The organism is Arthrobacter sp. UYCu512 (genome assembly GCF_040547075.1).
Classification (GTDB): Bacteria; Actinomycetota; Actinomycetes; order Actinomycetales; family Micrococcaceae; genus Arthrobacter.
The window spans coordinates 1-57671 of sequence record NZ_JBEPPA010000011.1; the positions used below are offsets into that span (position 1 = coordinate 1).

General features: G+C 66.8%; 47 protein-coding genes, 1 rRNA gene, 1 pseudogene and 1 riboswitch (1 of these 50 running past the window's edge). Of the genes and pseudogenes, 17 read left to right on the forward strand and 32 right to left on the reverse strand.

All coding sequences use genetic code 11. From position 1 onward, the window contains the following. Window positions 1-87, forward strand: a 5S ribosomal RNA gene (rrf, locus tag ABIB49_RS12755); the annotation flags it as partial. A 186-nt stretch (window positions 88-273) separates the two neighbouring features. Continuing rightward, window positions 274-1119: an SDR family NAD(P)-dependent oxidoreductase gene (locus ABIB49_RS12760; protein WP_354157139.1), complete on the forward strand. Its 846-nt coding sequence runs from the start codon at window positions 274-276 to the stop codon at window positions 1117-1119. A 60-nt stretch (window positions 1120-1179) separates the two neighbouring features. Here the strand turns inward: ABIB49_RS12760 and ABIB49_RS12765 are convergent, their stop codons facing one another. The 15 genes from ABIB49_RS12765 to ABIB49_RS12835 form a co-directional block, all read right to left on the reverse strand. Next, window positions 1180-2970 (reverse strand): putative bifunctional diguanylate cyclase/phosphodiesterase, encoded by a 1791-nt coding sequence (locus tag ABIB49_RS12765; RefSeq protein ID WP_354157140.1) that lies wholly within the window; start codon window positions 2968-2970, stop codon window positions 1180-1182. Window positions 2971-3141: 171 nt separating this feature from the next. Beyond that, window positions 3142-5265 carry a putative bifunctional diguanylate cyclase/phosphodiesterase gene (locus ABIB49_RS12770; RefSeq protein ID WP_354157141.1) on the reverse strand — a complete coding sequence of 708 codons (2124 nt, stop codon included), beginning with the start codon at window positions 5263-5265 and terminating at the stop codon, window positions 3142-3144. A 175-nt stretch (window positions 5266-5440) separates the two neighbouring features. Then, a complete protein-coding gene (locus tag ABIB49_RS12775; RefSeq protein ID WP_396021318.1) occupies window positions 5441-7612 on the reverse strand; it encodes a putative bifunctional diguanylate cyclase/phosphodiesterase in 2172 nt (723 codons plus the stop codon). 169 nt (window positions 7613-7781) lie between these two features. Next, window positions 7782-8972 (reverse strand): glycosyltransferase family 4 protein, encoded by a 1191-nt coding sequence (locus ABIB49_RS12780; protein ID WP_354157142.1) that lies wholly within the window; start codon window positions 8970-8972, stop codon window positions 7782-7784. Window positions 8973-9247: 275 nt separating this feature from the next. Further along, the gene (locus ABIB49_RS12785) at window positions 9248-10216 is read right to left on the reverse strand and encodes an HNH endonuclease (RefSeq protein WP_354157143.1); all 969 of its coding nucleotides are present in this window, start codon (window positions 10214-10216) and stop codon (window positions 9248-9250) included. Between the two features lie 170 nt (window positions 10217-10386). Next, window positions 10387-10707, reverse strand: coding sequence for a ferredoxin (gene fdxA, locus ABIB49_RS12790; RefSeq protein WP_354157144.1), 321 nt, complete (start codon window positions 10705-10707; stop codon window positions 10387-10389). Window positions 10708-10713: 6 nt separating this feature from the next. Next, a complete protein-coding gene (locus ABIB49_RS12795; protein ID WP_226776306.1) occupies window positions 10714-12198 on the reverse strand; it encodes an aldehyde dehydrogenase family protein in 1485 nt (494 codons plus the stop codon). Window positions 12199-12248: 50 nt separating this feature from the next. Then, complete coding sequence (locus tag ABIB49_RS12800) at window positions 12249-13037, reverse strand: SDR family oxidoreductase (RefSeq protein ID WP_226776305.1); 789 nt, start codon at window positions 13035-13037, stop codon at window positions 12249-12251. Further along, window positions 13037-13993 carry a dihydrodipicolinate synthase family protein gene (locus tag ABIB49_RS12805; protein ID WP_354157145.1) on the reverse strand — a complete coding sequence of 319 codons (957 nt, stop codon included), beginning with the start codon at window positions 13991-13993 and terminating at the stop codon, window positions 13037-13039. Before ABIB49_RS12805 ends, ABIB49_RS12800 begins: the two co-directional genes overlap by 1 nt. 41 nt (window positions 13994-14034) lie before the next feature. After that, complete coding sequence (locus ABIB49_RS12810; RefSeq protein ID WP_354157146.1) at window positions 14035-14850, reverse strand: enoyl-CoA hydratase-related protein; 816 nt, start codon at window positions 14848-14850, stop codon at window positions 14035-14037. Next, window positions 14847-16097: a CaiB/BaiF CoA transferase family protein gene (locus ABIB49_RS12815; RefSeq protein WP_226776302.1), complete on the reverse strand. Its 1251-nt coding sequence runs from the start codon at window positions 16095-16097 to the stop codon at window positions 14847-14849. The genes ABIB49_RS12810 and ABIB49_RS12815 overlap by 4 nt, the downstream gene beginning before the upstream one ends. After that, on the reverse strand, window positions 16094-17458 hold the full coding sequence (locus ABIB49_RS12820) for an FAD-dependent oxidoreductase (RefSeq protein WP_396021319.1): 1365 nt from the start codon (window positions 17456-17458) through the stop codon (window positions 16094-16096). The genes ABIB49_RS12815 and ABIB49_RS12820 overlap by 4 nt, the downstream gene beginning before the upstream one ends. 19 nt (window positions 17459-17477) lie before the next feature. Beyond that, on the reverse strand, window positions 17478-18794 hold the full coding sequence (locus ABIB49_RS12825; RefSeq protein ID WP_226776313.1) for an MFS transporter: 1317 nt from the start codon (window positions 18792-18794) through the stop codon (window positions 17478-17480). 176 nt (window positions 18795-18970) lie between these two features. Further along, entirely contained in the window at window positions 18971-19579 is a 609-nt protein-coding gene (locus ABIB49_RS12830) for a helix-turn-helix domain-containing protein (RefSeq protein ID WP_226776300.1), read from the reverse strand. A gap of 276 nt (window positions 19580-19855) precedes the next feature. Continuing rightward, window positions 19856-20323, reverse strand: coding sequence for a DUF4383 domain-containing protein (locus tag ABIB49_RS12835; RefSeq protein ID WP_354157147.1), 468 nt, complete (start codon window positions 20321-20323; stop codon window positions 19856-19858). A 184-nt stretch (window positions 20324-20507) separates the two neighbouring features. Here ABIB49_RS12835 and ABIB49_RS12840 point away from each other — a divergent pair, with 184 nt between their 5' ends. Further along, on the forward strand, window positions 20508-21824 hold the full coding sequence (locus ABIB49_RS12840; RefSeq protein WP_354157148.1) for a cell division protein PerM: 1317 nt from the start codon (window positions 20508-20510) through the stop codon (window positions 21822-21824). Between the two features lie 13 nt (window positions 21825-21837). On the opposite strand, the gene ABIB49_RS12845 is transcribed toward ABIB49_RS12840, so the two are convergent. Further along, on the reverse strand, window positions 21838-22266 hold the full coding sequence (locus ABIB49_RS12845; protein WP_226776297.1) for a hypothetical protein: 429 nt from the start codon (window positions 22264-22266) through the stop codon (window positions 21838-21840). A gap of 39 nt (window positions 22267-22305) precedes the next feature. Between ABIB49_RS12845 and purN the strand changes: the two genes are divergently transcribed. Both purN and ABIB49_RS12855 read left to right on the forward strand, forming a co-directional pair. Then, window positions 22306-22878 carry a phosphoribosylglycinamide formyltransferase gene (purN, locus tag ABIB49_RS12850; RefSeq protein WP_226776296.1) on the forward strand — a complete coding sequence of 191 codons (573 nt, stop codon included), beginning with the start codon at window positions 22306-22308 and terminating at the stop codon, window positions 22876-22878. Window positions 22879-23046: 168 nt separating this feature from the next. Further along, a complete protein-coding gene (locus ABIB49_RS12855; protein WP_226775969.1) occupies window positions 23047-23979 on the forward strand; it encodes a PDDEXK family nuclease in 933 nt (310 codons plus the stop codon). A gap of 105 nt (window positions 23980-24084) precedes the next feature. Here ABIB49_RS12855 and ABIB49_RS12860 read toward each other — a convergent pair whose 3' ends face one another. After that, window positions 24085-25437, reverse strand: coding sequence for an MFS transporter (locus ABIB49_RS12860; protein WP_226774826.1), 1353 nt, complete (start codon window positions 25435-25437; stop codon window positions 24085-24087). A 149-nt stretch (window positions 25438-25586) separates the two neighbouring features. Between ABIB49_RS12860 and purH the strand changes: the two genes are divergently transcribed. After that, on the forward strand, window positions 25587-27272 hold the full coding sequence (purH, locus tag ABIB49_RS12865; protein WP_226774827.1) for a bifunctional phosphoribosylaminoimidazolecarboxamide formyltransferase/IMP cyclohydrolase: 1686 nt from the start codon (window positions 25587-25589) through the stop codon (window positions 27270-27272). A 324-nt stretch (window positions 27273-27596) separates the two neighbouring features. Here the strand turns inward: purH and ABIB49_RS12870 are convergent, their stop codons facing one another. Further along, the gene (locus ABIB49_RS12870; protein WP_282359070.1) at window positions 27597-28595 is read right to left on the reverse strand and encodes a trypsin-like serine peptidase; all 999 of its coding nucleotides are present in this window, start codon (window positions 28593-28595) and stop codon (window positions 27597-27599) included. Window positions 28596-28843: 248 nt separating this feature from the next. Between ABIB49_RS12870 and ABIB49_RS12875 the strand changes: the two genes are divergently transcribed. After that, complete coding sequence (locus ABIB49_RS12875) at window positions 28844-31063, forward strand: NADP-dependent isocitrate dehydrogenase (RefSeq protein WP_282359071.1); 2220 nt, start codon at window positions 28844-28846, stop codon at window positions 31061-31063. 153 nt (window positions 31064-31216) lie between these two features. Here the strand turns inward: ABIB49_RS12875 and ABIB49_RS12880 are convergent, their stop codons facing one another. The 10 genes and pseudogenes from ABIB49_RS12880 to ABIB49_RS12925 form a co-directional block, all read right to left on the reverse strand. Next, entirely contained in the window at window positions 31217-31768 is a 552-nt protein-coding gene (locus tag ABIB49_RS12880) for a mucin-associated surface protein (RefSeq protein WP_282359072.1), read from the reverse strand. Next, window positions 31765-33057: a serine/threonine-protein kinase gene (locus tag ABIB49_RS12885; RefSeq protein ID WP_282359073.1), complete on the reverse strand. Its 1293-nt coding sequence runs from the start codon at window positions 33055-33057 to the stop codon at window positions 31765-31767. Before ABIB49_RS12885 ends, ABIB49_RS12880 begins: the two co-directional genes overlap by 4 nt. 440 nt (window positions 33058-33497) lie before the next feature. Continuing rightward, window positions 33498-34616 carry a hypothetical protein gene (locus ABIB49_RS12890; protein ID WP_354157149.1) on the reverse strand — a complete coding sequence of 373 codons (1119 nt, stop codon included), beginning with the start codon at window positions 34614-34616 and terminating at the stop codon, window positions 33498-33500. 116 nt (window positions 34617-34732) lie between these two features. Continuing rightward, window positions 34733-35803 (reverse strand): Gfo/Idh/MocA family protein, encoded by a 1071-nt coding sequence (locus ABIB49_RS12895; protein WP_282359076.1) that lies wholly within the window; start codon window positions 35801-35803, stop codon window positions 34733-34735. Between the two features lie 84 nt (window positions 35804-35887). Continuing rightward, window positions 35888-36595 carry an ABC transporter ATP-binding protein gene (locus ABIB49_RS12900; protein WP_253033425.1) on the reverse strand — a complete coding sequence of 236 codons (708 nt, stop codon included), beginning with the start codon at window positions 36593-36595 and terminating at the stop codon, window positions 35888-35890. A 2-nt stretch (window positions 36596-36597) separates the two neighbouring features. After that, window positions 36598-37860, reverse strand: a pseudogene (locus ABIB49_RS12905) (ABC transporter permease); the annotation flags it as partial. Between the two features lie 206 nt (window positions 37861-38066). Beyond that, window positions 38067-39167, reverse strand: a complete 1101-nt coding sequence (locus tag ABIB49_RS12910) for a substrate-binding domain-containing protein (protein ID WP_226774051.1) — start codon at window positions 39165-39167, stop codon at window positions 38067-38069. 62 nt (window positions 39168-39229) lie between these two features. After that, on the reverse strand, window positions 39230-40498 hold the full coding sequence (gene mmsB, locus ABIB49_RS12915) for a multiple monosaccharide ABC transporter permease (RefSeq protein WP_226774050.1): 1269 nt from the start codon (window positions 40496-40498) through the stop codon (window positions 39230-39232). A gap of 45 nt (window positions 40499-40543) precedes the next feature. Then, a complete protein-coding gene (mmsA, locus tag ABIB49_RS12920) occupies window positions 40544-42100 on the reverse strand; it encodes a multiple monosaccharide ABC transporter ATP-binding protein (protein ID WP_226774049.1) in 1557 nt (518 codons plus the stop codon). Window positions 42101-42231: 131 nt separating this feature from the next. Beyond that, complete coding sequence (locus ABIB49_RS12925) at window positions 42232-43422, reverse strand: ROK family transcriptional regulator (protein ID WP_226774048.1); 1191 nt, start codon at window positions 43420-43422, stop codon at window positions 42232-42234. A gap of 252 nt (window positions 43423-43674) precedes the next feature. Between ABIB49_RS12925 and ABIB49_RS12930 the strand changes: the two genes are divergently transcribed. Continuing rightward, window positions 43675-44466, forward strand: a complete 792-nt coding sequence (locus ABIB49_RS12930) for a nitrilase-related carbon-nitrogen hydrolase (RefSeq protein WP_226774047.1) — start codon at window positions 43675-43677, stop codon at window positions 44464-44466. Between the two features lie 13 nt (window positions 44467-44479). On the opposite strand, the gene ABIB49_RS12935 is transcribed toward ABIB49_RS12930, so the two are convergent. Next, window positions 44480-46153: a PucR family transcriptional regulator gene (locus ABIB49_RS12935; protein WP_282359082.1), complete on the reverse strand. Its 1674-nt coding sequence runs from the start codon at window positions 46151-46153 to the stop codon at window positions 44480-44482. Between the two features lie 140 nt (window positions 46154-46293). On the opposite strand from ABIB49_RS12935, the gene ABIB49_RS12940 reads away from it, so the two are divergent. Continuing rightward, on the forward strand, window positions 46294-47817 hold the full coding sequence (locus ABIB49_RS12940) for an amino acid permease (RefSeq protein WP_282359083.1): 1524 nt from the start codon (window positions 46294-46296) through the stop codon (window positions 47815-47817). A gap of 13 nt (window positions 47818-47830) precedes the next feature. Beyond that, complete coding sequence (locus tag ABIB49_RS12945) at window positions 47831-49534, forward strand: flavin monoamine oxidase family protein (protein WP_282359085.1); 1704 nt, start codon at window positions 47831-47833, stop codon at window positions 49532-49534. 33 nt (window positions 49535-49567) lie between these two features. On the opposite strand, the gene ABIB49_RS12950 is transcribed toward ABIB49_RS12945, so the two are convergent. The 3 genes from ABIB49_RS12950 to purU all read right to left on the reverse strand — a co-directional run bounded on the left by ABIB49_RS12950 (window position 49568) and on the right by purU (window position 51452). Then, the gene (locus ABIB49_RS12950) at window positions 49568-50086 is read right to left on the reverse strand and encodes a gamma carbonic anhydrase family protein (protein ID WP_226774043.1); all 519 of its coding nucleotides are present in this window, start codon (window positions 50084-50086) and stop codon (window positions 49568-49570) included. A 91-nt stretch (window positions 50087-50177) separates the two neighbouring features. Continuing rightward, complete coding sequence (locus ABIB49_RS12955) at window positions 50178-50570, reverse strand: class I SAM-dependent methyltransferase (RefSeq protein ID WP_253033423.1); 393 nt, start codon at window positions 50568-50570, stop codon at window positions 50178-50180. A 21-nt stretch (window positions 50571-50591) separates the two neighbouring features. Then, window positions 50592-51452: a formyltetrahydrofolate deformylase gene (gene purU, locus ABIB49_RS12960; RefSeq protein ID WP_282359089.1), complete on the reverse strand. Its 861-nt coding sequence runs from the start codon at window positions 51450-51452 to the stop codon at window positions 50592-50594. Between the two features lie 62 nt (window positions 51453-51514). Beyond that, window positions 51515-51600, forward strand: a riboswitch (ZMP/ZTP riboswitch). Window positions 51601-51772: 172 nt separating this feature from the next. Between purU and glyA the strand changes: the two genes are divergently transcribed. The 7 genes from glyA to ABIB49_RS12995 all read left to right on the forward strand — a co-directional run. Next, a complete protein-coding gene (gene glyA, locus ABIB49_RS12965) occupies window positions 51773-53071 on the forward strand; it encodes a serine hydroxymethyltransferase (RefSeq protein WP_282359090.1) in 1299 nt (432 codons plus the stop codon). A gap of 3 nt (window positions 53072-53074) precedes the next feature. Next, on the forward strand, window positions 53075-53986 hold the full coding sequence (locus tag ABIB49_RS12970) for a bifunctional methylenetetrahydrofolate dehydrogenase/methenyltetrahydrofolate cyclohydrolase (RefSeq protein WP_226774040.1): 912 nt from the start codon (window positions 53075-53077) through the stop codon (window positions 53984-53986). Window positions 53987-54159: 173 nt separating this feature from the next. After that, complete coding sequence (locus tag ABIB49_RS12975; protein WP_282468094.1) at window positions 54160-55167, forward strand: ABC transporter ATP-binding protein; 1008 nt, start codon at window positions 54160-54162, stop codon at window positions 55165-55167. A gap of 4 nt (window positions 55168-55171) precedes the next feature. After that, window positions 55172-56011, forward strand: a complete 840-nt coding sequence (locus ABIB49_RS12980) for an ABC transporter permease (protein ID WP_282365168.1) — start codon at window positions 55172-55174, stop codon at window positions 56009-56011. Beyond that, window positions 56008-56841, forward strand: a complete 834-nt coding sequence (locus ABIB49_RS12985) for an ABC transporter permease (protein ID WP_226774038.1) — start codon at window positions 56008-56010, stop codon at window positions 56839-56841. Before ABIB49_RS12980 ends, ABIB49_RS12985 begins: the two co-directional genes overlap by 4 nt. Window positions 56842-56906: 65 nt before the next feature. Further along, complete coding sequence (locus ABIB49_RS12990; protein WP_226774037.1) at window positions 56907-57470, forward strand: hypothetical protein; 564 nt, start codon at window positions 56907-56909, stop codon at window positions 57468-57470. A gap of 10 nt (window positions 57471-57480) precedes the next feature. Continuing rightward, window positions 57481-57671: the start of an exodeoxyribonuclease III gene (locus ABIB49_RS12995; RefSeq protein ID WP_226774036.1), read on the forward strand. It continues 643 nt past the right edge of the window; the window shows 191 of its 834 coding nt (coding positions 1-191); the start codon lies at window positions 57481-57483; its stop codon lies beyond the right edge, outside the window.

Here is a 57671-nt window from a genome sequence, read left to right on the forward strand (position 1 = left end):
GGTCCCATTCCGAACCCGGAAGCTAAGACCCACAGCGCCGATGGTACTGCACCCGGGAGGGTGTGGGAGAGTAGGTCACCGCCGGAACATCATTACACGGTCGAGGACCCCCAACCACGTTGGGGGTCCTCCCGCATTTAACACCCCACCCAAAAACACCCCCACCGGAAACCCCACCCGGCTCAGCGGGAACATTGGCGGTGCCGGCATCGTTGTGGTTCGGTGGGCTTGTTTCCAAAAGCCCCGCTTCCCGCTTTCGCTCAAAGGATTCCCATGACCCAGCGCACCATTGTTATCACCGGCGCCAGTGACGGGATCGGCGCCTCCGCTGCCCGGACCCTTGCCAAAGCAGGGGAGCGGGTGGTCGTCGTCGGACGTTCCGTGGAGAAGACCGAGCGGGTAGCAACGGAGATCGGTGCTGACTACTTCGTCGCGGATTTTGGCGTCCTGGCGCAGGTGCGCCGGCTTGCAGCGCAGCTCAAGGCGAAGTACCCGCAGATCGACGTCCTGGCAAACAATGCCGGCGGGATCATGGGCAAGCGTGAGCTCACCGTCGACGGGCACGAAAAGACCTTCCAGATCAACCACCTGGCACCGTTCCTGCTGACCACCGAGCTGCTGGACGTGCTCACGGCCAGCAAGGCGACAGTGATCAACACCGCCAGCGCCGCCAACGGTTTCGGCAGGCTGGACCTGACGGACCTGGACGCGGCCAGAAGCTACTCGACCAACCGCGCCTACGGGACCGCCAAGCTGGCCAACATCCTCTTCACCAGCGAACTGAACACCCGCTACGGTGCCGCGGGAATTTCCACGGCGGCCTTCCACCCGGGCGTGGTGGCCACCAACTTCGCGGCCGAGTCGACCAGCCCCATGCGGCACGCGTACAAATCCATCCTCAACCGTTTCCTGCTCAGCCCCGAACAGGGCGCAGACACGCTTGTTTGGCTCGCGACGTCGACGCCGGGGCGGGACTGGATGCCGGGGGCCTACTACGCCAAGCGGGCGCTGGCCAAGGCCAACAAACAGGCCTACGACGCGCAGCTCGCACGCGGACTGTGGGAGCGCAGCGAGGCCATGGTGACCCAGCCGCTCGAGGAACTCGATCCCCGGGTGTAACCGGATTCAACCGGGCGTCACCCGGCGGGGCGTCACCGCGCCGGGTCTACCGCGCCGGGTCTACCGGGCGGCGTCGACCCTGTCGATTGCGGCCAGGGCGCTTTCCATGGTCCCGGCCAGTTCACTGGCCGGGGCGGGCTTGGCGAAAAGGTACCCCTGGAGTGCATCGCAGCCGCGGTCCATCAGGTATTTGGCCTGCGCGGGCGTCTCGATGCCCTCCGCGGTGACCGTCAGGCCGAGGTCGTGGGCGGCCTTGATCATGGTGTCGAAGAACGGCAGGTGTTCCAGGCCGGTGGCGACCATCGATATAAAGGACCGGTCGATTTTGACGATGTCCAGCGGCAGCTCCTTGAGCCGGCGCAGCGACGAATAGCCCGTTCCGAAGTCGTCCATCGCAACCCGGACCCCGGCGTCCCGGAGCTGCCGGAGCTGGCGGAGCACATCGCTGCCGGCGTCAAAAAACGCGCTTTCGGTCAGTTCCAGCGTCAGCTGGCGCGGGCTCACGCCGGTGGCGGCCACGATCGCGAGAATATCCGTGCCGAACTCGCGGTTCTGGAACTGCAGGCCGGAGACGTTTACCGCGACGCTGTGGCTGGCATCGCCGGCCAGCCAGGGCCGGATTTCCGCGCAGGCACGGCGCATGACCTCATCGCCGATTTCACGGATCAAGCCGCTTTGCTCAGCCACCGGCAGGAACTGGTTCGGCGGCACCAATCGGCCGTGCAGTTCCCAGCGCGCGAAGGCCTCGAACTGGACCACTGATCCGATCCCCGGCGACACCACCGGCTGGTAATGCACCGAGATCTGGCCCAATTCCACGGCCTGCCGGAGCCCGGCCTCGCCTTCGGCTCTGTGGCCCGGGGCGTGCAGCATGTCCGGACGGAAGCGCAGCCAGGTGTTTTTTCCATCGGATTTGGCGGCATTCAGGGCCGCATCGGCCTGCCGCAGCAGCTCGGCTCCGTCCAGCGTGTGCGCGGACTTGGACGCCAGGCCCATGCTGACGCCCGGCCGGACAGGGGAGCCACCAACGCGCAGTGGTTCGTACAGTGAATCGGCGATCCGTTTCGCCACCGCGTCGGCGTTGAGGCACTCGGTCAGCAGCACCGCGAACTCGTCGCCGCCGAGCCTGGCAACTGTGTCGTGGGGGCGGACGCAGTTGCGCAGCCGGTTCGCGACCTCGACGAGGAGTTCATCGGCCGATGACCGGCCCAGTATGTCGTTGAGGCCTTTGAAATCGTCCAGGTTCAGCAGGAGCACATCCACCGGGTCCGGACGGCGCAGGGCAGCGGCCAGGCGGTCGTTGAACTGGGTGCCGTTAGGCAGCGCGGTGAGCGGGTCCCGCAGCGTGCCGGCCCTGAGCTCGTCGTCGTGCTCGGCGACGGCGGAGGGAATACGAACGGAGGCGGTGGCACCCGGGCGGCTCCGCGCCGTCTGAGCTGTTCCGGAGACGTAGCCTGGGCGGCTGGGCGGCAGCCCGTTCCGGGGGCCGGTGCCGCGGACCGCCAATGCGACGGACGGCGCCGCAGACACTGATGAGCCTGCGGCCGCGGGGATCAGCGAGCAGGTGATCTCGACCGGAAGCGCGCTTCCGTCGAAGCGGCGGCCGGAGCCGGCGAAGGGCGCTGCGGAGCGGGGTGTTGCGGCGTCCAGCCCGGCGAGCACGCCATGGAACTCCTCACGGGATGCTTCGGCCAGCAGCAAGGACGCATCAGCGCCCAACAGCTGCGTCCGGGAGTAGCCGAAGAGCTCCTCCGCCGCGTGGTTCAGGAAGGAGATTGATCCGTCCGGATCGAGCAGCAGCAGTGGATCCGGGCTGTGCTCCAGAAGTGATTGTGCAAACCCTGGGTCCATGCTGTTTTGTCTGCCCTCGAAGCGACCGATACGGATGGCGGGCGCCGTGTGAAGATCACGCGACGCTGCCCTCACTGAATCATAGGCGGTCGACGGCACGGTAGCCTGATTCGGCCCACGCGGGGGCGGAGTGTGTCGGCGCAGGCCTTTGCAGGCCGGCGGAACGCACGGCTAGACCGGGAGCGGCTCCGCCTCGGGTGCCGCCTCGGGTGCCTCGAGTGCCTCGATGGCGGACATGGAGCGGCGGATCGCGAGTTCGCGCCGGGCTTCGGGCTCCGGCCGGGAGAACAGGAAGCCCTGCAGGGCGTCGCAGCCACGTTCCATCAGGTAGCTGGCCTGCGCCGGCGTTTCGATGCCTTCGGCGGTGACCTTCAACCCAAGGCTGCTGGCCATGTTAATCATGGACGTCAGGATGGGGAGCTTCTCGGCCCCGGAACGCAGAATGGAAATAAAGGACTTGTCGATTTTGACCACGTCCACCGGGAGCTCCTGTAGCCGGCCCAGCGAGGAGTAGCCGGTCCCGAAATCGTCCAGTGCCACCCTGATCCCGGCACCGCGCAGGCGTTCCAGCTGCTCGATGACGTGGGAGTGGGCATCAAAGAACACACTCTCCGTGACCTCCAGGACCAGCTGGTGCGGATCCGTGCCGCCACACGCCGCGATGTCCAGGACCCGCTCCGCGAAGTCCCGGTGCTGCAACTGCACGCCGGAGACGTTCACCGCCAGGGACCGGGCCGGATCCTCCGCAAGCCACCCTGAGAGTTCTGCGCAGCTGCGCCGCAGCACTTCGGCTCCGATCTCCCGGATCAGTCCGCTGCGCTCGGCAATCTCGATAAAACCGTCCGGGGCCATCAGCTGGCCCTGCCATTCCCAGCGGGCCAGGGCCTCGAACTGCACGACTTTAAGTTGTTCGCTGGAGACCACCGGCTGGTAGTGAACCCTGATCTGTCCCAGTTCCACCGCCCGGCGAAGCCCAGCGGTGAGCTGGGTGCGCTCCAGCAGTGCCGTGAGCATCTCCGGACGAAAGTGGACGTAGCAGTTTTTGCCGGCTTCCTTGGCCGCGTACATCGCGAGGTCAGCCCGCCGCAGCAGTTCCGAGGAGGTGGCGGTCCCGTCATCGCTTGAGGCGACGCCGAGGCTCAGGCCCGGCCGCATCAGGGTCCCTTCAATCGAGACCGGGGCGTTCAGGGCCCCGACGACCCGCTGGGCTACAGCGTCGGCGTCCCGGCAGCCCACGAGCAACACGACAAACTCGTCCCCGCCCAGCCTCGCGACGGTGCCGTGGGGTCCGACGCATCCCTGCAGCCGCCGGGAGATTTCCACCAGCATCTCGTCCCCGGCGTGGTGGCCCAGGACGTCGTTGACTTCCTTGAAGTCGTCCAAATCCAGCAGCAGCACATGCACCGGTTCGCTGGTCAGCAGCGCAGCGGCGGCGCGTTCGTTGAACAGCATCCGGTTGGCCAGGCCGGTAAGCGGGTCGCGGAAGGCCAGTTCCTTGAGCTTGGCCGCCTGTTCGGCGAGCTCTTCCATGGCGCGCCGCGCCTGGTGCTGGGCTCGGCTGCGCGAAGTGATATCCCGGAAGTTCCAGATCCGTCCAACAACCGCGCCTGCGACCTCCTGCGGCCGTGAGTTGAGCTCCACGGTGCGGCCGTCGCTGAACTCCAGGAGGTCGTTGCTTTGCATCAGCTTGTCCGCATACAGCAGGGAAACTCTTCCCCGGAAGTAGTCCGGGTTTGCCAGTTGCCCGGCGATGAAGTCGATCAGGGCCATCGGGTCGGAAGCCGCAACGAGATTCGGTGGCATGCTCCACAGCTTGAGGTACTGATCGTTGACCCCGGTGATCTGCCCGTCGTTGGAGACCACCAGGATCGCGTCGGCGGTGGTTTCCAGCGTGGCATCCAGCAGCGAGACGGCCAGGCGCCGGCCGGCATCGGTGTCCTGGCGGTGGCTTCCGTCGCGGAGGGCGACCGCCATGGCCGCGCCGCCGTCGTGCTGAACCAGTGAGCAGGTGATCTCCAGGAAAATTTCGCGGCCATCCTGGTGTCGGCCTGCCGCCGCGACCGGGAGCGTCGCGGCTGGGTTGCCCCTGCCCAGCCTGCCGAACACACGCAGGAAACCGCCGCGCTCGTCGTCGGAGAGCAGGATCTGGTGCCCGCCGCCGAGCAGTTGTTCCCGCCGATATCCAAAGAGCCGCTCCGCCGCCGCGTTGACGAACACGATGGTTCCGTCCGCGGTCAACAGCATAAAGGCATCGGGCCCCTGCTCCAGCAAGGTCTCTTCAATCCCAGGTCCCACGGCGATACCGGCCCCCAAAGCTTCGGATGGTGATGGTGTCCGACGGTCTTGCCGCGGGCAATGCGTTTCACTGAATCATATGGTCCCCGACGCCAGTGTCCAGCACCCCGGGGCCGGGCAGATCGCGGCTTTTCCTGCGGAATTGCCGCCGGTGCCACCCCCACCGGCGTTCGGCTCAGCGGGTTTCGGAGACCCGGCCGCCCCGGAGCGTGCCGAAGACCTCGGTAGAACGCGCAATCGCCGAATTCAGCGCGGACTGCGCCTCCGCGCCGGAAAAGAGGAACCCCTGCAGGGACTCGCAATCCAGCCCCATCAGGTATTCGGCCTGCGCGGCTGTCTCGACGCCCTCCGCTGTAACGGTCAGCCCGAGGCCGTGGGCCATGGTGACCATACAGCTGAGGATCGGCAGCTTTTCGGTACCCGTTTGGATCATGGCGGTGAAGGACTGGTCGATTTTGAGGGTGTCCACCGGAAGCTCCTGCAACCGGCCCAACGAGGAGTAGCCGGTGCCGAAGTCATCCAGCGCCACCCCCACCCCGGCGTTTCGTAGGGCGTTGAGCTGCTGGATTACGTGGCCGTCGTCGTCGAAAAAGACACTCTCGGTGACTTCCAGGATCAGCTGCCGCGGATCAACCCCGCACGAGGCGGTAGCCGCCTGGACCAGTTCGGCAAAATCCCCATGTTGGAGCTGAACGCCGGACACATTGACGGCCAGGCGACGTGCGGAATCCTCCGCCAGCCAAGGCTTCAGCTCGGTGCAGGCCTTCAGCAGCACCTCGGTACCGATCTCGACAATCAGACCGCTGCGTTCCGCGGCCGGGATGAAGCGCTCCGGCGGGATGGTCTCGCCGTCGCGCACCCAGCGGGCCAAGGCCTCAACAGTAACCACGGCGCCCAGCGTGGCCGAGATGATCGGCTGGTAGAGCACTGTGATCTGGCCACTGTCCACTGCCAGTCGAAGGCCGGTCTCCAGCTCGGTGCGCTGCACGAGGGATTGCAGCATTTCGGGCCGGAACCGCAGGTAGCGGTTCTTTCCGGCGGCCTTCGCCGCGTACATGGCGACGTCGGCCCGGCGCAGCAGTTCCGAGGCGCCAACGGCGTCGTCGCTGATGGAGGCCAGGCCCAGGCTGAGGCTGGGCCGCAGCATGGTCCCGTCAATCCAGACCGGTACCTTCAAGGACTCGACGATCCGGCCGGCCACCTCGTCGGGGTCCAGCGAGCCGACCAGCAGGACCACGAACTCGTCACCGCCCAGGCGTGCTACAACGTCGTTCGGGCGTACGCAGCCGCGCAGCCGCCGGCCCACTTCGATCAGCATCTGGTCTCCGGCGTGGTGGCCCAGGATGTCGTTGACCTCCTTGAAATCATCAAGGTCCAGCAGCAGGAGGTCGACGGCGGTCCCGTACGGCCCGAGCAGGGCGGCGGCGAGGTGGTCGTTGAAGAGCTGGCGGTTGGAGAGGCCGGTGAGCGGGTCCTGGAACGCGAGGGCCTTGAGCTGGGCCGACTGCTCGGCCAGATCGGCCATAGCCTTGGTGATCTGTTCCTGGGCAAGCCGGGCAGCGGTGACGTCGCGGAAGCTCCAGACGCGGCCCACCACCTGATTGGCAACCGTTTGTGGCCGGGAATAGCGCTCAAAGGTCCGGCCGTCACGGAAGTCCAGGACATCGTGGCTTTCCGCGGCAGGGTCGGAGTAGAGCGCGGTGACCTTTTCGACAAATTTGGCAGGATCTTTGAGTTGGTCCAGCACGTAGCCCATCACGGCTTCGTCGTTCTGGCTGGCCAGCAGGTTCCGGGGGATCCCCCACATGGAGACAAACTGGTTATTGACTCCCGCGATTTGGCCTTCGGCGCTGACCACCAGGATGCCATCAGCAGTGGATTCCAGTGTGGCACTGAGCAGCGACATGGCTTCGCGGAGCCCGGCATCCGTTTGCACCCGGCGGGAGGTGTCCCGGATGGTGACGGCCATGCTGGCCGGTCCCGCGGCTGGGGTCCCGGCGTCTTGCGGAAGCAGGGAATAGGTCAGCTCGCCCTGGAACTCACTGCCATCACGCCGGACGGCGTAGGCCTCGACCGGGGGCGGCCAGGCGTCCTCGCGGAGCACAAAGAACAGCCGGTGAAATCCGCTCCGGAATCCTTTGGCGAGCAGCACACGGTGGTCGTGTCCCAGCAGTTCGTCCCGGGAGTAGCCGAACATACGTTCGGCGGCTGCGTTGACCATCAAGATGGTGCCGTCCTCGGCCACCACCAGCAGGGCGTCAGGACCCGCCTCCAGAATGGCTTCGGGGCTCGGTGCCGGGTACGCGGACGCCGTCACGCGGCTTTCACCGTGAACATCTGCGACCACCTGTATTCCATCGACGAGTCTTGCCCTCAGAAAATCATAGGGGCATCACCGGGGTACCAACACCAGGCCGGGGACACCGGCGTTTCACCCTGCCCGCACCGGCTGCCTCCGGCGGGAGCCGCTGCGGGAAGCCGGCGGGAGCACGGCTCCGCAGCTGGTCAGTAAATTCTTACCAGGCGGCTCTTTCGCGGGTGCCGTGTTCGCGGGTGCCGTGCGATGTGGAGGTGTGGGAGGTGCCGGGGTCCTCCGCGGCGGCGAGGACCGCTTGATAGTGCGCGACAAGTTCGGCGCCAAGCATGGACCATGTACGGCCCTGGACCGAAGCATGTGCAGTGGTTGCGAACGCACGGCGCTTGGCGTCGTCGCCCATCAGGTCCACCACCCGGTCCCGGAGCGCCACCAGGTCACCGGGTTCGTAGAGCCAGCCGGTGCGGGAGTTCTCCACCAGGTCCAGCGGGCCGCCGCGGCCGGTGGCGACCACCGGAACGCCGGAGGCCATGGCTTCCTGGATGGTCTGACAGAACGTTTCCAACTCGCCGGGGTGGACAAAAAGGTCAAAGGACGCCACCGCCCGAGCCAGTTCCTCACCGCCGAGGAAGCCGGTAAATACGGCGTTGGGCAGGGCGTCCTCGAGGGCTTGCCGCTGCGGTCCGTCGCCCACAATGACCAGCCGGGTGCCTGGTACGTTGGCCAGCACCGCCAGGTCCTGCACCTGCTTCTCGGCCGCCAGCCGGCCTACGTAGCCGATGAGGCGCTCGCCGGCCGGGGCGACGGAAGCCCGCCAGCCGGCGTCGCGCTTGTCCGGGGAGAACCGCCGGGTGTCCACGCCGCGACGCCACATCTCGATCCGTGGGATGCCGCGGCCGCGGAGTTGCTGGAGTGCGAAGCTGGAGGGGACGAGGGTGCGTGAGGCCAGCAGATGAATGTTCTCCACCCTGCTCCACGCCCAGTTCTCCAGGAACGGCACACCGTAGCGGCCGGCATAGCTGGGGACCTCGGTCTGGTAGATGGCGATAGTGGGGATCCCCAGCTGGTGCGCTGCCTGCGCGGCCCGCCAGCCAAGGACAAATGGTGACGCCAGGTGGACCACGTCCGGTGCATACTCGGCAAGGATTCGCTTGACCCGGTAAACACCGCCCATGGCCACCCGGACGTTCGTGTAGCCGGCGAGCGGGACCGAGGGCAGCCGGTGGATGCTCGCTCCATAGACCTCGTCGGGGGCTCCGGTGTCCTGGGTCGACGGAGCAATTACCAGCACCTCGTCCCCGCGCTCCTGAAGATGCTCCAGGACGCGCAGGATGGAATTTGTTACGCCGTTCATCAAGGGCAGGAATGATTCAGCCACAATTGCGATCCTCACCCCTCAACACTGCGGGGGCAGGCTTTCGGCACGGGGTAGGGCGCGTGGCGGGGGAGAAAAGAGTGGGTTAACGGGGTGTGGTCGCTTTGCCTCGCACGCGTCCGAGTGGGCATGCTCCGCGGCCGGGGTGAGGGGTGGACATAGGCCGCAGATGCGCCCGGGTCGCCGCCAAGAGTGGGCATGTCCAACGGTTGGGGCGGGGATGCGCTTGGGCCGGGGCCAAGAGTGGGCATGCTCCGCGGCCGGACCTACAGCAGCTCGACAGCTTTCCCTGGTTAAGCTTCCGGCGGCCCGAGGAGTTCCCGGGCCTGCCGCTGGGACTCAAGTTGTTCGGCGGTGACGACGGAGTCACGCAGGAATCCGGCGCCGGCGATGATCCGGCGCAATTCGGCGACGGTCCGGGCCGTGCTCACGCCCCGGTGGGCCACGGCGTGGCAGTTGGCGCAGAGCGGGACGAGGTCTGTGAGGGGGTCCAGTTCATAGCGGCTGCCGAGACGGGACACCGGGACAAGGTGGTGTACGGGCATCAAGTCCGCGCCGACGTCTCCGTAGGTGAGTTCGAAGGAAAAGCCGCATGCTGCGCAGCTTGTGCCGTGGAGCGCGATGCAGGCCCGCCGCGCGTCGGGATCACGTTCGTAGCGGTTCACCTCCGCCCGGGTAACGGCGCCCTGCGGGTAGGTGCCGGGAGGGTGTTGGGTGGGGTCCGCGCCCGCCGGTGGCCCGGCGTCGCGCCACAGGGCCCTGAGCGCCGCTTCGTCCGCCGGTTCAACGCCCAGCCCGAATGCGTCGACATCCTCCCACTCGATCCCGGGAACCGCAGCCTTGAGGACGGCGACGGCGATGTGCTCACCGGGCGGCAGCAGCGCATCGACGGCCAGGTGCACAAACACCGGCGCATCGTCCTGCACGGTGCCCGGTAGCCGGGCAGCCACCTGCCCGGCTACCGCCTGCCCGGCTACCGCCTGCCCGGATTCCTGTTGCGCCGCCGCCCGTTGCGCCGCCGCCCGTTGCGCCGCGTCCTGCTGCTCGGAGACCACAACACCATGGCCGATCAGTCCGCGGCCGCCAGGCCCCTGCAGAAAAAGCCAAGCGTCGGTGCCAGCGGACAAGTTCCACGCACCGTTGACGCGCCACGGCACAAAACACCGGCCGGCCTCGGCGACACGGCCGCGAACTGTTGCGTCATTCCAGTCATTCCAGTCGTTCCGAGGGTCCGGGTCCCAGCCCAGGATGATGGCGCTCATCGGGCCATTCTCGCAGTCGGGCGGCCATCGGCGCAGGCAATTCGACACAAACGGCCGTCAAGCGGGGCGCTTGACGGCCGGGTCCTGCAAGTGACTGCGGGTTTGTGCTGCGATTTTGTGCTGCGGGTCCGGGCCCGCGACAACACCGCGCCGGCTCCGCACGCCGGGACCTAGCGGGCCGGTACGGGTTCCCGGTCCACCACCGGGTGGTCGCGGCCCAGGTTCCCGACCGTGGCGGCCCCCTGTGGTGACCCGAGCTCCTCGAAGAACTCGGCGTTGGCCCGGACGTAGTCGGCCCACTCATCCGGAACGTCCTCCGAATAGTAGATCGCTTCGACCGGGCAGACCGGGTCGCAGGCGCCGCAGTCCACACACTCGGCGGGATGGATGTACAGCGCCCGTTCACCCTCGTAAATGCAGTCCACCGGGCACTCGTCGATGCACGCCTTGTCCTTGACATCTACGCAGGGCTGGGCGATCACGTACGTCATGGTGGGCTACACCCCCGTGTAGACGGTCTTGCCCCAGGTGAAGAAGTCCAGGGCCGACTTTCCTTGTTCGCGGAATGTGTTTGTGGAGGAGTCCTTGACGCCGCCGAACGGCACGTTGAGGTCCAGGCCCGCCGTCGGACGGTTGACCTTAATAACGCCGGCCTGCGCCCGCGCGGCGAAGTCCGTGGCGAACGCCAGCGAATCGGTGCAGATGCCGGCGGTGAGGCCGTAGCGGGAATCGTTGATCGCGGCGAGTCCGGCCTGGTAGTCGGCGACCTCCAGCACGGCCACCACCGGGCCGAAGATCTCCTCGGACACGGCGGCGTCATCGAACGGCAGCTCGGTGAGCACCGCCGCCGGGAAGACCAGCGGCCCGGCGGGGTCGCCGTCGTATGAACCGGCCAGCAGCGTGGCGCCGCGTTCGACGGCGGAGCGCACCGCCGCCTGGTTCTGCTCGAACTGCTGCCGGCTCACCACGGCACCCATCGCAGCGTCCAGTCCGTCCCCGGGCGTGTACGCCGCGGCCTCCTCCGTCAGTGCGGCAAGGAATTCCGAGCGGATGCCGGGCGTGACGTAGACGCGGGACGTTGCGGTGCAGGCCTGGCCGGTGAGCCCGAACGCTCCGGCGGCGACCACCTTGGCGGCCTTGCGGGCATCGGCGTCGTCAAGCACCAGAACACCGTTTTTGCCGCCCATCTCCAGCTGCACCCGGGCCCGGCGGGCGTTCAGGATCTCCTGCAGGCCCAGGCCCACCGCCGTCGAACCGGTGAAGGACAGCCCCGCGATCCGCGGGTCGCGGGCCAGGGCGTCGCCCACCACCCGGCCCTTGCCGTGCACCACGTTGAACACCCCGGCGGGCAGCCCGGCGTCCTGCAGCGCGCGGGCGAGGTGGGTGGCGGAGAGCGGAGTGAGCTCGGCCGGTTTGATCACCACGGCGTTGCCGCTGATCAGCGCGGGGGCGGATTTCCACGCCGGGATGGCGATGGGGAAGTTCCAGGGCGTGATCAGCCCGACGACGCCGAGCGGCTCGCGCCTGGTGGTGATGGTGGTGTCCGGCAGGCCGCTGGGGAGGACTTCGCCGGTCGCGGCCCAGCCGAGGGAGCCGAAGAAGCGCAGCACGTCGGCGGCACGCTTGACCTCGCCCTTGGCCTCGGCGAGGGTCTTGCCTTCCTCACGGACCAGGTCCCCGGCGATGGCGGCTTGGCGGTCCAGGAGCAGATTGCCGGCGGCCAGCAGGATCGCGCCGCGGGAGGGGGCCGGCAGTGCAGCCCAGGCCGGCTGCGCGGCGGCGGCTGCGCTAACGGCGGCGTCGACGTCCGCGGCGGTGCCGCTGGGGGAGAGGGCAGCGAGCTCGCCGGGCCGGGCCGGGTTGAACCGCTCGGTGTCTGCGCTGCCGAGCCATTGGCCGTTGATGAGGTGCCGGGCGGTGATGAGTTCGCGGTCGGCGGAGGTCTCTGCGGGGGTGGTGAAGTCTGTTGCCGTGGAAGTCATGGTGTTCCTTCGGGTGGTCGGGAAGAGTTCGGAGGTCTGGAAGCGGTCGGTTAGAGGCTGCGGATCAGGCCGCCGTCGCACCGCAGCGCGATGCCGGTGATGTACGAGGCCGGAGTGCTGCAGAGGAACGCGGCAGCAGCGCCGAACTCCGCGGGTTCGCCGTAGCGGCGGGCGGGTATGGTCTTGCGGGACTCGAGCTGGATTTCCTCGACGGTGCTGCCGCGGCGCTTGGCGGCGGCTTGGTCCAATTCGGCTACGCGGTCGGTGGCGATGCGGCCGGGAAGGAGCATGTTCACCGTGACGGCGTCCAGCGCGACCTCGGCGGCGAGGGTTTTCAGGTAGCCGGCCAGCGCTGCGCGCCCGGTGTTGGACACGGCCAGGTTAGTCAGCGGCGCCACCACACCGCTGGAGCCGACGGCGAGGATCCGTCCCCAGCGCCGTTCCCGCATGCCAGGCAGCACGTGGGAAATGAGCGCGTGGTGCGGCTTGACCAGGAGGTCGAAGGCGGCCGCGAGGTCGTCCGCGCTGAGGGTGGCCGCAGCGCCGGGCTTGGGGCCGGGCCCGTTGAGCACAAGGATGTCGATAGGGCCGAGTTCCGCCACGGCCTGCTCGACGGCGGCCGCCACCCCTTCGGCCGTGCCGAGGTCCGCCTCGATCGCGACGGCGCCCGGCCCGTAGGCGTCCGTCAGTTCGGCCACGATTTCCTTGGCGCGGACCTGGCGCCGGCCGGTGACGGCCACACGCACGCCTTCGGCGGCGAGGGCTCGGGCGATGGCAAGCCCCAGGCCGCCGGTGGACGCGGCCACAAATGCGGTCTTTGTGCTGATTCCGAGGTCCATCAGAAACTCCCTGCCGTTGTGTGGATGACCGTGGCCGGCACCGTGACCGGTTCGGGGGGCCGTGCGTCAAGGGCCGCCGCGGCCTCCGCCAGGTGCGTGAGCATGCTCAGCCGGAGGGTTTCCGGGAACGGCGCGGCCGGGGCGCGGACGCCGGCGTCGGCGATGAGGCCCCGCCGGCGCAGGCACTCCTTGCGGACGGACAGCGCGATCCGGGCCTGCTGCTCGAAGTTGATCAGCGGCAGGTAGGGCAGCAGTGCGTCCCGGGCCGCCTCGTACCCGTCCCGCTGCCAGGCGCGGACGCAGGCGATCAGGGCCTCGGGGTAGGAGAATCCGGTCATGGCACCGGCGGCACCGGACTGCAGCTCGTCCAGCAGCCCCTGGCCGCCGAGCCCGCCGAACACGGACACTTCGAGGGCCCGGCTGAGCCGTGCGATGGCCACGGAGGTGGGCGGCGCCTCGGCCTTGACGGCGATGACGTGGCCGCATGCCTGCACCACCGAGATCAGCGCTTCGGTGCTGATGCTGACTCCGCTGGCCAGCGGATAGTCCTGCAGCACCACGTTGGCGCCGGTTGCCTGATGGATCGCGTTCAGGTGCGCGCTGACCACGGCGGGGTTAGCGGAGTTGGCCTGCACCATCACGGCTGCGAGGCGCTCGCCGGCCACGGCCTGGGCTGCCCGTATTTCCTCGACAGCCGTGCCGGTGTAGAGCGAGGTTACGCCCACCACCAGGGGAAGGGTCGTTTCCTCGACAACGACTTCCAAGACCAAGCCGCGTTCCGCCGGGGTCAGGGCCGCGGCCTCGCCGAACACACCCAGGACGGTCAGGCCGGTAGCACCGATGGATTCGTAGTAGGCCACGAGACGGGCGAGGCTGTCGGTGTCGACATCCAGGGTGCTGCCCTGGAATGGCGTTGCGAGAACACCCCACACTCCGGGTGCCAGTGACTGCCGCATCTGCTTCTCCTTAGTTTTTGGTCGCTCAAAGGGCTGCATCTCTAATGTCCCGGCCAGACCGGCGCGCGCTTGTCCTGGAAGGCGCGTACACCCTCCGCCGAGTCCGCGCTGTCAAGCGCCGCCATGAGGGCCGGCAGCCGCTGGCCGCGCGCCTCGGTGGCAGTCAGGTGCCCGGTCCGGGTGACCATTTGTTTGACTGCCCGCACGGAAGTGGGGGCGCAGGCGAGGACCTGGTCCAGCCAGCGCTGCACCGCGGCGTCGAGGTCCCCTGCGGGGACCACCTCGTTGACCAGGCCCATGGACTGCATTTCGGCGGCCGGCACTTTCCGTCCGGTCAGGAGCATGCCCATCGCCTGCGTGTAGGGGATACGCCGCACCAGCTGGTGGATGCCGCCGTCGAGCGCCAAACGCCCGACGCGCGGTTCAGTCAGGCCAAAGCGCGCGGTGTCCGCGGCGACCACGATGTCCGCGCCGAGCACGATCTCCATCCCACCGCCAAGCGCATAGCCGTTGACCTTGGCGATAACCGGGATGTCCAGGCTGGTGCGCAGGCTGAGGCCGCCGAAGCCGTTCGGGTCCAGGCCGGCCCAATACTGCAGCCCGGTCTTGTCCGCAGCGGCGGTGGACATGTCCGCTCCGACGCAGAACGCCCGGGTGCCGGCGCCGGTGATGACGACGGCGCGGACGTCCGGATCTGCTTCCAGTTGCGCCCAGATCGCGTTGAGCCGTGCCTGGGCGGTGCTGTCGACGGCGTTGAGCACGTGCTGGCGGTCGATGACCACAGTGGCAACGTGGTTCTCGATGACCAAGGTGACCTGATCCACCCTGGTCTCCCCAGCTTCTGCAACGGACGTCACTTCAGCACCCCCAGCTGCTGCAGGCGTTTGATGGCGTCGGCGTCGAAACCGTTTTCCAGCAGCACCTCCACGTTGTGCTGGCCAAGCTGCGGGGCGGGCCGGCGAACCGTGGGCGGGGTCGCGGAGAGCCGGATCGGTGCGTTGAGCATCCGCACAGTTCCGACGCCGGGGTGCTCGGCCTCCACGATCATGCCGTTGGCGTGCGTTTGCGCGTCGGCGAGGGCCTGCTCCAAGGTGTGCACCGGGGCGTTCAGCAGGCCTTGGTCCTCCAGCTTTGTGGTCCAGTATTCGGTACTGTTCGTGGCGATGCGCTCGCGGAAGATCGCCTGCAGCTCCGGCTTGTGCTGGAATTGCTGCTCCAGATTGGCGAACTCGGGCCGGAGCGTGAGGTCCTCGGCCAGGCCCAGGGCTTCGGAGATCCGCGCCAGCGGGTCCGGCGTGAAACCGCCCACCATGCACACGGCGCCGTCGGTGGTTTCGAAAACGCCGCTGAGCGGCATGGCACCCCAGTTGACCTCGTAGCCGCGGTTGAGCTGCATACACGCCTCCTGCATCTGCAGGTGCAGCATGGAGTCGTACATGGTCACCTCCACCTTCTGCCCGACGCCGGCGGTTTCGCGGGTGCGCAGCGCCAGCAGAATGCCCTGCATCAGGTGCATGCCGGTGATGTAGTCACACAGCGTGGTGGGGTAGATCGAGGGCTTCTGGTCGTCCGATTCGCGGCGCCACATGACACCGGAGTAGGCCTGGGCGATCGCGTCCTGGCCGCCCTTGTGCGAGTAAGGACCGATGGGGCCAAAACCCGTTCCGGAGGCCCAGATGATGCCCGGGTTCTGTTCCTTGAGCTCCTCATAGCCAAAGCCCATCCGCTCCATCACGCCGGAGCGGAAGTTGCTGACCACCACATCGGCATCGGAAAGCAGGCGGCGGAGCACTGCCTTGCCCTCCTCGGTGCGGGTGTCCACGGAGATGCTGCGCTTGTTCCGGTTGATGGACAGGAAGATCGGGTTGTCCTGGCCGTCCTTGTCCGGGAACGAGTTGCGCGAGATGTCCCCGGCGCCGGGGCGTTCGACCTTAATGATGTCAGCGCCGTAGTCGCCGAGGAGCTGGGTGCAGGACGGGCCCATAAACACCTGGGTGAAGTCCACGATCTTGATTCCGTCCAGCGGCAAGGGCGTGCCGGCGGGCGCTGGTGCCGTCCCGGGCGCGGCTGCCGCGCCCGGCAGGTCATCGATAGCCAGGCTCATACCGCCACCACCGAATCCAGGTCCAGGGTGGCGTTCGACGACGGGACGTCGCCCGGGTCCGCGCCGTGGACGCGCATGCCCTGCTGGATTTCCGCTGCGGAGACGTCGCGGACCAGGGTGCCGTTCCGGACGGCCAGCGCGGCGGCGACGCCGACGGCCTGGCCCATGGCCATGCAGGGCGGGATCTCGCGGGACATCTTTTGCGCCTCGGGGGTCGCGGAATAGTGGCGTCCGGCCACAAGCAGCTGGTCCACTTCCTTCGGCAGCAGCGAGCGGTACGGGTAGTAGTAGTCCCGGCCGCGGGCTACGGTATCGGCAAAGTGCCGGCGGGTGGTGACGTCATCCTTGGTCATGACGTACTCGCCCTCCAGCAGGCGGGTCTGCCGAACACCCATCTGGGAGGCGACGTCGAGCATGTAGCACTTCTCGAAGCCGGGGAGGTTGGCGCGGACGTAGTCCACGGCCTCGGAGATCTTGTCCCGGGCCGCGAACTCGGCCGCGGTCATGTCCGCCGGGTCGACGCCGTCGTAGCCGGTCATGTGCGGGGCATTGCACCAGACCACGCCGTCAATCGGGGTTTTCAGCCACCACAGCTCCCAGGCGCCGCCGAGGAGGCGCTTGATGGTGCGGTTGATGGCTCGGGCTTCCTTGGGGTTGGCCTGCTCAAACGCCTCGGCGGCGTTGGTATCGACGTTGCCGAGCCGGAAGACCAAGGTGGTGAGGTAGCTGTCCTTGATGTGGCTGGCGCCGGCCCGGGACGCGACGTCGATGTCGCCGGTGGTGTCGATGACAACGTCGGCCATAAAGGCCTGCGGGCCGGACTTGGTCTCGCAGATGACACCCTTTATCACGCCGTTGTCCACAATCGGGCGGGAGAACCAGGAGTGCAGGCGCAGGTTCACGCCGGCTTCCCGGACGAGGTCGTTGGAGATCCGCTTCCAGCCGTCGGGATCAAAGGCCGCTGCGTAGCAGATGGGCTTCGGTGTGACGTGGGTGTGGAAGTCGAAGGTACCGAAGCGGCCCCACTTGTTCCACAGTTCCTCGGAGGCCTTGCGGTCCTCCGCGGGCGGGACGATGGCCAGGCCCAGCTTCTGCAGCCGTTCGACGTATTCGGAGACGATGCCCGTGACGGTGATTTCCTGGCCGTTGATCATGTCATCGAGGACCAGGACCATCCCGCCGGAGGCGAGCCCGCCGAGCGAGGAGTAGCGTTCCAGCAGGGTGACGGAGGAGCCGGCCCGGGCTGCCGTCACGGCGGCGGCGACACCTGCGGGGCCACCGCCCACCACAAGGACATCGGAGCGGGAGATCACGGGGGCGGTGAGGTCCGCCGTCGTGGTGCTGAGTTCAAGGGAAGTCATGGAATTCATGGAGGGATCCTTAGTTTCCGACGAAGATGCCGTTGGCACGGCGGGCGGCGAGGTAGAGGACGATGGACAGGACGGAGAGGACCGCGACGTACACCGGGAAGACCCAGCCGGCGCCGACGGACTGCAGCCAGACCAGGAGGAAGGACGCGGTGCCGCCGAAGAGCGCGACGCCAATGCCGTAGCCCAGCGCCACACCGGTGCCGCGGCAGTTTTTGGGCATCAGCGAGGTGCTGACCACGTTGTAGAGGGTCATGTTCAGCACCAGGACGAGGGAACCGCCGAGCAGGACCGCGGCGAACCCGCCGATGCCGGGCTGGACGTACATCAGCATGAGGAAGACGGAAGGAATGGCCAGGATCCGGGTGACGAGGAACCAGCGGGACATGGACCGGCCGTCAGCCAGCTTCCCGATGATCCAGCTGCCCACCACGAGGATCACGCCCAGGACGGTGGTGAGGGCGAAGACAGCCGTGGGATCTTCCTTGAAGTTGCTGCGGGCGGCGCTGGGCAGCCCCACGTTCCAGGCGTAGTTGTAGGCCTGGGCCGCGCCGACAACAAAAACGATCGCCAGCACGGAAAGCCAGTGTTTACGGACCCCGGTCCAGACGGCGCCGGCGGAGTTGTTGGCCAGCTCTTCCGGGTTCATGGTTTCCGGCAAGGCGCGGCGAAGGTAAAGGACAACAAAGCCAAAGGCAGCGCCGATAAAGAACGGCACCCGCCAGCCCCAGTCACCCATCACGGCCCCGCCGAGCGTGAGGCTGCAGAGGAAGCTGACCAGTGAGGCGAGCAGGATGCCGATGTTGACGTAGAAGGACATGATCCCGGCGACGTAGCCTTCACGGCCTTCCGGAGCCAGCTCCACGGCGTGCGAGGTGGAGAGCGGGGCCTCGATGCCGGTGGAGATGCCCTGCAGGACGCGGCAGATGACGAGGATGATCCCGGCCCAAGCACCGATCTCCTGGTAGCTGGGCGTGACGGCGATGACCAGGGTGGTGCCCGCCATCAGCATGATGGAGAGCAGCATCACCCGGCGCCGGCCGATCCGGTCGGCCAGGGTGCCCAGCAGCACGCCGCCGAGCGGCCGGAACGCGAACCCGACGGCGAAGACGGCGAGTGTGTTCAGGGTCGCGGAGAGGGGGTCGGTGCTTGGAAAGAAGTTCGGGCCAATGAACGCCGAGAGGAGGCCGAAGACCATCCAGTCGTACCATTCCAGGGCGTTGCCGAGGCCCAGGCTCAGCAGGCCCCTGCGGACTTCAGGGGCGAACTTCTTGGCGGCCGGGCGGGTGGTTGCCGCGACGTCGTCGTCGGGCTGCGGAGTGTTCAGCATGGGTGTTTCAAGCATGGAAGTGTCCTTACGCTTACGCCTTGGGGGCGTGGGAGGGTATGACGCATCGCCGTCCGGGGATTACGGTCGGTGGCTGCGAATGTGGCAAGGACTGTCGGCGGTCAGGGTCAGACAGCGACAGTGGGTGGGACGGTAGGGGCCGCTTGGGGTCGGCGCCGCTACCACGCGTGAGGTGCGTTAACCCAGATTGCTACGCATACCTCTTCGTAGCTGTTTTTGTACCAGTGCGGGGTGTCCGAGGCGAAAGTGATGGAATCGCCGGCCTCGAGCGAATAGCATTCCCCGTCCAGGAAAATGTCTTTCCGGCCGGAGAGGATGAGCCCGAACTCCTCGCCGCTGTGGCGGAAAGGAGTGGCGCTGGTGTCGTGGCCGGGCGGACTGACAATCCATTGGGCCTCGAGAGCGCCGTTAAGATCAGGCGTGAGCAGCTCATAGACCGCCTCGCCTACTGACTTCTTGGTGACGCCCTTCAGGTTGCGCCGATCGGCTTTGCGGACCACCGGGGACCTGGGCTTTTCCTGGCCGACAAAGAATTTCCCGACCGGGATGTCCAGGCCGTGGGCCAGTTGCGCCAGGGTGGTGAAGGACGGGTTGGCCAGGCCGCGTTCGATCTGGCTGACGATTGCCGGGCTGAGGCCCGTGATCTCCGAAAGCTTAGCGAGCGTCATGCCTTTTTCCTTGCGCATGGAGCGCACCTTGTTGCCGACGGTGGCAAGCAGTGCACTGGTAGCTACCGGGACGCTGCCCGTGGCGCTTTCGGTGGTCATTCGATGTCCTTCACTTGGTGAGCTGACTCACATAACTATAGTGAAGATTTTTAGCGGGTCAATGATTTTGCCCTAAGTAAAATGAAAATATTTACAGAAGCGAGGTTTTGCGACCCGCACCCTCCGCCGCTCGATGCATCCCGCCCGGACGCCGCCACACAGAAGCTGGTGCAGCAACTGCGCTTTTACGCAGTGGCTGCACCAGCAGGTAGAACGAATTTTCTGCTTACTATGAAACGGTACTCATTCGCGGCTCCCTTGGTCCCGGTGGTTCGTTTACCGGGTATTTGCGTCTTCGGCCAGATGCCTGGACATCAGCCAACCGGCGCCGGCCATTGCCAGGCCCAGGATCATAAAGGCCCAGGCATCGATGGCGTTCAGCGACAGGAAATTGGCCGCCGAACCCACCCCGACGATGAGCCCGTAGACGCTAAGGATGATGTACAGCAGGCCAAAGCCCATCAGGAAGTTCCGGGAACCCACGGGGTTCCGGGACGTGGCCCAGCCGGTGGCGCCAATCGCGAGTTGAACGATGTTCAGCAGCATCGATACCTGGAACAGGCCCAGGAACAGGGCCGTGGATCCGGGTCCGAAGAACGCCAAGGAACTGTACTGCGTGGTGATGCCCGGGATGAATCCCAGGATGCCCACGACGATAAGGACGGTACCAACACCCATGCCGACGTTCTGGACATCTGTCCGTCCGAAGTGAACGCCGTGTGCATGTGGAGATGCGGTAGTCATTTTGTGCCTCCAACCACTGATTGCGGACACTCCAATTTTACGGCCGAGACAGGAAAAAAGCGCTGCTTCGTGTCGGTGTGGAATGCCGGATGAACCGTCGTCAGCGGGCGGAAGTGCAGTGAAGTGCGGCAGTTGCGCCTGTCGCACCGGCAGGGGGGGCGCGCGCGTGGCACCATGGAACACGATGAAACTGCGCGCTGATCAGACCGGGGAACGTGGACTTCCGATGCCGCTATGGCTGCAGGGAGCCCTCGAGTCCGCGCAGGCAGCCGTCATTTCCGCCCTGATGGTGGCCGCCCCGATTTTTGTCGTGTGGGCCACCGCGGGATTTCAGAACGGCGCCACCGACGTGCTGGCCCGCCTCTCAGGCCAGTCCTGGCTGCTTATCCACGGTGTTCCGCTACTGCTGGACACCGTTGGCATGGGCGCGACAGCCCAACCTCAGTCCGGCGTTTTGTCCCTTACCCCGCTGGGGTTGACGCTGATCCCGTTCCTGCTTGCCTGGCGCGCCGGCCGCCGGCTCGCCCGGGCCTCCTATACTGACCAGCTTTGGCAGGCGCTGCTGGGGTCCTCGCTGGTGTACGCAGGCTTTGGCCTGGCCACCGGCTTCATTTGCCGCACCGCCGACGTCGGCGTGGGCCTGTGGTCCGCCGCGCTTATCCCGTTGATCCCGTTCGGCACCGGCATGGTGGTCGGAGCCCGCCGCGAGGCCGGTTCCTGGAGCCGGCTGATCGGCGTCGACGCCGTCGCCTGGCTCTCCCGGACCAGTCAACACTCGCGCTGGGCCGGTTCCTACCTGGGCTCCGCGGTCAAAGCCGGCTTCGTGGCGCTGACAGCCAGCCTGGCGATGTGCTGCGTCCTGCTTGCCGTTACCCTGTTTATCCACTGGAACCTCGTGATCGCGGTCTACGAGGGGCTTGAGGCCGGACCCTTCGGGGGTGCCGCCCTGACCATCGCGCAGCTCGGATTCCTGCCCAACCTGGCGGTGGTCGCGCTCGCTTGGACGTCCGGGGCGGGCGTCGCCCTTGGCATCGGCTCCCAAGCGGGGGCGCTCGGCACCGCCGTCGGACCCCTGCCGTCGATCCCGGTGTTCGCGGCGCTGCCAGCCGGGACGCTGGACTATGCGGCGGCTGCGCTGGTGGTGCCGGTCCTCGCCGGCACGCTGGCCGGGTGGTGGTTCCTGCGCGAAGGCGAAAACCACTTTGACGAATGGCTCTCCATCAAGATCCACGCCCGCTGGTTCACGGCCACGGCTTCCACACTGGTGCTCGGCGCGATGGTAGGCAGCATCGCCGGGCTGCTCGGTGCCGGCCTGGCCTGGCTGGCCGGGGGATCCGCCGGGATCGGACGGCTCACCGAGATTGGTCCCGACCCGCTTCGGATGGCGGTGTTCCTGGCCGTGGAGGTCGCCGTCGGCGTCGTCATCGGCTCTGTCGCGGGACCGTGGCTGGAACGCCAGCAGACGCTGCGTGAATCGGAGCTGGAGACGGCATCCCGGTAACCGGGCGCCGTGTTTAGCGGAACTGGGGCAGCGATTTTTCCAGCTGGGTCTGGCAGATGGACGACGCGTACTGGGTGAGGGCGTGGCGGCTGCATTGCTGGTAGTCCCGGACCTGGTTGAAGAACAGCACTGAGGTCAGCAGCAGCACCACCTGGATGGCCACGACCACCAGACCGGAAATCGTCCCGAACAGCACCAGCTTGGATTCCTTGAGCCTGGCGTAGCGGACCAGCACCATAATTCCCAGTACGGCGGCAACGGCCGTGAGGAGTCCGCTGAGCCAGAGGTAGCTGATATCCAGCTGGTAGACGAAAAACGATCCCAGCACCGCCACGATAAAGCTCCGGAACAGCAGATGGGTTTTTGCCTGCGCGGCTTTGGCTGCGTCGCTGAGCGGGTGCTGGCCGCCCGGGCCGGAGGCGGAGTCGTTCGGGGGATTCATGTTTTCCAGCCTACGCGAGCGGCCCCATAAGCTAGGACCATGCGCATCGTAGTCCTCGTCTCCGGCACCGGGTCCAATCTCCAGGCCGTCATCGACGCTGTCGCGGCGGGCGATCTCGACGTCGGGATCGCCGCCGTCGGGGCGGACCGGCCCGGAACCTACGGGGTGCAGCGTGCTGCCGCCGCCGGCATCCCGACCTTCGAGGTGGACTTCAAGGCATATCCGGACCGGGCTGACTGGAACGCCGCGCTGACCGGTGCTGTCGCCGCGTATTCGCCCGACGTCGTGGTGTCCTCAGGCTTTATGCGGATTGTCAGCGCGGAGTTCATTGACTCGTTCGGCGGCAAATACCTCAACACCCACCCGGCCCTGCTGCCCTCATTCCCCGGCGCCCACGGGGTCCGCGATGCGCTCGCCTACGGCGTCAAGGTCACGGGCTGCACGGTGCACTGGGCCGACGCCGGCGTGGACACCGGGCCGATCATCGCCCAGGAAGCCGTGGCGGTCTCGGACGGCGAGACCGAGGAATCCCTGCACGAGCGGATCAAGGTCGTGGAGCGCCGGCTGCTGGTCGCCACGCTGGCCGCCCTCGCCGCCCCTCGACCCAACTAGCGCCCCCGCCCCCCAAGTAGCGCCCCCCCAACTAGCGCCCCCAACTGACTCGCAGCTAAGGCCGTTTTGGGCGCTCAAAACGGCCTTAGCTGCGAGTCAGTTGGGTTCACCCGCCATGGCTTGTGGATAACCCTCCGGCGAAGTCCTCGGCTTTGCGACGATGGGTCGATGAAGACACCGCGGCCGCTTCCGGCGCCGCTCGGACTGGCGCCCTTTACACTCCAGGAGGCACTTGATGCCGGAGCCAGCCGGCGCCGGCTCAGGCATCGCTCCCTGGATGTTCCGAGCCGCGGGATCCGGCTGCCGTCAAAACCGTCCGCCGCATTGGATCTGCAGGCTCGTCCCCTCACCCTTGTGACGCAATTCTCCGCAGCATCCCATGCGACAGCCTTTCTGATCTGGGACTTCCCGGGATTCCTGCCGGGCTCCTCTGCTCCAGGCATCCATATCTCCCGGCCGGACACGATGGCAATACCGCGGCGCAGGGGCGTGATCGGCCACGTCGGGCAGTTCTTCGACGACGAAATCACCCGGCTCGACGGCGTCCTGGTCACCACCCGGACCAGGACGTGGCTGGACTGTGCCCGAAAGATGAGCATCGACGAACTAACAGTGGTAGCGGACCATCTGCTGCGCCATCCCCGGCCTGCCTTTGAGAACCGGTCCGCGCCTTATGCCAGTCCGGAGCAACTCGCTGAGATGCTGGACCGGCACCGGGGTACGCCCGGCATCCGCAAGGCCCGGCTCGCCTTGGAGCAGGCCAGGATCGGCGCGGACTCGGGCCCGGAGACGAGGCTTCGGCTCGCACTGGGTCGCGCTGGCCTGCCGGAGCCGACACTGAACGCGGTCACGGTCCTGGGCTCCGGTATCGTACGTGAACCGGATATGGCCTATCCGGAGCACCGGGTTGCTGTGGAGTACGAGGGAGCCGTGCACTCAGCCGCGGCGCAGATCGTCCGGGACATCGCCAGGGAAGAGGATTTCAACGGCGCCGGTTGGATCCTGGTCCGAATCTCGAAACGGCACATGGAGAACGACGCACGCGCCGCCGTCGCCAAGGTGCTGACTGCCCTCGCCGGCCGCGGCTGGCAGCCCAACTGACTCGCAGCTCAGGTCGTTTTGAGCCCCCAAAACGACCTGAGCTGCGAGTCAGTTGGGAACGGGGGAACGGGGGACGGAACGGGGGACGGGGGAACGGGGAGGGAGCTAGGCGAGCTGGCGCTGCTTCGTTTCGGGAGCGAAGAACGCCATCCACAGCACACTGAGCAGCACCAACCCGCCGGCGAGGGCGAATGACGTCGCCAGACCCAGCTCCGGCCACAGGAACGCCGCGAAAATCAGCGGACCGAACCCTGCGCCGAGCCGGGAGAACGTCGAGGCCCAGCCAAAGCCCGAGCCGCGCAGTTCGGTCGGATACAGCTCGGAAACATAGGTGTAAAGCACCGGAATGGCTACCTGGACCACAAAGCCAAAGACCAGCAGCCAGAACACGGCCGCCGTCGGGATGTCCACCACAAACGCCACGATCACCAGGGTCAGCGCGGAGAGCGGTCCGGTGATTGCCAGGATCCACTTCCGTCCCACCCGTTCCACCAGCAGCGCGGCCACCACCACACCCAGGAGCCCGACGGCGGCCATGGAGGCGGTGGTGAGGAAGGCCTTGTACTCCTCGAAGCCGGCGCCGATCAGGATCCTCGGCATCCAGGTCAGCGACAGGTAGTAGACGAGCAGGATGCTGAAGAACAGGGACCACGCCGCCGTTGTGATCTTCCAGTTGTACTGCCAGAGCGCGCGCAGTTGGGTCCAGGCGCTGCCGGCGGAGAGCCGGGGCGCGTCTTGCGCCTCGGGCAGGCTGTAGGCGCGGGGCTCGGCCCCGGTCGCGGCGACGAGGTCGTCGATCACCTTGGCGGCTTCCTCCCGGCGGCCGTTGCGGATCAGGAACAGCGGGGACTCGGGGACGCTGCGGCGGACCCAGAACACCAGCAACGCCGGAAGCACCATCACCAGCATGGTCAGCCGCCAGTCCCCGTAAAGCGCCACCAGCCCGGCGGACACAAATCCGCACAACGCGGCCCCGATCGGCCACCAGCCGTCCATCGCGGTGAGGACCTTGCCGCGCTGTTTGCGGGGCGTGAATTCGCCCACCAGGGCATAGTCCACCGGGATGCAGCCGCCCAAACCGAAGCCGGCCAAAAACCGGAACACCACAAACCAAAGGAAGTCGGGGGAGAAGGCGCCGAACACCGTAAACACCGAGAAGATCAACAACGTGGCGGTGAACGCCTTTTTGCGCCCTATGGTGTCCGCGATGGTGCCCCAGACGAATGCGCCCAGGGCCATGCCGATAAGGTTCGAGGCTCCGATCCAGGCGGCCTCCCCGGGGCTCAGGGACCAGTGCTTGGACAACAGCGGAATGAGGATGCCGTTGAGCGTGACGTCCCAGGCATCGAACATAAAGCCCAGGCCGCCGATCAGAAAGATCCGGCCCTGCACACGCCAGCGCCACGGCAGTTCCTGGACCACCTGTTCGCCGCTGGGCACAGTGGTGTATGTATTCATTAAAGCCTCCTGGGAAATTCTACGTGGCCCTCCGCCGCTGCGCTGCGCTTCATAACTCCGGCGCGCGGGAAGTCCCGGCGGCCCGACACGATAAACTGTGCCCATCCCCACCACCCGCGGCCCCGCCGCGATATAAGACGGAGACTTTTGTGAGCTTCACGCCGCTTGACCGTGTATCCATCGACCGTGTCCCCATCCGCCGGGCCCTGATTTCGGTCTACGACAAGACCGGTCTGGAGGAGCTCGCGAGGGGCCTGCACGAAGCCGGCGTCAAGATTGTCTCCACCGGCTCCACCGCCAAAAAGATTGCCGCCGCAGGCATTCCGGTGCAGGAAGTCGAGGAAGTCACCGGCTCGCCGGAAATGCTCGACGGCCGCGTCAAGACCCTGCACCCGCGCGTGCACGGCGGCATCCTCGCCGACCGCCGCGTCCCGGCCCATATGGAGACGCTCGCGTCGTTGGACATCGAGCCGTTCGACCTGGTGGTGGTGAACCTCTACCCCTTCGTGGAAACCGTGAAGTCCGGCGCTGCGCAGGACGACGTCGTTGAGCAGATCGACATCGGGGGCCCGGCGATGGTGCGTTCGGCCGCGAAGAACCACGCCGCCGTCGCCATTGTGGTGGACCCCTCCTCGTACAACGACGTCGTTGCTGCCGCCGCCTCCGGCGGCTTTGACCTGAAGGCCCGGCGCCGGCTCGCCGCCAAGGCCTTCGCGCACACCGCCGCCTATGACACTGCCGTGGCCGGCTGGACTGCCAGCCAGTTCCTCGACGAGGACGGCGACGGCGTCATCGATTGGCCTGCCTACGCCGGACTGGCCCTGGAACGCTCCGAGGTGCTGCGCTACGGCGAAAATCCGCACCAGCAGGCCGCCCTCTACGTGGACAAGGCCGCCCCGGCCGGCATCGCCCAGGCCGACCAGCTGCACGGCAAGGCAATGAGCTACAACAACTTCGTCGACGCTGACGCCGCCCTGCGCGCTGCGTTCGACTTCGCTGAGCCCGCCGTTGCGGTCATCAAGCATGCCAACCCCTGCGGTGTGGCTGTGGGTTCCGCCTCCGCCGCCGACCCGATTGCGGACGCGCACGCCAAGGCGCACGCCTGCGATCCGGTCTCCGCATTTGGCGGCGTGATCGCGGCCAACCGCACCGTCACCGCCGGCATGGCGCGGACCGTCGCCGGCATCTTCACCGAGGTGGTGATTGCCCCGGGTTTCGAGGACGAAGCGGTGGAAATCCTGTCCAAGAAGAAGAATATCCGCCTCCTGGCCCTGCCCGAAGGTTACGGCCGTTACCCGACGGAGTTCCGCCAGGTTTCCGGCGGCATGCTGGTCCAGGCCACGGACAAGGTAGACGCCGAGGGTGATGACCCGGCCAACTGGACCCTCGCCGCCGGTGACGCCGCGGATCCCGGGACGCTTGCGGACCTTGCCTTCGCCTGGACCGCCTGCCGGGCTGCCAAATCCAATGCCATCCTGCTGGCACAGAACGGCGCCGCCGTGGGCATCGGTATGGGCCAGGTCAACCGGCTCGATTCCTGCAGGCTCGCCGTCGAGCGGGCCAACTCACTCGGCGTGAGCGTGGACTCCGAAGTTGAGGGCGCGGGCGGCGCCTCGAACGCCGACGCCACGGGTGCCCCGGAACGTGCCCGCGGTGCCGTGGCGGCGTCGGACGCGTTTTTCCCGTTCGCAGACGGGCTCCAGATCCTGATCGATGCCGGTGTCCGTGCAGTGGTGCAGCCCGGCGGCTCGGTTCGGGACGATGAGGTCATCGCCGCGGCCAATGCGGCCGGCATCACGATGTACTTCACCGGCGCCCGGCACTTCTTCCACTAGGGGATCGCGTTCCACTGGGGATCGCGAGCACGCTTTCTGCGGGCCCGGCTTCACCAAGAATGGACATGTCCTCCCTTTCCGGGGGACATGTCCATTCTTCGCGGCACGGGCTGGGCACAATGGGATTATGTCCAGTCCTGGGCCTGTACGGCGGGCATGTCCCGCCGGCCGGATCCATCGCCGCGTCCATCGCCGCCGTCCATCCTTGCGTCCATCATCAGGCCAATCCCCCGGATACGGCAACGCGGTGCCACGGCGGCCCATCCCCGCTGCTGGAGATGGACCGCGCATGACCCCGCGCTGGTGTGGGTGTGGCTGCTTGTCCTAGGAAGCGGCCGCGGTGTTGTAGGCCTGCTGGATGACGGATCCCCAGTACGGGCCGAACATGGTGGTGGAGTTACTGCCGTAGCCGTAGCTGTTGACAGAGTTCTGGTAGCCGGTGGAGCTGGTTCCAATAAACCACGGGCCACCCGAGGAACCGCCGGTCATGTTGCACGGAATGCCCTGGGTATTGAATTGCGGGTTGGAGGAGTCGTTGACGGCGGTGCCGCTGCAGCTCTTGAGGGACTCACCGTTGAAGGGTGCGGCCGCGGGGTAGCCGAATGCCTTGTAGGCCAGGCCGCGGGCAGCGCTGAACTTCACGCCCGAGGCACCGACGGCATCCGCAAGCTTCTGGCCGTTGAGGGTGTTCATCACCGCGAAGCCGGTGTCGTACGTCATGTCGCCGCCGGAGCTCCACTGTGTCGGGGCGTAGAGGGCCTTGGCCGTCCACATGCCGTAGGGTGCGGACCCGTTGAGGTAGGCCGGGACAAACGTGAACTTGGTGGCGAAGGCACCCGGGCCCTCGTTGATGCAGTGGCCGGCCGTAGAGACGGTGCTTTTGTTCGTGGCGGAGACCGAATTGCCGGAGCACACGTAGTTAGTGCCGCCGAGCGTAAAAAAGACCTTGCCGATGTGCTTGACCGGAGTTTCGCTGGCGTTCGCCTTGGTCTGGATATCCGCCCCCTGTTTCTTCGGGGCAAGGGCCTCGACGGTACCCGGCGCTCCAGCCGCCGGGCGGTTCAGCGCGGCCTTTGACCCGGCGCCGCGCTGCACCGCTTTTTCGGCCAGCACGTCACCGGGGGCGGCGTTGCGCATCCGCTCCGCCGTCCAGTACTCCGCGCCGCCCGTTTCGAGAACGGCGTGGCTGGTGACACCCGACGCTTCCGTCGGTGCGTTGCCGGATGCCGGGGCTGCGTTCGCCGCGCCCGCGGCGCTCAACGCCAACAGCGCTGCTGCCGAGATGCTGAGCAGGCTGGTGGCCAGAGTCTTGGGTGTTCTCATGGGTGTCCTAACCGGTGGAGATCGGGACGGCCGGTGGTAGCGGCCGCGGTGATGGGAACGAAACTACGGCACTTTGACGAATCTGTAAAGTATCTTGTCAATTTTTGTCACGACCCGGCGGGGATGTCACGGACCCGTCGGAGCACGACGCCGGTAGGTGGCAACCGCGCTCCCTCGGGTAAGTTAGGGGGTGTTGAAATGGCACAAAATTCCGGAAATACCCAGACCTTCAGGGAGACGCCCGAGCAATGGCAAAGATTATCTATACCCACACCGACGAAGCGCCGATGCTGGCAACCTATTCGTTCTTGCCGATTGTCGAAGCCTTCGCTTCGACGGCCGGTGTGGCAGTGGAGACCCGCGACATTTCGCTGGCCGGCCGCATCATCGCCGCGTTTGGCGACTACCTCACCGAAGAGCAGCGTGTCAGTGACGCCCTGGCCGAACTTGGTGCACTGGTCAAGCAGCCCGAAGCCAACATCATCAAGCTGCCCAACATCAGCGCGTCGACGCCTCAGCTGAAGGCCGCCGTCGCGGAACTCCAGGCCCAGGGCTACGCCCTGCCGGACTACCCGGACAACCCCTCCTCGGACGAAGAGACGGACGTCCGCTCCCGCTACGACAAGATCAAGGGTTCCGCCGTCAACCCGGTGCTGCGTGAAGGCAACTCGGACCGCCGCGCACCCCTCTCGGTCAAGGCCTACGCCCGCCAGAACCCGCACAGCATGGGCGCCTGGAGCTCCGCGTCGAAGACCAACGTGGCTACCATGGATGCCGAGGATTTCCGCTCCAACGAGAAATCCGTGGTCATCGAGGCCGACGGAAAAGTCAAGATCCAGCTGGTCAAGGCCGACGGCACGGTCAAGGTCCTCAAGCGGGCCTTCCCCGTCCTGGCCGGCGAGGTCATCGACGGTACAGTGATGCGCGCGGCCGCCCTGGACACCTTCCTCGCGGCCCAGGTGGCACGGGCCAAGGACGAGGGTGTGCTGTTCTCCGCCCACCTCAAGGCGACCATGATGAAAATCTCGGACCCGATCATCTTCGGCCATGTTGTCACCGCTTACTTCTCGGAACTCTTTGACAGCTACGGTGCCCAGATCGCCGCCGCAGGACTGAGCCCGAACAACGGCCTGGCCTCGATCCTCAATGGCCTTGAGGACCTCCCCGAGGAGATCCGCGGCGAAGTTGAAGCGGCTATCAAGAAGGGCCTCAACGACGGGCCTGAGCTGGCCATGGTTGACTCCGACAAGGGCATCACCAACCTGCACGTGCCCTCCGACGTGATCGTGGACGCCTCCATGCCGGCCATGATCCGCAGCTCCGGCCACATGTGGGGCCGTGACGGCCAGGAGGCCGACACGCTCGCCGTCTTGCCGGACAGCAGCTACGCCGGTATCTACCAGGTGGTCATCGACGACTGCCGCGCCCACGGTGCCTTTGACCCGACCACGATGGGTACCGTCCCGAACGTCGGCCTGATGGCCCAGGCCGCAGAGGAATACGGCAGCCACGACAAGACTTTCGAGATCCAGTCCGCGGGCACCGTCCAGCTCATTGACGACGCCGGCACCGTGCTGATCGAGCACCAGGTCGCCCCGGGTGATATCTGGCGTGCCTGCCAGACCAAGGATGTGCCGATCCGTGACTGGGTCAAGCTGGCCGTCACCCGTGCACGCGCCTCGGCCATGCCGGCTATTTTCTGGCTGGATAAGAGCCGTGCCCATGACGCCCGGATGATCGCCAAGGTTGAGGAGTACCTCAAGGACTACGACACCGAGGGCCTGCAGCTCGCCATTATGACCCCGGAAGATGCCACGGCCTTTACCTTGGAACGAATCCGCAAGGGCGAAGACACCATCTCGGTGACCGGGAACGTGCTGCGCGACTACCTGACGGACCTGTTCCCGATCCTGGAACTGGGCACCAGCGCCAAGATGCTCTCAGTGGTTCCGTTGATCAACGGCGGCGGACTGTTCGAAACCGGCGCCGGCGGGTCCGCCCCGAAGCACGTCCAGCAGCTGCTCAGCGAAAACCACCTGCGCTGGGACAGCCTGGGTGAGTTCCTGGCCCTCGCCGTCAGCTTCGAGCACCTTGCCACCTCCACGGACAACGCCCGTGCGCAGATCCTGGCCGACACCCTGGACCGCGCCACCGGGACCTTCCTGTTGGAGAACAAGTCCCCTAAGCGCAAGGCCGGCGAGCTTGATAACCGCGGCAGCCACTTCTACCTGGCCAAGTTCTGGGCCCAGGAACTGTCCCGCCAGACCGACGACGCCGAGCTGGCCGCAGCGTTTGCCGCAGTCTCCGGGGCGCTGGACTCCGGTGAGGACACTATCATCGGCGAGCTTCTGGCAGTCCAGGGTTCCCCGGTGGACCTCGGCGGCTACTACCACCCGGACGAGGCCAAGGTCACCGCCGCCATGCGGCCGTCGGCGAAGTTCAGCGACGTGCTCTCCATGCTCGGCTAGCAGCCGTCCGGCGACACACAACGCCCCGCCTTCCGAAAGGAACGCGGGGCGTTGTGCCGTCTCGGCTCGGGCTGCTCGGGCGGCCCGGGCGGCTTGGCCACCGTGGTTGGACCCGGCGTCGTCCGGGCCGAGCTGACGGTCCAGTGGACTGACTCAGTCCTTGCCCTTGCCCTTTCCCTTGGCCTTGCCGGTGTCGGCCGGCGGTTCCGCCGGCGCTGCAGGCGCGATCGCGGGCGCAGGAGCTGAGGCGGCGGCTTGGGCCTGGGCGGCGGCCGCTGCGGCCTGCGCGGCAGCTTGGGCCTGGGCCGCCGCTTCCTGTTCGGCGGCGACCCGCGCCGCTTCGGCGGCCGCCTGCTTGGCGTTGAGGTCCGTGCGGACGGTATCGATGGACTTCCGGATGCTCTGGTGGCGTTGGAAGGACACCTCGCCGCGGCCGGCCGCCTCGTCCAGTTTCTGGACGAGCCCGTCCAGTTGCCGCAGGGCCGCTGCCGGATCGTTGGCGGCGGCTGCTTCGGTCACGGTAAGGACCTGCGATTGCAGTTCCCGGGCGGCATCGCCGTTTAGCTCCGGGGCCGCGGCGCAGCCGGAAACCGTGCCGCAGAGCAACACGATGGCGAGGACCACCTTGCCGAGGAGCCGGCCGGCGGCGGACGGGCCGGGGCGGCAGGGACGGTTTCCCCGGGCCGGCTGGATGGTCGGCTTCATGGTTCCACCTTGTCCTGGAGTTCCTGCAGGTGCTGGCCGAGGTCCCCGGTCACGGCCGGATAGGGAACGACGGCGGGTGGTTCCGGTGCCGAGAGCGCTACGCCGACGGCGAGGATCCCGGCCGCCAACGCCAGGGGTATAAGGAAGAGCAGCATCCGGGTGCTGCGCCGGGCCCGCCCGAAGCGAACCGCGGATCGGGCCCGCCCGAAGGGAACGGCGGATCGCGCCGGCCGGGAGCCGGTTTTCGACGGCGGCAAGGACACGGTGTCCGGGTCGAGCCGGTGCAGGGACCGGGTGCCGGTGGCGGGGCCGCCGAGGTTGTTCGACGCGGCAGGCCGGCCCTGGCCTGCGTCGTGACCGGGGGAGGGCGGCAGTGGCGGCCGGGCCGGCGGTGCCGGAAGTACCCGGGTGCGTTCTTCAACGAGGAGTCCCGGGAGGGACCGGGGCGAAATCAGGGCGTGACGCAACACCACCTCAAGTTCGGCGGCAGTCGGCCGGCTCTGCGGATCCAGCGCCGTCATGGCCCGGATGAGCCGGGCCCACGCGGCCGGCACCGAATCGGGGATGGCCGGGGCACGGTGCAGCCTCGCGACGGCGGATTCCACGGCGTTGCCCGGATACTCGACGTCGCCTTTGATCGCTTCGAGCAGCACCAGCCCCAACGAATAGATGTCACTGGCAGGGCCGAGGTCCGCGCCCCGGGCCTGTTCCGGACTTAGGTAGGCGGCGGTGCCCACCATCGTGCCGGTGGCGGTCAGCCGGGTTCCGTCCATGATGCGGGCGATCCCAAAATCCGTGAGTTTTGGTCGCAGCGGCTCCCCGGGCCGGAGCGGAACCAGCATGATGTTGGCCGGTTTAATGTCCCGGTGAATGATCCCGAGTGAATGTACGTAGGCCAGGGCGTCTGACAGGCCGGCCCCGATGACCGCTATCTCATCGAGCGGCAGCGGGCTGTGCCGGATCCGGGCGCGGAGGTCCTGCCCGTCCACCAGCTCCATGGTCAGGAACGGCCGGGGTTCCCCGGGAACGCGGGTATCGACACCGGAGTCGAAGAGGGTCACCAGGCCCGGATGGTTCAGAGTTGCCAGCAACTGCACCTCCGCCTCCTGGCGCCGGATGTCTTCCGGATCCGTGGACTTCGGCGCAAAGAGTTTGAGGGCCACGTCCCGGCCCAGGTTCGTATCCTTGGCGGAGTAGACCGAAGCCATGCCGCCCCGGCCGATCATCTCGGCCAGCAGGTAGCGACCACCGACGAGTGTTGCGGTGTCGTAATTGGGCGAACTCGTCACACTGGTCCCCGTCCGTTCCCGTGCGCCAAGGCGGCGCCTCCCAAGAATGATACCGGGACGGCACGGCCCCCCGGATGGCGGCCGCGGACCGACGGCTGCCATCCGGGGCCAAACGTTGCCGGAACGCGATTGCCGGTGAGTCCCCCAGCGGACCCACCGACGTCGCCCGGCCCCACGAAGGCCTGGTCGGAAGGCGTTAGCGTCCTACGGCGGATGCCGCCCCGCCGGCCGGGGCGACGGTCTGCGGCGCGTTGGCGGTCCGGCAGGCGGGTTCGCTTCGGGTTTGGGCTCTGCCGGTGTCAGCGCGGGGGCGGCGGAAGGGTGGGTGCCGCAATGACGGCAGCGGACCATGGCGTCCATTGGGGATCTCCTGAATGACTGTTGGCGGGCGCTCACAAGCGCCCGGTTGGCCGTGCACAGTGGAGGTAGGGGACGGCCGATTAGTCGGGAGATGAACCCGGGTCCGCAGCGGCGGCCGGGTGTGCGTGCTGGAGCGGGCCGCGGATCGGTTCAGCGGCGGCCGTGGGAATGATCAAGTACAGGCTGGGAAGCCAAGCGGCGCCACCTGAAGGCCCGCCGGAGGAGATGGTGTTGCCGGAGCCCGAACCCGGCGCGGCGGGCAGGGCAGTGGGTGTCGGTAGATTCTTCTCGTTATGAAAAGGGGCGCGGGGTGCTTGGCCCGCAGGGGACTGGGGTGCCTTTGCGCCCGGGCCGGAGCCCGATGCGGGAACGGAGTCTGGTTTCTGTCCGTCCGCTCTCGGCCGCGTTGCGGTATCCAGAGCCGGTGGGTAGGTGCTGCCGGAATAGAACCCGGCGGGAACGGCTGACGGGGCAGGACCCCGCGCGGCCAGGGCTACGTCGAGTGCCGCGGATGCCGGGTCCGAAGCCGGCGGCACCGGACCGGGAAGCACCGGGTCACCAGGAGTCCGGTCCGTCGCCGCCGGCGGTGCCGTGGGGACGGTGGATGTTGCGGCCGGCTGCGTCGATTCGGGACCGGCGACCGAAGGGTCGTTCGGAACAGGACCCGCTGCGGGGACGGCGACCGGGAGGGTCGGGTCGGGGACGGGGACCGGGTCCGGGACAGTGACCGGGTCGGGAACCGGGAGGGTCGGGTCGGGGACCGGGACCGGGTCCGGGACAGTGACCGGGAGGGTCGGATCGGGGACCGGGACGGGGGTCGGGTCGGGGACCAGGACCGGGTCGGGGACAGTGACCGGGAGCGGCGGCACCTCGACGACCGGGGACAGTACCACTGTAGGGTCCGCCGCCGGGACCGTCGTCCACGGCACATCCGCGGCTGCTGCGGCATCCGTCACGGCGTCTGCCACCGCATCCGAAGCTGCCCCGGCGGGGGCAGGAAGGTAGGCGGCCGGGTCGGGAGGTAGGGGGACCACTGCAACGTCCACGATCGTTGCGGCCGAGGCCGGAGCGGAGGCGGCCGAGTCGTCTGCGGTGGCAACTGACGCGGAGACAGCCAGCCAGGCGACGCCGGCGAGGCTTCCCAAGATCATCCGCCGGAGCGGGCGGCGCGTGCGGAACGGCGCTGATGTTGAGTCCATGCCTGCACCCCACTCCCGCGAAATCCCGATGGTTGCCTCTAGGATAAGCCCGCACTCGGGGTGCTAGTCCAGAGCCCGCCGTAAAATCGATGCAGGCCGGGGCGGCGGGAACGCCGTCAGCGGGCGTCGTTTGGGTAGCTTACCCCCAGCTGGGAGCGCACCCCGTCGAAGAGCCGCATGGTGTTGAGGGAGTCCTCCAGGGGCATCACGGGACTCTCCGCGAGGTCCTGCTGGATGCAGCGCGTCACCTCGCGCAGTTCATAGCTATAGCCGCGCCCAACGACGTCGAAGGACTCGATGCGGGGCTCGTCGAAGCCAACCCGAACGAGCAGCTCCTTCGGGTTGTTGATCGAGCCGATGGACTGCAGGAATCCCTTGCTGCCGGCCACCGTGGCGGTCCGCGGGCCGTACGCCAGCAGGGACGAGGTCAGCTGCGCCTGGGCGCCGTGCCGGTAGCCAAGGGTCAGCGCATTCTGGGCGTCCACGCCGTCCTCGTTCAGCCAGCCCGTGGCGCTGACGGTCGCCGGGAAACCCAGGGTGCCCAGGGCCCAGAGCAGCGGGTAAACGGTGAGGTCAAGCAGCGCGCCGCCGCCGTCGTTCGGAGCCCATAGGCGCGAGGTGGGCGAATACGGTGCCGGGAATCCCAGATCCGCCGCTACCCACTTGACGTCGCCGAGCTCGCCGGACGCCGCGATCTCGAAAGCCCGCTGCATGCCCGGCAGGAAGCGGCTCCACATGGCCTCCATCAGGAACAGGCCCTTGACCCGGGCCACGGACACAAGCTCGGCGGCCTCGCGTGCATTGACGGTGAGCGCCTTTTCGCACAGGACGTGCTTGCCCGCGTTGAGGGCTGCCAGCGCGATGCGGTGATGGTGGGCGTGCGGGGTGGCAACGTAGACGACGTCGACCGCGTCGTCGGCGAGCAGCCGCTCAAAGCCGCTGCGTCCGTCACCGTCTCCGTAGGCCCGGGCGAAGCCGAAATCGGCTGCGAACGCATCGGCGCCCGGCTGGCTGCGCGAGCTGACTGCGTAGAGCTCGGCATCGGCCAAGAGTTCCAGGTCGCGGGTCACCGCCGCGGCGATGCCTCCCGTGGCGATGACCCCCCAGCGCAGCCGGGCACCGGTGGCGGTGCGGGGATCGGAGTCCGGCTGGCTGAACAGCCAGGGCGTGGCGATGTGGGCGGTCATGGTGCCATCCTCTCACCCGGGCCGGCGGTGTGCGGGACTGCGCCGGCCCGTGCCGGGGACAGCGTCCGGGGCCGTGCCCTGACGTTAGGCGGGAGTCGCGGCGCTGAGCCGGCTGCGGGCCGCCTCCTCCGTCAGCCGGCCCTGCTGGAGCCGGAACCGCCGGTCGGTCTTGTTGGCCAGCGAACGGTCGTGCGTGACCACCAGGATAGTGGTGTTATGGTCCCGGCTGAGCGAGCTGAGGAGCTCGATGATGTGTTCGCCGGTCTGTTCGTCCAGGTTGCCCGTTGGTTCATCCGCGAGGATCAGCGCGGGGGAGTTGGCAAGTGCCCGGGCGATGGCCACCCGTTGTTGCTCCCCGCCGGAGAGCCGGTTAATGCGCCGCCCGTGCTTGTCCGGATCCAGCTGCACCTGCTCGAGCAACGCCCGGGCCCGCTCCAGGCGCGCAGCCCTGCGCACCCCGGCAAACTCCATTGGCAACATCACGTTGTCCGCCGCGGAAAGGTTGGGAATCAGGTTGAACTGTTGGAACACAAAGCCGATGTCCCGACGCCGGTACTCGGTGAGCCTGCTGTCCGGCATGTCGGCCAGGCTCACGCCATTGACCAGCACGTCGCCGCTCGTTGGTTTGTCGAGGGCGCCAAGCAGGGACAACAAGGTGCTCTTGCCGCTGCCGCTCTTGCCGACGATTGAGGCCAAGGTGCCCTGCTCCAGCGAGAAGCTGACATCGTTGACGGGTTTGATGGTGCGGTCGCCGGAATTGAACGTCCGGACCAGGTTCTTGACTTCGATCATGGCTATTCTCCTCGGAGGACTTCGATGGGGCGGATGCGGGCCGTAAGCAGGGCCGGGACCAGCGCCCCGACGATGGCGACACCAAAGACTGCGGCAATGCCCGCGGCAATAACGCCGGGGGAGGCGCTCGCGGTCACGGAGGTCAGCAATTGGCTGGCCCCGCCGACGGGGTCGCCGCCGGGGAATCCGCCGGGGAATCCGCAGGCCCCGGCGCGCGGGACGGGGGTGGCCGCGGCGGTGCTGTTGGAACTGATCAGTGCGCTGGCGATGCCGCCGCTGGCGAAGGACGCGACGGCGGCGCCCACCACACTGCCCAAGGCCACAAGAACGAGTGCCTCCAGCACAAACTGCAGGCCGATGGTGCGGTTCGGTGCGCCAATGGCCTTCAGGACACCGATTTCCCGGCGGCGCTCGCGGACCAGCATGACCATGATCAGCAGGATGATCAGCCCGGCGGTGGCCAAGGCCGCCACGAAGGCGATGAGGGAGATGTTCTTGACGCTGCCCAGTGAGCTGACAGCGGTTTCGAGGTTGCGCTGGCCCTGGCTGACATCCGCCTTATCGGTGCCGAGCGCAGCCTGCAGCGCTGTCTTGGCGGCGTCGACGTTCTCCAGGGAGTTGACGGTGACGATCATGGTGGAGAGTTCGCCGGGAAGTTCCGCGAGGGTCTGGGCGGTGGGGAGAGTGAGGTAGAGGGCGTTATTGCCGAAGGCCGTGCCGGCATCGAACAGGCCAGTCACGGTGAACGTCTGGTTGTTGATGGTGAATGCGGAACCGACCGTAAGGCCGTTCTTCTCGGCCAGGGTGGCTCCCAGGAGGGCGCCGGTGGAGGCGGCCGTATAATCGCCGAGGCCCGTGCCGCCGGTCAGTGCAAGGGCCTTGCCGGCGGTATCGACTTCGGCTCCGATGCCGGTGGCGGTGACGGGCACGGAGAACGCCGGTGCCGTTGCTGGACTGCTGCCCGTTGCGGCCTGGTTGCGGGCGCCGAGGGTCCCGGCGTCGATGGCTGCCTTAAGGCTTGTGGTAACGGTCGTGGCGGACCGGCCGCCCGGGCCGCCTTGCCCGCCCGGGCCTCCTGTCCCGCCTTGGGCGGCGGCCGCCTCGGCGTTGCGCAAACGGAGTGCCTTGGTGCCCACGACGGTGCTTACATTGGCCACTGCGGCCGCGGTCGTGGCTTGTTCAGCGGTGAGCGGCTCGCCGCCGCCTTCGAAGCCCTGGCCACCGGCGGGGTTGATTGTCAGCACGGTGCCTACCGAGGCATTGAGCGACGCTCACGTGACTCCTAGGAAAACTCAGGCCGGCCCGAGCAGCCGGCGGATGAGACCACACTGGTACTCGCTGCTGTGCAGGTCACCCGCCGGAGCTATGGATCTGCTGTGAAACCGGCCTCCGGCCGCCGGCACGAGGGCAGCAAAAAGCCCCGACCCGCCGTCAGGCGGAGCCGGGGCTCAATGCTGGATCAACGAATGAACTACTTCGTCAGCGGCCCGAGTACCGGATCGTCGGTGTAAGCAGTCTTGACGTTTTCCTTGGTCACGATCACCGGCTCCAGCAGGAACGCGGGAACTACCTTGACAGTGTTGTTGTAGGACTTGTCGTCATTGATCTCAGGCTTCTTGCCGGCCTGGAGATCCTTGACCATGGTGATTGCGTGCTCAACGAGCTTGCGGGTGTCCTTGTTGATGGTGGAGTACTGCTCGCCGGCAAGGATGGACTTGACGGATTCAACTTCCGAGTCCTGGCCGGTGATGACCGGGAGCGGCTTGCCGGCGGCCTTGACCGAGGTCAGGACTGCGCGGGCCAGCGTGTCGTTGGGGGACAGCACACCATCCAGGGTTGCCGAGCCGTAGCTGCCGGTCAGCAGGGTGTCGGCCCGCTTCTGGGCGTTCTCGGCCTTCCAGCCCTGGGTTACGGCCTGTTCGAACGAGGTCTGGCCGGAAAGGACCTTGAGGGTGCCGTCGTCGATTTTCGGCTTCAGCACGCTCATGGCGCCGTCGAAGAAGACCTTCGCATTGGCATCATCCGGGGAACCGGCGAACAGTTCGACGTTGTACGGGCCTTCAGGCTTCTTGGCCTTCATCCCGTCCAGCAGGGCCTGGCCCTGAAGTACGCCGACCTTGAAGTTGTCGTAGGCCACGTAGTAGTCCACGTTCTCGGTGTTCAGCAGCAGCCGGTCATACGCGATGATCGTAGCGCCGGCGTCCTTGGCCTGCTTGAGCTGGGTTCCCAGCTGCGCACCGTCGATGGCGCCGACGATGATGACCTTGGCACCCTTGGTGACCATGGCGCTGATCTGGTTCTGCTGCTCGGACACGCCGCCGTTGGCGAACTGCACATCTGCCTTGAAGCCGGCGCCGTTGAGGCCGTCGTTGAACAGCTTCTCGGCCAGCACCCAGTTCTCGGACGTCTTCTGCGGGAGCGCGACGCCGATCGAGGATTCCTGCGGGAATCCGCCCGCTGCCCCGGAGGTACCGCCGGTAGTGGCGGTATCCGTGCGGCCGCAGGCCGTCAGCGCCAGTGCTGCGATAGCGGCGATGGCCGCTGCCTTTCCTGCTTTACCAATCAGTTGCATTGCTTGGTTCTCTTTCTTTAGATGGGGTGCGGAGAATCGTGGTGGAACGGATCAGGGGAGAACTAGGCGCCCTTGGCGATGACCTCTTTGGTGGAGGTGGTCTCGTCAGGTTTGATCTCGTTGTTGCGGCCGAAGTTTTTCATCATCATGCCAATGAGCGACTTTTTGCCCTGCGTCTTGTTGTAGACGTCGAAGGCGACGGCGATCAGGAGCACGAGGCCCTTGATGATCTGGGTGAGGTCCGCGCCGACACCGAGCAGCTGCAGGCCGTTGTTCAGCACCGCCATCACCAGGCCGCCGACGATCGAGCCGATCACGGTGCCGACGCCGCCGGTGACGGCCGCGCCGCCGATGAAGACGGCCGCGATGGCGTCAAGTTCCCAGCCGACGCCGTCGAACGGGCCGGAGGCGGTGGAGCGGCCAACGAAGATCATGCCGGCGAGTCCGGCCAGGACGGACATGTTCATCATCACCAGGAAGTTGACCTTCTTGGACTGCACCCCGGAGAGCTCGGCCGCATGGCGGTTGCCGCCCACGGCGTAGACGTGGCGGCCGATGATGGTCTTGGCGGAGATGAATCCGTAGATCAGGACCAGGACGGCCAGGATCAGCCCCGGGATCGGGAACGAGGTGCCGGGCCGGCCGGTCGCGAAGAGGTACGTGGCGTACAGGATGGCGCCGCAGATCAGGACCAGTTTGGTGACGGTCACCCAGGATTCGGGCACCTCGGCGCCCAGGGCCTTGGCCTTGCGGCGGGAGCGGATCTCGCTGATGATCACGAAGGCCACACCGGCAAGTCCCAGCAGCAGGGTCAGGTTGTTGTAGCCGGTGTTGGGCCCGAACTCGGGCAGGTAACCGGAACCGATGTACTGGAAATCGGCGGGGACCGGGATGGTGTTGGACTTGCCGACGAACTGGTTGAAGCCGCGGAACAGCAGCATACCGGCCAGCGTGACGATGAAGGCCGGGATCCCGACGTAGGCCGTCCAGAAGCCCTGCCAGGCCCCGATCAGGGCACCGAGCAGCAGTCCGAAGAGGACGCCGAGGTACCAGGGGATGCCCCAGTCACGGATCATGAGGGCCACGCTGACGCCCACGAATGCCGCGACCGAGCCCACCGAGAGGTCGATGTGGCCGGCGATAATCACCAGCACCATCCCGATGGCGAGGATCAGGATGTAGGAGTTGCCGTTGAAGAGGTTGATGACGTTGCCCGGGGTGAGCGTGCGTCCCTCGGTGAAAATTTGGAAGAAGACGATCAGTGCAACCAGGGCGAAGATCATGCCGAATTGGCGGGTATTGCCGCCAAAGAGCTTCTTGAGCGCGTTCATTGTGTCAGTCCTTGTGGTCCGGAATGTTCTGGATGGTCCAGAGTGTCAGGCGGTCTTGCGGGCGGAAGTCATGAGTTTCATGAGGCTTTCCTGGCTGGCTTCGTCCTTGTCGAGCACACCGGTGATGGCGCCCTCAAAGATCGTGTAGATGCGGTCGGAGAGTCCCAGGAGTTCGGGAAGTTCCGAGGAGATGACGATGACGCCCTTCCCCTGGTTGGCCAGCTGCTGAATGATGCCGTAGATCTCGTACTTGGCACCGACGTCGATCCCGCGGGTGGGCTCGTCCAGGATCAGCAGGTCCGGGTCGGTAAACATCCACTTCGCCAGGACAACCTTTTGCTGGTTGCCGCCGGAAAGCTTGGCGACGCCTTCTTCCACGGAGGGCGCCTTGGTGCGCAGCGACTTGCGGTACTGCTCGGCGACGCTGAATTCCCGGTCGGCATCGACGATGTTGTGCTTGCTGACCTTCTTAAGTGCGGCGGAGACCGTGGTGGCCTTGATGTCATCGAGCAAGTTCAGGCCCAGGGACTTGCGGTCCTCGGTGACGTAGCCAAGACCGGCGTCGATGGCCTGCTTGACGTTCTTGAGGTGCAGTTCCTTGCCGTCCTTGTACACCTGGCCGGAGATAAAACGACCGTAGGAGCGGCCGAAGAGGGACCGTGCCAGTTCGGTGCGGCCGGCACCCATCAAACCGGCGAAGCCAACGATTTCACCGCGGCGGACAAAAAAGTTGGAGTTCTTGCAGACGAGTCGGTCCTGGATCTGCGGGTGCCCCACATTCCAGTTCTTCACCTCGAAGAAGGTCTGGCCGATCTTGGGCTCGTGGTCCGGGAACCTGGATTCCAGGGTCCGGCCCACCATGCCCTTGATGATGCGGTCTTCATCGACGCCGTCGGCCTTGACGTCCAGCGTTTCGATCGACTTGCCGTCGCGGATGATCGTAATGGAATCCGCGATCTGCTCGATCTCGTTGAGCTTGTGCGAAATGATGATCGAGGTAATGCCGCGGCCCTTGAGGCCGAGGATCAGGTCCAGCAGGTGCTGGGAGTCGGATTCGTTCAGCGCCGCGGTGGGCTCGTCCAGGATGAGGAGCTTGACTTTTTTGTTGAGCGCCTTCGCGATTTCCACGAGCTGCTGCTTGCCGACGCCGATTTCCTTGACCGGTGTGTCCGGATCCTCGCGCAGGCCGACCCGGGCCAGGAGTTCGATGGAGCGGCTGCGGGCCTCATCCCAGTTGATGACCCCGCGCCTGGTGGGTTCGTTGCCCAGGAAGATGTTTTCCATGATGGAAAGCTCCGGGATCAGCGCGAGTTCCTGGTGGATGATCACAATGCCGGCCTGCTCGCTGGCCCGGATGTCCTTGAATTCCTGGACTTCGCTCTGGTAGACGATGTCCCCGGTGTACGTGCCGTGCGGATAGACGCCGGAGAGTACTTTCATCAGGGTGGACTTGCCGGCGCCGTTTTCACCGCAGATCGCGTGGATTTCTCCCGCCTTCACCAGCAGGGTCACCTCGGCCAATGCTTTAACGCCGGGGAACTCTTTGGTGATGGAGCGCATCTCGAGGATTATCGGATCGCTGTGCGTGTTGAGGGACGTCATCTGCCCTTACGCCTCCAATGCATGACTTCGTTGTCCGCCCCTGCAAACCGCAGGGCCGTCTGATGAAAAAGTAAACTGGATCACAGGCGTTGTCGTCAAGTCTTTAACGCAACAGCCCGATAACAAAAATCTCAATTCCGCCGGATTCCGGCGTGCTGGAAGACCAGCGCGGTGGCACCGAGGGCTTCCGCGCGGCCACCCAGGGAGGACATTGTCAGGACAGTTGTCTCGCCGACCACGGGTACCGCGTGCCGGACCAGGCCCCGGCGGATCGGGTCCAGCAGCAGTTCCCCGAGTTCCGCCAGCGGGCCTCCCACCACGATCACTTCGGGATTGATCAGATTGGCCACGTTGCCCAGGGCGCGGCCGGCGGCGAGGCCGGCGTCGTCCACCACCCGCAGGGTCGCGGAGTCCCGGGCGAGGGCCTTGCGGACAATGTCCTCCGGGGTTAACGGCTTGTCCTCGCCGCGGCCCAGGAGCTCGATCATGGTGGTGGTGGAGGCGATGGTTTCCAGGCAGCCGCGGTTCCCGCAGCGGCAGACCAGCCCGTGCTCATGGATGGTCGCATGGCCGATTTCACCGGTGATTCCCACGTTGCCGTAGTAGGGCATCCCGTTCAGGATCAGCCCCGCGCCGATGCCGGAGCCGATCTTGAGGAACATCAGGTTGTTGATGCCCGTGTGCGGACCCCAGGTGACTTCCGACAAGGCTCCCAGGTTGGCGTCGTTGTCCACAAAAACCGGGAGATCCAAGGCTTCCTCGAGGCGCTGCAGGATGTTGATCCCCACCCATTCGGGCAGGATCGCACCCTGCACCACAGTCCCCGTCCGGCGGTCAATGGGGCCGGGGATGCCGACGCCGGCGCCAACCACCGCGCTGCGTTCCACGCCGCTGTCCGCCAGGAGCCGATCCAGGAGTCCGACGGCGGCTTTGATGCCCTCCTCGGCGTGGTGCCCCAAGGGCAGCAGTACCGATTCCTCGGCGATGACGTGGTAGCTCAGGGACGCCAGGACCACCCGCAGGTGCCGGCGGCCGAAGTCGATGCCAACGGCGACGGCGCCGTTGCTGTTGAGCCGGACGTTCAGGGCCCGCCGGCCCGAGCTGGTGATCGGTTCGGTGGAGGCCAGTCCGGCGTCCTGCATGATCTTGACAATATTTGAAACCGTGGCCGTCGACAGGCCGGTTTGCCGCGCGAGTTCGGCCTGGGTGGAGGGGCCGGCGAGCAGGCATTCAATGATCCGCTGCTGGTTCAAATGCCGGAGCGCGGATTGTGATCCCGGGTTTTTGGTTCGGCTCCTCGTTGAGCGAGTTGGTGGTGGCATAAAATGAAGCGTGCCGTATTTGCATCTTGTAGTCAAGAAGTTAACGCATGGCAGCTTGGAGGCCGGGGCGAACGGCTGACCACCGGCCCCGCGCAGTGCCGGTGCCCTGGGCCGGGGGCGAGGGAGGGGGCATTCCGCCCCACTGCTGCACCCTCCGGGCCGAAATGCACCAGGGCGGCAGGGGCGCCGCGTCGCTACGCTGGGAATGCGAGAGTCCGCCGCAGAGGGCGGGCCCCGGACGCTGAGGTGGTAATGGTGCTACTGGCCCTGATGCAGGCGAATGCTGCCGTGCTGGACGTAGAAGCGAATTGCGCTGCGGTGGATGCGGCTGCCGGCGCGGCTGCTGCGGCCGGCGCCGGGCTGCTGCTTACGCCCGAGCTTTTCCCGGTGGGGTATGCGCCCCTCCGGCTGCGGGCGGAGTTCGACCCTGCTGCGCTGCCGGCCATCCGGAACGCCCTCGCAGGGATCGCCCGCAACCACAGCATTGCGCTGGTTTTCAGTCTTCCCGCGGTCACGGCGGCAGGGGAATGGCAGATTACCTCCACCCTCGTCGATGAGAACGGCGAGGAGCTCCTGAGTTACGCCAAGGTGCACCTCTTCGGCCCGGCGGAGAACCAGGCATTTGTCCCGGCCCGGGCACGTCCCCGGGTGGTGGATTTCCGCGGCTTGAAGATCTCGATGGTGATTTGCTACGACGTTGAATTTCCGGAGGCCGTCCGCGCAGCCGCCGCCGCCGGCGCTGAACTGCTGCTGGTGCCGACGGCCCTCGCTGCCGGGTTCGAGTCGGTGCCGCAGCTGCTGGTCAGGGCGCGGGCACTGGAAAACCACGTGACGGTGGCCTACGCCAACCACTCCGGAACCGAGGACGGCTGCGACTTCCTGGGCGGCAGTGTTATTGCGGCACCGGATGGCTCGCTGCTGGCGTCGGCCGGAACCGCGGCCCAGTTGCTGTTCGCGGAACTGCCCGCGCCGGGCAGGGCCGGGCACAGCGTCGACTATCTCGGTGACCGCCGCCCGCAGACCTACCGCTCCTGGGGCAGCTGACCCGGACCGGGCGCTAGGTGACGCCAGGATCGGGGGAGTCAGCCGCCATCATGCCGGCGGGATCGTGAACGTACTGCAAGGCAAACCAGAGCTCCGCCCGGGCTTGGGCGGCGTTGAGGTCGAGGTCCAGGAGCTCGGCGAGGATGCCGATCTGCCGCCGGACGCTGTTGCGGTGCAGGCCCGTCGACTTCGCGGTGGCATCCCAGCTGCCGTTCGCGCCAAGCCACGCGCGGAGGATCCCAATCAGGTTGTCCCGGCGCTCCGGTTCCAGCGCCAGTACGGGGGCCAGCAGCCGGGTGGCCAGGAGGGTCCCCGCCTCCTTGCCGAGCAGCCCTTCCACCGACCACGTCACCTCATCGACCCGGACGCTGGTTCCGGTGGCCTCGACGCGGCCGCGCAGGGACGAGGCCTGACGGAAAGCGTTTGACAGTCCGGACAGTTCGGTCGCGCTCCCGACCACAAGGCGCCAGCCGAGCCGCTCCACACCGGCCAGCACGCCGTCGTCGACCTTCAGCCTGGTAATGGCGGCAAAACCGTCGTCGGTGATCTCCACGAGCTTTGTATCGAACATCCTGCGCCACTCCAGCAGCTCCCGGACGGGACTGTCGCCGGCACGACCGGCCCTGCCGGCCGGGCCGTCCGGGGCCGCGGGGGCAGGCCGGACGCCAAGAACCACACGCAGCTGGCCGGACCGGGTGGAGGAAATGCTCTGCGCCAGGAGGTCCTTGAGCCCGTTGAGCTGGCGGGTGCCTGCCGTCGCCAGGCTTTCCGGGTGCAGCAGCAGCGCCGTCGCGAGCTGGCTCGGGGCCAGCGAACCGCTGGTGCGCTGTCGTACCAGCAGTTCCAGGAGCCCGACGGCGGTGGAGACGACGCTGTTCTGGGCCGGAGTCAGCGGCGCGCCGGTGCCCAGCACCAGCGCGCCCAGATTGGCGTCCCGGGTGCTGCGCAGGGGATAGCCGAAGACCAGCTCAGACCCGGCCGTGCCGAATGAGTCCAGCTCCACACGCGGGCCGCTGCCGGCGAGCAGCCGCGCCAGCAGGGGCTGCAGCGTTGCCATGTCCGCGGCCGGTGTGGTGCCCGCTCCCGGCGCTCGGGCGGATCCGCGGGCGCGCAGCCGGCCGTCGGACCCCACAAGCGCCGCCCACACGGGCACCTGCTGCACCAGCGCGGCCAGGAGTTCGTGTTCCGGCCGCGCCGAGAGCACCGCTCGCATCAGCTGCCTGTTTGTGTCCGCGAGCTGCCGGAACGTGGTGGCGTTGTCCGATTCCAGCAGCTGCGAGAACTCCAGTCCGACCGCGGCGAAGGGAACAGTCTTCGGCACGGCCACAAGGGTCAGGTTGTGCCGCCGGCAGGCCAGGACCACGGCTTCCGGGACAGTGTCGAAATAGGGTTCCAGGCCAAAGCCCAGCGCGCAGACGCGGGCGGCAACCAGCCGCTGCACGTAGGCGTCCGCGAAATCCTCCCGTCCGCCCCCGCCCAGGAACGGAAGGCCGGCGGTGAGCAGGAACTCGCCGTCGAGCAGATACGGGGTGGGGTCCGCCAGCTCGCTCGGCTCCACCCAGCGAAGCCGCTCCGAGCCGTTGCCGCCGTCATAAAGGACTTCCAGCTCCGGCGGCAGCTGCTGCAGGAACCGGTCCAGGGTGACAAAACCCAGGCGCTCGGAGCCGTCAGCAGTCACGGTTGCCATCGGCGCCCCGAATCTGGAACGGTAGTGCATAAAGTCTCATGAATGAATACTCTAGGTCATTTTGCACATCCGTGAGAGCTGGCTCACACGCTTACGCTGGAGCCGGGGAAATTACCACTACTGCAGAACGGACGTCAACGATGACTGTGCCAACCCTTATGGGAGAACGGCCGCCGGCCACAACAGGCCGGCCCGGGCTTGCGGCGCAGCTGCTCCGCCGCAAGCCGATCGGACAGCTCGTCAGCGAAGCGGAAACCGGCCACGGCGGCACGCGGCTGGTCCGCAGCTTCGGTGTGCTGCAACTGACGATGATCAGCGTTGGCGCCACCCTCGGAACCGGCATCCTGGTGATCCTGGGCGAATCCGTCCCGCTGGCCGGTCCGGCCATCTGGATCTCCTTCGCCATCGCCGGCCTCGCCGCGCTGCTCTCCGCCGTCTCCTATGCCGAAATGGCCGGGATGGTCCCCGCAGCAGGATCGAGTTATTCGTACACCTACGCGACCATGGGCGAAGGCATGGCCTGGATCTGTGGCTGGTGCCTGGTGCTCGAATACGCTGTTTCCGTGGCCGCCGTCGCAGTCGGTGCCGGCCAGTACGTCAACGAAGCCCTCGCCGTCTTTGGCCTGGCCCTGCCGGATGCTCTTTCGCAGCCTCCCGGCGACGGCGGAGTGCTGAACGCGCCGGCGATCCTGATTGTGGTCCTCGCCATGGCGCTGCTGGTCCGAGGCGCCAAGGAAAGCGCAGGGATCAACACGGCAATCGTCCTTATCAAGGTGGGCATCCTGGTCTTCTTCTGCGCCGTGGCCTTCACGGCATTCAACGGCGCACACTTCGAGCCGCTGATGCCGATGGGCGCTGCCGGCGTCTCGGCGGCAGCCTCCCGGGTCTTCTTCTCCTACATCGGCTTCGACGCGGCCTCCACGGCCGGCGAGGAAGCCCGCAATCCCAAACGCGATCTGCCCAGAGCCATCCTGCTTTCGATGCTGATTGTTACAACCATCTACGTGCTCGTCGCCGTCGCAGCGATCGGCGCACGTCCCTGGGGCTGGTTCGATGGCACCGAAGCCGCCCTCGTGAAAATCCTGGAGGAGACCACCGGCCAGCCCTGGGTTGGGCTGGTATTCGCCGTCGGGGCCGTGCTGGCCATCGCCAGCATCGTGCTGACGGTACTCTACGGTCAGACCCGCATCCTGCTCGCGATGGCAAGGGACGGTATGGTCCCCAGGATCTTCGGCCGTGTCTCGCCCCGAACCGGCACCCCGGTCGCCGGGACCCTGATTGTCGGCGTCGTCGTCGCCCTCACGGCAGGCCTCGTCCCGCTCGGCGCCCTGGCGGACGCCACCAGCATCGGCACGCTTTTCGCTTTCGCCCTGGTCAACGTCGCCGTCATCTACCTGCGGCGCAGCCGGCCGGAACTCAAAAGGAGTTTCCGCGTTCCCCTGTTTCCGCTGACGCCCCTGCTGGGCGCCGCGATGTGCGGCTACCTGATGCTCAACCTTGGCGCCGAGACCTGGGTGGTCTTCGGGCTCTGGATGCTGGTGGGGCTGGCCGTCTACTTCGGCTACAGCCGCAGGAACTCCCGGGTGGCGGCACTCAGCTCCGCGGAATACCGTGAACTATCCGGCGCAGCCCCCGCCGACACCACTTCCGTCCCGAACCGATGAAAGCCAGCCACTTATGACAACCGCCACAGAACTGCCCGCCCCGGGAACCACAACTCCGGACTCCGGAGTCCAGGCTCCCATCACCATGCTGAACCCTGACTTCCCGTTCAGCTACGACCATTACCTGGCCCATCCGGACGGACTGGGCGCCATCCCGGAAGAGCTGTACGGGACCGAAGTGGCAGTAGTGGGCGCCGGCCTTTCCGGGCTGGTGGCGGCCTACGAGCTGATGAAACTGGGCCTCCGGCCCGTCATCTACGAGGCGGACAGGATCGGCGGGCGGCTGCGGACGGCCACCTTCCCCTCGGCCGCCGGCGTCGTGGCCGATCTGGGCGGGATGCGCTTTCCCGTCTCGGGGAAGGCTTTCTACCACTATGTGGAGATGCTCGGGCTGGAAACCCAGGAGTTCCCGAATCCGCTGGCCGCTGTTACCTCCAGCACCGTCATTGAGCTGGCGGGCAAAAAGTACTACGCCAGCACGCCCGCGGACCTGCCGCCGTTCTTCCGCGAAGTCGCCGATGCCTGGAAAGCTGCCGTCAACGACGGCGCCAAGTTCAGCGAGATGCAGGAGGCCATCCGCGCCCGGGACACCGCCCGGATCAAGGAACTGTGGAACGCGCTGCTGCCGCTGCTGGACGAACAGACCTTTTACGGATTCATCGCCGGCAGCGAATCGTTCAAGAAGGCCGGCTTCGCGCACCGCGAGGCCTTCGGCCAGGTGGGCTTCGGCACCGGTGGCTGGGACACGGACTTCCCCAACTCCATCCTGGAGATCCTGCGTGTGGTGTACACCGATGCCGACGACGCGCACCGGCTTATTGCCGGCGGAGCGCAACGGCTCCCGGACGCGCTCTGGGAGCATGCGCCGTCGGGCATGGTGCACTGGCCCGACGGGACGTCACTGGCATCGCTGCACGCAGGCGCCCCCAGGGGCGCCGTGGACAGGATCGCCCGGGACGGCAACAGTGATTTCCGGATCCGGGAACGGTGGGGCCGGGAGGCCGCCTATCCCGCTGTTATCAGCACGTGCCAGTCGTGGCTGCTGTCGACGCGGATCCACACCGAGGAAACCTTGTTCCCGGCAGAATTGTGGACTGCAATCGAGCGCTCGCACTACATGCAGTCGTCCAAGACCTTTGTGATGGTCGACAGGCCGTTCTGGAAGGACATTGATCCCGCCACCGGCCGCGAAGTGATGTCCATGACGCTTACGGACCGGCTGAACCGGGCCACCTACCTGCTGGACAACGGGCCGGAGAAGCCTGCGGTGATCCTGCTCTCCTACACCTGGAATGACGACGCGCTCAAATGGCTGGCCCTGGACGCGGACCAGAGGACGGAACTGATGCTGCACTCGCTCGCGCAGATCTACCCGGGCGTGGACATTGCCAGCCACATCGTGGGCCAGCCCATCACAGTCTCCTGGGAAGCGGACCCCAACTTCATGGGGGCCTTCAAAGCCAACCTGCCGGGGCACTACCGCTACCAGCAGCGGCTGTTCAGCCACTTTAAGCAGGATCAGCTCCCGGAGCAGCAGCGGGGCATCTTCCTGGCTGGGGACGACGTGTCCTTTACTGCGGGCTGGGCCGAAGGCGCCGTTACCACCGGGCTGAACGCGGCCTGGGGAGTCGTCCGGCACCTCGGCGGGTCATCGGCCGCCGGCAACCCGGGGCCGGGCGATCTGCTGGCGGAATTGGGCCCGATCTCCCTGGACTGAGCTCCCTGGACCGAGCCGTCTGGATGAGGGTCCTTAGCCGTGCATTTCGAGGTGCGCCCGGGCCAGCTCCCGGTAGTGTGCCGCGTTCTGCTGGACGCCGGCGAACTCCTCGTCGCTGAGTTCGCGGCGGACCTTTGCCGGCACCCCGGCGACCAGTGAACGCGGCGGAATGATGGTTCCTTCCAGCACCACCGCGCCGGCTGCGACCAGTGACCCTGCCCCGATGACGGCGCCGTTGAGGATGGTGGCGCTCATGCCGATCAGGCAGTCGTCCTCGACCGTGCAGCCATGGACGACGGCGCTGTGCCCGACGCTGACCCGGGCGCCCACGGTGCAGGGGAAGCCCGGGTCAGCGTGCAGGACCACGTTGTCCTGCAGGTTGCTGCCGGCGCCGACGCTGATTGCGGCGGTGTCTGCCCGAACGGATACGCCATAAAACGCGCTGGAGTTTTCCGCGAGGGTCGCTTTGCCGATCACTGAGGCGCTCGGCGCGATGAAAACGGAGTTATGGACAGCCGGGGTGTCCCCGGCGAAAGCGTAAATGGGAGCCATGCCTCCAGCCTAGGACACGGGCCTCCCCAACTGACTCGCAGCAGGGGTCGTTTTGAGCGCCCAAAACGACCCCTGCTGCGAGTCAGTTGGGTCAGGCGGGGGAGCGGAGGACTGTTACGCCTTCGCCGGGGCGTACGACGGCGATTGGCGCCCCGGGTGCCGCAACGCGGCCCAGTTCGTTCACGACGTCGTCCCATTCCGCCGGGGGCAGGCCCGCCAGGGCCTCGACCGCCCACACCGACGGGAACGCCGAGTCGGCAAAGGGCAGTGCGCCGGCCCCTGCGACCGAAGCCTCCAGCCCGTGGGCCCGGGCCGCATGGATGTTCTCCTCGGACCGGTCCACGCCGGTGAAATGAATGCCGGACTGGACAAAACGCAGGCCGTCCGCGCCCCGTCCGCAGTCAAGGCCCAGCACCCCGTCGCGGCTTTCGGCCTTGAGCAGGGCCAGGAACTCGGTCAGTGGGTCTTGCGGGGAAAATACCATACCCCTATTCAATGTCCGGGATCAGCTGAAAACAACCGTCCGGTTCCCGTCCAACAGGACCCGGTGTTCGGCATGCCACTGCACCGCCTGGGCCAGGGTGCGGCCCTCCACGTCCCGGCCCATCTGGACAAACTGCCCGGCGGTACCCCGGTGGTCCACCCGGATGACTTCCTGCTCGATGATCGGGCCCTCGTCCAGGGCTGCCGTCACGTAGTGGGCTGTGGCGCCGATGAGCTTCACGCCGCGGGCGTGCGCCTGGTGGTAGGGCTTGGCGCCCTTGAAGGAGGGCAGGAACGAATGGTGGATGTTGATGGCCTTGCCGGTCAGCTGCTGGCACAGTTCGTCGGAGATGATCTGCATGTACCGGGCCAGGACCGTCAGTTCGATGTTGTGCTGGGCCATCAGCGTCCTGAGCTCATCCTCGGCCTGGACCTTGGTCTCGGGTGTGACGGGGATGTGGTGGAAGGGGATGCCGTAGAACTCTGCGAGGCCGGCGAGGTCGCTGTGGTTGGACACGATGGCCGGGATCTCGATGGGCAGGGTGCCGGAGCGCTGCAGGAACAGCAGATCGTTGAGGCAGTGTGCTGAGGTACTGGCCATCAGCAGGGTCCGGATCTTGCGGCCGGCCGGGTTGAGTCTCCACTGCATCTCGAACGCCTGGGCAACCGGCTCCAGCGCCGCGTAAAGTTCCGGCTGGGAGACCGCCGTCGTGGCCTCGACGCGCATAAAAAACGTGCCAGTGCTTTGGCTGCCGTACTGCTGCGAGTCGGTAATATTGCAGCCCGCAACGAGCAGGGCGCCTGCGACGGCGTGCACGATTCCGGGGCGGTCCGGGCAGGAGAGAGTCAGGATATACGAAGTGGTCAGCTGGTCGTCAGTCACGGAAGTCAAGCCTACCCGCGCTCGCTCGCGGGCTGGGCCCGGGCCGCGGCCCTGGGGTACTCTGGAACCGTCGCAACTGGCGTTGGGTGGCTAACCACCAGGGAGCGGCACTGACGAAGACCACGGATCGTACGCCTGGGCCGAGGGTTATGTTTTCCGGTTGGCAGCGCCTTGCTGCCGGCCCGCGTCGGCACCCGCTTGGGGGTGCCGGTACCTTTTTTACGTCCCCGTCCGCGGAGGCCGTCATCAAGGGGCGCCGTCGCGGACCAGCCGGTAACCTGACCTTTAAGCAGTTCCCGTTGCCTAGCCAGGAGTTCCCCGTGACCACCTCCCTTAGCCTGTCGTCCGCCGTGAGCAACCAGCCACTTGCCGAACTTGACCCTGAAATCGCCGCAGTCCTCGCCCAGGAGCTGGGCCGCCAGCGCGGCACCCTGGAAATGATTGCCTCCGAGAACTTCGCCCCGCGCGCTGTGATGGAAGCCCAGGGCTCAGTCCTGACCAACAAGTACGCCGAGGGCTATCCCGGGCGCCGCTACTACGGCGGCTGCGAATACGTCGATATCGCCGAGCAGCTCGCGATCGACCGCGTCAAGGAACTTTTCGGCGCCGAATACGCCAACGTCCAACCGCACTCCGGCGCCCAGGCCAACGCCGCGGCGCTCTCCGCGATGATCACCCCGGGGCAAAAGATCCTCGGCCTGTCACTGGCCCACGGCGGCCACCTGACCCACGGCATGAAACTCAACTTCTCCGGCAAGCTCTACGAGGTTGCCGCCTACCAAGTCGAGGAAGAGAGCTTCCGGATCGACATGGACAAACTCCGCGAGCAGGCGATCGCGGAGAAACCCCAGGTCATCATCGCCGGCTGGTCCGCTTACCCGCGCCAGCTGGACTTCGCGGCCTTCCGCTCGATCGCCGATGAGGTCGGCGCGCTGCTCTGGACCGACATGGCGCACTTCGCCGGCCTCGTGGCCGCCGGCCTGCACCCCAGCCCGGTCCCGCACTCCGACGTCGTCACCTCCACCGTGCACAAGACCCTCGCCGGCCCCCGCTCCGGCGTAATCCTGGCCAAAAAGGAGTGGGCCAAAAAAATCAACTCCAACGTCTTCCCGGGCCAGCAGGGCGGACCGCTTATGCACGTCATCGCCGCCAAGGCCGTTGCGTTCAAGATCGCCGGCACGGAGGAATTCAAGGAGCGCCAGCAGCGCGTCCTGGAAGGCGCCCGGATCATCGCCGACCGCCTGAACCAGGCCGATGTGTCCGACGCCGGCGTCTCCGTCCTCACCGGGGGCACCGACGTGCACCTGGTCCTGGTGGACCTGCGGAACTCCCAGCTCGACGGCCAGCAGGCGGAGGACCTCCTGCACTCGGTCGGCATCACGGTCAACCGCAACGCCGTGCCGTTCGACCCCCGCCCGCCAATGGTCACCTCGGGCCTGCGCATCGGCACCCCGGCCCTGGCCACCCGCGGCTTCGGCGCCGAGGAGTTCACGGAGGTCGCCGAGATCATCGCCACCGCGCTGAAGTCCGGCTCCGCCGCCGACATCGAGGCGCTCCAGTCCCGCGTGGACAAGCTCGCCGCCGACTTCCCGCTGTACCCGCAGCACGAGCAGTGGTAGGCCATGACTTCTGCAGAGACTGCACAAACGGCTGAACGGGCGCAGATCCTGGACGGCAAAGCCACCGCCGCCATCATCAAGGCCGAACTGACCGAACGCGTGGCCGCGCTCAAGACCCGGGGCATCGTGCCGGGCCTGGGCACCATCCTCGTGGGCTCCGACCCGGGCAGCACCTGGTACGTCGGCGGCAAGCACAAGGACTGTGCCGAGGTGGGCATCACGTCCATCCGGCGTGACCTGCCGGCGGAAACCACTCAGGAAGAGCTCCTGGCCGTGGTCCGGGAGCTCAACGGAAACCCGGAGTGCACCGGCTACATCATCCAGCTCCCGCTGCCCAAGCACATCGACCAGGACGTCATCCTGGAGGCCATGGATCCGGACAAGGACGCCGACGGCCTGCACCCGATGAACCTCGGCCGGCTCGTGGCCAACGTCAGCGGGCCGATGAAGTCCCCGCTGCCGTGCACGCCCAAGGGTTGCGTGGAGCTGCTCACCCGGCACGGCATCAGCCTCAACGGCAAGCGCGTGCTCGTGGTTGGCCGCGGCGTCACGATCGGCCGCCCGGTGGGGCTGCTGCTCACCCGGAAGGACGTCAACGCCACTGTCATCCTGGCCCACACCGGCACGGTGGACCTGCCCGCCGAACTCCGCCGGGCCGACGTTGTGATTGCCGCGGCTGGCCAGCCGCACATGATCAAGGCGGCGGACCTCAAGCCGGGCGCCATCGTGCTCGACGTCGGCGTGAGCCGCGTCGACGACGGCTCCGGGAAGGCCGTCGTCACCGGAGACGTGGACCCCGCAGCTGCCGACGTCGCTGCTTGGCTGTCCCCGAACCCCGGGGGAGTGGGCCCGATGACCCGAGCCATGCTGCTGGCCAACGTGGTGGAAACCGCGGAACGCCGGCTGCACGGCTAACCCTCGGGGACGCCGTCAACTGAACCGCATCCCACCCAACTGACTCGCAGATCAGGCCGTTTTGGGCGCTCAAAACGGCCTGAACTGCGAGTCAGTTGGGTTTCGGCAAATGGATGGACTTTTTTACGAAAAGACTCTTTCATAGTTCGGCGGTTTCCACTACCGTGATTTGGGTGCCTGAACTAGTCTCAAAAGAATCCTCAGCCAAGGAAGCCTCTCAACAGGACGCACCATTGAGCCGCCCCGCCGAATCCGCCCCGCAGTATGTGATCACTGCCGAGAACCTGACGAAGCGCTACGGCGATGTCGTCGCCGTCGACGGTATCTCCTTCGCCGTCCCCGCCGGCGAGGCGTTTGGCCTGCTCGGCCCCAACGGCGCGGGCAAGTCCACCACCATGAAGATGATCGGCGGGGTGTCCCGGCGGACCTCCGGGAGCCTGAGCATCATGGGCCTGGACCCGGACCAGAACGGTCCGGAGGTGCGTGCCCACCTGGGCGTCGTCCCGCAGCAGGACAACCTCGACGAGGAACTCAAGGTCCGGGACAACCTCCTGGTCTACGGCCGCTACTTCGGCCTGCCGATGAGCTACCTCAAGCCCAAAGCCGATGAACTGCTGGAGTTCGCCCAGCTCACCGACAAGGCCAAGTCCAAGGTGGACGCGCTCTCCGGCGGCATGAAGCGCCGGCTGACGATCGCACGCTCCCTAATCAACGAACCCCGGATCCTGCTCCTGGATGAACCCACCACCGGGCTGGACCCGCAGGCGCGGCACATCCTCTGGGACCGGCTGTTCCGGCTCAAGGAGCAGGGTGTCACCCTGATCCTCACCACGCACTACATGGACGAGGCCGAGCAGCTCTGCGACCGCCTGATCGTGGTGGACAAGGGCAGGATCATGGCCGAGGGTTCGCCCGCCAGCCTGATCCGCGAATACTCCACCCGTGAAGTCCTGGAATTGCGCTTCGGCTCGGAACGCAACGCCACCATCGGTGCCGAACTCGAAGGCATCGGCGAACGGCTCGAAACCCTGCCGGACCGTGTCCTCATCTACGCCCACGACGGCGAGGCCGCCCTCGAAGAGGTCTCCGCCCGCGGGTTGCGGCCGGTGACGTCGCTGGTGCGCCGGTCCTCGCTCGAAGACGTTTTCCTGCGGCTGACCGGCAGGAGCCTCGTTGAGTAGGTCGGTGACGACGCCGGCTCCCGCACTGCGCGCCCATTCGCCGGAGGTCTCGGCCGCCCGCGCCCGGCGCTGGGGCTCGCTCTACTTCGCCGAGCACGTCCTCCGGGTGATGAAGAGCTACGGCTGGACCATCGTTATGTACGGCGTCGGGCAGCCAGTCGCCTACCTCTTCGCCATGGGCGTAGGGCTCGCAAGCCTCGTAGACACCAGCAGCACCGCAACCTTCGGCGGCGTCAGCTACCTGGTCTTCATTGCTCCGGCCCTGCTGGTCTCGGCCGCGGTCATGACGGCCGCCAGCGAATTGACCTTCCCGATCATGGACGGTTTCAAGTGGCGCCGCGTCTTCTACGGGCCGCACGCGTCGCCGTTGACGCCGGAGCAGATTGCCCTCGGACAGATCATCGCCGTCACTGTGCGTTTCGTGCTGCAGTCCGCGATCTACTTCGCCGTCATTGCGCTGTTCGGGGCGTCGCCGAGCGGCTGGGGCTGGGTCTCGATCCTGGTAGCCACCCTCGCGGGTTTGGCTTTTGGATTGCCGCTGATGGCCTACGCGGCTTCGATCAAGCAGGACAAAGGCCAGTTCGCCATGGTCATGCGGTTTATCGTGATGCCGCTGTTCCTGTTTTCGGGCACCTTCTTCCCGCTGGACTCGCTGCCCCTCGCCGTGCGCTGGATCGGCTGGATCTCACCGATCTGGCACGGCACCGAACTTGGCCGGGTCTTCAGCTACGGCTACCCGGAGGCCCCGTTGCTGACCATCGCGCACGTCGTTTTCCTGCTGGCCCTCACGGTGCTCGGCTGGGTCCTGACCAAACGCCGGTTCATCAGGAGGATGGCCGGATGAGCGCCGTCACCACCAGCCACAGCGCCACCGAGGCCGCACGCAACCGGAAGTTCGGGCCGCTCTACTCCCGGAACGTGCGCGCCGTCGTCGCCCGCGGGCTGATGGCCACTAAGAGCAGCAACTGGATGGTCATGCTCTCCGGCTTCTTCGAGCCCGTGCTGTACCTGATTGCCATGGGCGTGGGCCTGGGCGCCATTGTGGGCCCGGTGCAGGGCCCGGGCGGCGGGGAGATTTCCTATGCCGCCTACATCGCGCCGGCCCTGCTGGCCGTGTCCGCCATGAACGGGGCCGTCTACGACTCGACCTGGAATGTCTTCTTTAAGATGAACTTCGCCAAGCTGTACCAGGGCATGCTTTACACCTCCCTGGGCCCGCTGGACGTCGCCATGGGGGAGATCTTCCTGGCCCTGCTGCGCGGCCTGATGTACGCCACCGGGTTCACCGCAGTTATGGGCCTTATGGGGCTGATCACCACGCCGTGGGCCGTCCTTATGATCCCGGCCGCCGTGTTGATCGCGTTCGGTTTCGCGAGCTTCGGGATGGGCATCACGAGCTTTATGAAGACGTTCCAGCAGATGGACTGGATCAACTTCGTTATGTTGCCGATGTTCCTGTTCAGCGCCACCTTCTACCCGCTCAGCGTCTACCCGCAGTACATCCAGTGGCTCATCCAGGCGATGCCGCTGTGGCACGGCGTGGAACTGCTCCGGCAAATCAGTGTGGGAGCCTTCACCCCGGCAACAGCTGTGCACATCGGCTACTACCTCGTGATGATCGCCTGCGGCCTGCTGCTGACCACCGGCCGGCTGCGCCGGCTGTTCCTCAAGTAGGGCCGGAGCGTTCGCCCCGGGTGGAAGCGGCCCGGGGCCGTGCGGGGATTTGCGATAATAGGCTCATGCAATCTCTGGGCAACCCCGCGTCTTCCAAGCCGTCCGCGAACAGCACCAAGTTCTCCATGCTCCGCATCAGCGGACCCGGGATGATGGTCTTTATCATCGCCTTTGTCGTCGCGGTCATCTTTGCCGCGAACCAGAACGACGTCGTCGGCTGGCTTGTGGCGATCATCGCCGGCTTCTGGCTCGCCCTGGCTTCCTTTGTGGTCTTCAGTATCCAGAAGGCCGCCAAGAAGGCCGGAGCCAAGATCACTGAAGCGCAGAACGCCTTCAACGCCGCGGCCGGCCGCGCGCCGTCGTCGGGCAGTGTTGACCATGGCAGCACCCGGCGCGTCGAGGTCCGCCGCGATGCCGATGAAGTCCGGGACCTGAAACTCGACCACTCGTTCAAGATCGTCCAGGTCCAGGTCCGCGTCGTCGAGCAGGAACGGGAGAAGGGCGCCGCCGCGGATCAGGACACGATCCGCCGGGCGCTGGAGACCATCGAGATCACTGCCACCAACGCCCGGGACATGATCAAGTCCGCCGGCACCGACGAACCTGTCGCCGGAACCATTGTCGACTAGAGTGGATCGGGTGAGTTCGGCATTGAAGAAGGACAACCTTCGCATCGCATCGGTCAACGTCAATGGCCTCCGTGCCGCGTATAGGAATGGCATGGCGGAATGGCTTGAGCCCCGCGAAGTGGACATTCTCTGCCTGCAGGAAGTCCGCGCGCCGGACGCGATCGTCCGTCAGCTGCTCGGCGAGGGATGGTTCATCCTGCA

Excerpts from the sequence above, each read along its gene's own strand:
- ABIB49_RS12855 (WP_226775969.1), top strand. The coding sequence starts at position 23,047 with ATGAAGACACCGCGGCCGCTTCCGGCGCCGCTCGGACTGGCGCCCTTT.
- ABIB49_RS12935 (WP_282359082.1), bottom strand. The coding sequence starts at position 46,153 with ATGGCAACCGTGACTGCTGACGGCTCCGAGCGCCTGGGTTTTGTCACC.
- ABIB49_RS12880 (WP_282359072.1), bottom strand. The coding sequence starts at position 31,768 with ATGAAGCCGACCATCCAGCCGGCCCGGGGAAACCGTCCCTGCCGCCCC.
- ABIB49_RS12800 (WP_226776305.1), bottom strand. The coding sequence starts at position 13,037 with ATGGACCTCGGAATCAGCACAAAGACCGCATTTGTGGCCGCGTCCACC.
- ABIB49_RS12785 (WP_354157143.1), bottom strand. The coding sequence starts at position 10,216 with ATGAGCGCCATCATCCTGGGCTGGGACCCGGACCCTCGGAACGACTGG.
- ABIB49_RS12970 (WP_226774040.1), top strand. The coding sequence starts at position 53,075 with ATGACTTCTGCAGAGACTGCACAAACGGCTGAACGGGCGCAGATCCTG.
- ABIB49_RS12815 (WP_226776302.1), bottom strand. The coding sequence starts at position 16,097 with ATGAGCCTGGCTATCGATGACCTGCCGGGCGCGGCAGCCGCGCCCGGG.
- ABIB49_RS12985 (WP_226774038.1), top strand. The coding sequence starts at position 56,008 with ATGAGCGCCGTCACCACCAGCCACAGCGCCACCGAGGCCGCACGCAAC.
- ABIB49_RS12835 (WP_354157147.1), bottom strand. The coding sequence starts at position 20,323 with ATGACTACCGCATCTCCACATGCACACGGCGTTCACTTCGGACGGACA.
- ABIB49_RS12940 (WP_282359083.1), top strand. The coding sequence starts at position 46,294 with ATGACTGTGCCAACCCTTATGGGAGAACGGCCGCCGGCCACAACAGGC.
- ABIB49_RS12795 (WP_226776306.1), bottom strand. The coding sequence starts at position 12,198 with ATGACTTCCACGGCAACAGACTTCACCACCCCCGCAGAGACCTCCGCC.
- ABIB49_RS12760 (WP_354157139.1), top strand. The coding sequence starts at position 274 with ATGACCCAGCGCACCATTGTTATCACCGGCGCCAGTGACGGGATCGGC.
- ABIB49_RS12990 (WP_226774037.1), top strand. The coding sequence starts at position 56,907 with ATGCAATCTCTGGGCAACCCCGCGTCTTCCAAGCCGTCCGCGAACAGC.
- ABIB49_RS12910 (WP_226774051.1), bottom strand. The coding sequence starts at position 39,167 with ATGCAACTGATTGGTAAAGCAGGAAAGGCAGCGGCCATCGCCGCTATC.
- ABIB49_RS12930 (WP_226774047.1), top strand. The coding sequence starts at position 43,675 with ATGGTGCTACTGGCCCTGATGCAGGCGAATGCTGCCGTGCTGGACGTA.
- ABIB49_RS12950 (WP_226774043.1), bottom strand. The coding sequence starts at position 50,086 with ATGGCTCCCATTTACGCTTTCGCCGGGGACACCCCGGCTGTCCATAAC.
- ABIB49_RS12895 (WP_282359076.1), bottom strand. The coding sequence starts at position 35,803 with ATGACCGCCCACATCGCCACGCCCTGGCTGTTCAGCCAGCCGGACTCC.
- ABIB49_RS12820 (WP_396021319.1), bottom strand. The coding sequence starts at position 17,458 with ATGACTTCCCTTGAACTCAGCACCACGACGGCGGACCTCACCGCCCCC.
- mmsB (WP_226774050.1), bottom strand. The coding sequence starts at position 40,498 with ATGAACGCGCTCAAGAAGCTCTTTGGCGGCAATACCCGCCAATTCGGC.
- fdxA (WP_354157144.1), bottom strand. The coding sequence starts at position 10,707 with ATGACGTACGTGATCGCCCAGCCCTGCGTAGATGTCAAGGACAAGGCG.
- ABIB49_RS12955 (WP_253033423.1), bottom strand. The coding sequence starts at position 50,570 with ATGGTATTTTCCCCGCAAGACCCACTGACCGAGTTCCTGGCCCTGCTC.
- ABIB49_RS12900 (WP_253033425.1), bottom strand. The coding sequence starts at position 36,595 with ATGATCGAAGTCAAGAACCTGGTCCGGACGTTCAATTCCGGCGACCGC.
- ABIB49_RS12765 (WP_354157140.1), bottom strand. The coding sequence starts at position 2,970 with ATGGACCCAGGGTTTGCACAATCACTTCTGGAGCACAGCCCGGATCCA.
- ABIB49_RS12825 (WP_226776313.1), bottom strand. The coding sequence starts at position 18,794 with ATGCTGAACACTCCGCAGCCCGACGACGACGTCGCGGCAACCACCCGC.
- purN (WP_226776296.1), top strand. The coding sequence starts at position 22,306 with ATGCGCATCGTAGTCCTCGTCTCCGGCACCGGGTCCAATCTCCAGGCC.
- mmsA (WP_226774049.1), bottom strand. The coding sequence starts at position 42,100 with ATGACGTCCCTCAACACGCACAGCGATCCGATAATCCTCGAGATGCGC.
- ABIB49_RS12840 (WP_354157148.1), top strand. The coding sequence starts at position 20,508 with ATGAAACTGCGCGCTGATCAGACCGGGGAACGTGGACTTCCGATGCCG.
- ABIB49_RS12870 (WP_282359070.1), bottom strand. The coding sequence starts at position 28,595 with ATGAGAACACCCAAGACTCTGGCCACCAGCCTGCTCAGCATCTCGGCA.
- ABIB49_RS12890 (WP_354157149.1), bottom strand. The coding sequence starts at position 34,616 with ATGGACTCAACATCAGCGCCGTTCCGCACGCGCCGCCCGCTCCGGCGG.
- ABIB49_RS12925 (WP_226774048.1), bottom strand. The coding sequence starts at position 43,422 with ATGCCACCACCAACTCGCTCAACGAGGAGCCGAACCAAAAACCCGGGA.
- ABIB49_RS12805 (WP_354157145.1), bottom strand. The coding sequence starts at position 13,993 with ATGCGGCAGTCACTGGCACCCGGAGTGTGGGGTGTTCTCGCAACGCCA.
- ABIB49_RS12845 (WP_226776297.1), bottom strand. The coding sequence starts at position 22,266 with ATGAATCCCCCGAACGACTCCGCCTCCGGCCCGGGCGGCCAGCACCCG.
- ABIB49_RS12945 (WP_282359085.1), top strand. The coding sequence starts at position 47,831 with ATGACAACCGCCACAGAACTGCCCGCCCCGGGAACCACAACTCCGGAC.
- ABIB49_RS12875 (WP_282359071.1), top strand. The coding sequence starts at position 28,844 with ATGGCAAAGATTATCTATACCCACACCGACGAAGCGCCGATGCTGGCA.
- ABIB49_RS12860 (WP_226774826.1), bottom strand. The coding sequence starts at position 25,437 with ATGAATACATACACCACTGTGCCCAGCGGCGAACAGGTGGTCCAGGAA.
- ABIB49_RS12830 (WP_226776300.1), bottom strand. The coding sequence starts at position 19,579 with ATGACCACCGAAAGCGCCACGGGCAGCGTCCCGGTAGCTACCAGTGCA.